Source organism: Prevotella rectalis (genome assembly GCF_900607215.1).
GTDB lineage: Bacteria > Bacteroidota > Bacteroidia > Bacteroidales > Bacteroidaceae > Prevotella > Prevotella brunnea.
On record NZ_LR027820.1, the window covers coordinates 1,230,890 to 1,274,914 of the forward strand.

The window sequence follows — 44,025 nt, forward strand, 5'->3', positions numbered from 1 at the left end:
CTGTATTTCATCTTATGCCTTGTGTGTTTGGCAAGTTCCCCTGTTGTATCATTATGAATGATATTATAAATGGATTGGTGGGACACCTTTATTCCCTCATTCTTGCGCAGATAACCTGATATTTGTCGTGGAGACCACTGGTCATTGGTGATATATTCCTTAATTCTCCAGACTAATTCGTTAGAGAGCCTGGCGTTCTTTACCGTTCTCTTTCTGCGCTGCATAGCCATATCGTGCGCCTTTGTCCAGATATACTTTTCTGATGGCGTGCTGTTGCGTTTGATTTCACGTGATAGTGTTGACTGACTGATGCCGACGATTGTGGCAATCTCTTTTCTCCCTGTTTTCTTTTGGAGTAAGGCGAAAATTTGCGACCTTTGCTCCGAGGTTAATTGATGATATTTCACAATACAAAGTTAATTAATCTTGGGGAGACAGAGGTCTCCCTTTTTTATTTGTATTGCTGGTTGTTTTTTTTCCTCGCCGAGAGATGCAGACAACCTCTCGCTACGCTTCGAGAACGTCTGCATCTCTCGGCGAGGGCTACTCTTTTATTGCACTTCGTTTTGGAACTTGCAAGTCAATCCACACATCAACCAATTTCGAGTTTCGATTTTTTTAGCTTCAGATGGTTTATGCTAATTCCAAATCCAAATCAACGATGAGCTTCGCAACAGCGTTGTTTTCCTTTTGCAGCCGTTCCAATTCCTGACGAGGCGTGAGAACCGGCTTTATCTCTTCTGCTTTGGCGAGCCTGATGGTAACTTCTATATTGCCGTTATGAAGTTGTTTTGCCATGGTGGCTCTGACTCGATTGCGAATGGCAAGCATTTCCTCCAATAAAATCTTGTTTTCAACAACGACTTCTATCTTAGGATGTTCCGTAATGACGGGCTTCAGATTTTTCATTCGCTGTGCCAGCCCGATGTTAAATTTCCCAATGCGCGTGCACATTCCCCGCCACTCCATGAGAAGCTGTTGCGAAGAGAAGTTCTGACTCTCGTCTTTGTTGGTTATGCTCACATCATCTTCCTTACTCTCCTTTGGTTTGTTCTCGTTGAGAAGATGGTTGAACGACAACCCGATGGTGCCCAAATTCATCTTGGGCATGCTACCCCCACCTCCAGCAGCTGACTTTTTCGTCTCATGTGTCTGGCGTGGGGAATCATCAACCATTTCTCCTTGGGTTGCCAAGGGTTGAGAGATGGTTTTGCGGCTCGCCCCGGACACCTGTCTGACCGGTTTAGGCTGAGCGTTGATGACAAGTTTCTTAAACAGGGATTTCAAACGTTTAGGGCTACGCCCCGAGGCAGGAACGTCGTCATCTTCCTGAGTGATTTGCGCCACCTGAATAAGCGTGATTTCCACCAACAATCGTTTGTTAGAACTTTGCCGATATTCAATGTCGCAACGATTCATCAGCCGCAAGGCTTTATAAAGGAACTTCGTGGGACATTTCCCGGCTTGTTGCTTGTAACGCTCGGCTTGTTGCTTGCTCACTTCAAGCAAAGGCAATGTTTGTTCGTCCTTCGCCATGAGCACGTTACGTACATGACTGGCAAGTCCGTTAACAAGGTGTCCTCCATCAAATCCCTTATTAATAATGTTATTGAGCAAGACCATGATTTCACTCACCTTGTTTTCCATGGCTAAATCCACAATGCGAAAATAATTATCTGCATCGAGAACGTTAAGATCCTCTATCACCTTTTGATAGGTAATGTTGCCTTGCGAGAAACTTGCCGTTTGATCAAAGATGGAAAGCGCATCGCGCATTCCGCCATCAGCTTTCTCCGCGATGATGTTCAGGGCTTGTTCTTCGTATTTTATCCCTTCCTTTTCTGCCACCTCCTTCAGGTGTTCAATGATGTCGGGAACGGTCATGCGTTCAAAATCATAAATCTGGCAACGCGAGAGAATAGTGGGGAGTATTTTGTGTTTCTCTGTTGTGGCAAGAATGAATATGACATGAGCCGGCGGTTCCTCCAATGTCTTGAGAAAAGCGTTGAAAGCCGCCGTGGAGAGCATGTGCACCTCATCGATAATAAAAACCTTGTATTTCCCCACTTGCGGAGGAATACGTGTTTGTTCCATCAGCGATTTGATATTCTCCACCGAGTTGTTGCTGGCAGCATCCAGTTCAAAAATATTATAGCTTCGCCCTTCGTTGAAGGATTTGCAACTTTCACATTCGTTACAAGCTTCGCCGTTCGCCGCCGGATGCGCACAATTGATGGCCTTGGCGAAGATGCGCGCACAAGTAGTCTTCCCTACTCCGCGCGGTCCGCAGAACAAATAGGCATGAGCCAGTTTCCTGCTCTTCACCGCATTCTTCAGCGTGGTGGTAAGTGCCTGCTGTCCCACCACCGAATCGAAAGTAACGGGGCGGTATTTTCTCGCAGAAACGATGTATTCGTCCATATATAAATCATTGATAGTTTTTGCAAAGGTAACAAAAAGTTAAGACATGGAGATTAGGGGCAGAGGGAATTAATTGTTAATTTGCCAAAAATCTTATTCAACACGCTACCTTTCTCAAATCTTTTGATTACTTTTGCAAAGGATAGCGGTGAATGGTCGTTCGGACAGTCTCCGAGGAGTTTCCGCTGTCATGGATGCAAATTCACTAACAGCTGATTGCGTGAGTCGATTTACGGGACATATCTTTTATTTTCTCAGCAAGTTCAAGTATCATATTGTCATCATACTGGGCGTGCTGGTCGTGGGTGTGCTGGATGAGAACAGCTTCACCAAACTCATAAAGTACGCTTATCAGATACAAGACTTAAAGGCGGAGATTGCCAAATACGAGACACAATATCGTCAAGACACGGAATTACTGAAAGAAATAAAGCGCAATCCCAATGCGATGGCAAAGATTGCTCGCGAGCGTTACTTTATGAAAGCCGATGACGAGGACATCTTTGTACTTAGCGATGATGAACAAGCGACAGACAACAAACATGATGAACCAGTTGAATAAAATTGAGAGCTTATTGTTTATGGCAGGTGGCGTCCTGATGGTAACGGGTGCGGGATTATATGCTTTTCTTCTTTGGCAACCGGTGGCTTGTTGGTTGATGTTGGTGGGGGCTGTCTTCTTCGTTCTCATGCAGATGCGTCAGAAATATTCAGGGAATAGCATTACCATAAAACGACTGCGCAAGATTATGTCAATAGCCAATATCGGGTTTATTCTCGCAGGTCTATTCATGGTGGAAGACTCCTATTCCTTTATTGAGCCTTTGTTTTCAAAGTCGATTGGTGGTTATACCACTTACGTGAACGTGTTTCATCATAATTGGGTGGTGATTTTGCTCATTTCCGCAGTCATAGAAGTTTACACCACTCATCGAATTAGCTATGAATTGGGCAAGGACAGCGAGCGACAAGATGAAAAAACACTAAAAAAGGATTGATTAGTTTTAAATTGAATGAAAAACTTTCGTAACATCAACTATACATTGTATATTTGTGGTGAACAAGGAAAATGTATATGAACAAGATTCTTTATGCCGCTATTTCGCTCGTAGTTTTTGCCTCATGCGCAAAATCTTATAACATTCAGGGTACTTCCAATGTCTCCGGTTTGGACGGAAGGAAATTATATCTGAAGATGTCGCACGCCGACTCATTGTTAAACCTTGACTCGTGCGATGTAGTACACGGCGAATTCATCTTCCACGGATCTGTGGATTCCGCAAAGGTGGCACAGGTTTTCATGGACGATATCAACCTTCAGTTCCCCATTGTAGTGGAAGAAGGCGACATCGTGTTGAAATTAGACAACACACAACAGAGCGTAAGCGGAACCCCGCTAAATGAAAAGCTGAACGCCTTTTGGACAAAGTTTACCCAACTACGCAACCAATATACCGAAATAGACCATGAAGAGAGTGCTGCCATTCTCAACGGACAAGACGAGGAAACGGTTAATGCACGCTTAATAAAGAAAGCTCTAAAAGTGTATGCAGCGGGAGACGAGCTATTCACCAACTTTGTTACAGAGAATTTTGACAACATCCTTGCTCCTTGGGGATTTTTCACTCGCGTTACCTACGATACCACACCGGATGCTTATCCCGTTTGGATGAACGATTATCTATATATGTACGCCTTAAACCAACTTCCGGCGTGGGTGGAGTATATCATGACGAAAGCACCGGAAAAGTTTAAGGAGAATCCTCATATCAAGGAGTTCTATAATAACTTTCTACAGGCACAAAAAGAAATGAATGGGACAGCCGACTCTCATCCGACACCGCTGCCAGCAGCAGGCAATGACGCACCGACTGCCGGTGTTACACCTCCCACTCCTGCAGAAATGGCGGGCGACACCATACAAGGGAGAGAATAAATTATAATCTCATAACAGGACACAGCGATGAGGAAACTCATTAAAGGCGGAATAATCGTTAATGAAGGGCGTGTGTTTAAGGGCACAATCGCCATAGAAAACGATAGGATTGATGAAATAACCGAAGACGAACAGTCTGCCCGTGGCACATTCGATGAGGTCATCGATGCCACGGGTTGTTTTGTATTACCCGGAATTATTGACACCCACGTTCACTTCCGGGAGCCGGGAATGGAAGCGAAAGCAGACATGGAGAGTGAAAGCCGAGCAGCAGCATATGGTGGTGTTACCTCTTTTTGCGAAATGCCGAATACACTTCCGCAAACAACAACGCCGGAAGCACTCAACGATAAGTTTGCAAGGGCAAAGCGAAGTAGTCACGTAAACTATGGTTTCTTTTTCGGTGCGACGAACGCCAATAGTCCTCTCATCAAGCAATTGAACATTCATGACATACCCGGTGTAAAACTATTTATGGGTGCCTCAACAGGAAATATGCTGGTTGATCAACGCAAGGCCTTGGAAGACATCTTCTCCACTGCCGCGGAGATGCACCTGCCCTTAATGACCCATTGCGAAGACTCGACTATCATCAATGAAAACATGAAAGCTGCCAAGGCGAAGTATGGCGACGACCCTGCCATCACGCACCACTGCGAAATCAGAAGCGAGAAAGCTTGTTGGCAATCCTCAAGTCTCGCGGTGCAATTGGCGTTGAAGTATAACACACAGCTGCACATTGCCCATGTAAGCACTGCTCGCGAGCTTTCATTGCTCGACATACCGGGGGCAAAGGATTTGGTTACGCTGGAAGCGGTGATAGCCCATCTTTACTTTACCAATGACGATTATCTCGTAAAGAAAGCACTCATAAAGTGCAACCCGTCAGTGAAAACAACTCACGACCGCACCGAACTCCGCAAAGCATTGACAGATGGCAGAATAACGACTATCGGAACGGATCACGCACCTCACCTCTTCGCTCAGAAACAAGGAGGATGTGCGAAGGCAATGTCAGGTATGCCCATGATTCAATTCTCTTTACCTACCCTGTTGGAACTGGTTGACCAAGGAGTTCTCTCAATGGAAAGAATGGTGGAGCTGACTTCCCATGCTCCCGCACGCCTCTTCTCCATCGACAAGCGTGGATATTTGCGTCGGGGTTACAAAGCAGACATAACGATTGTCCGCCCCGATACTCGATGGGTGGTGAACGAAGACATCATACAGAGCAAATGCAAATGGAGCCCGATGCAAGGACATGAATATCATTGGAAAGTGGTTCATACGCTTTGCAATGGACAACACATCCTAAACGGAGATAAATTCAACTCCGAATATCGAGGCGAACAATTATCATTTAGACATTAAACAGATGATAGCGAGAATAGTCATACCTTTATTGCTTATCATAGTGCTGTCCGATGTATATATCGATGCTCACTATTTTCGCAAACATTACAAAATATCATGGTGGCTGCGACTGCTTTGGTGGACGCCTTCCATTTTCCTTGTTATTTACACCTGCGCCCTCGCATCCATAGAAAGTTTTGCTCCTCATAACCTGACATGGCTCAACGCCTATCTCTTATTGATAGGTATAGTAGTAGGACCAAAAGCCATCTTTGCCGTTTGTTCCTCGATAGGATGGTTCATAAGGAAATTCATCACCCACACACATCGCAACCCGGGACATTACATCGGATTGGCGATAAGCTGTTTCATGGTAACGATGTATCTCTACGGACTGACTTTCGGCTTTTCCCAAATTCGCGTGAGGCACATCAACCTCACATTCAATGACCTGCCTGCCACATTCGACGGATATAAAATCGTTCATGTATCCGATCTTCATTTAGGAACTTTCAAAGGATGGCGTGCAAGGATTTTGAAAGCCGAAATGGATAGTATCAGCAAGCAACGGGCTGACCGTATTTTCTTTACTGGAGACCTTCAAAACATGCGCCCACACGAGGTGGAAGAAATGGCACACGTTATCAGGAATGCCATGAAAGGCACCATAGCCGTCTTGGGAAACCACGACTACACGGAATACGTTAAAGGCACTCCGGAAGAGCTTTCGCGACAAGAACAACGGTTGAGAAAGGTGATCCGCGACTCATTGGAATGGACATTGCTCACCAACGCCAACATGACGCTTCACAAAGACAATGATTCCATATATATATGTGGAGAGGAAAACGACGGACTGCCACCTTTTCCAAACAAGGCGGACTTAAAAAAGACTATGCGAGGCATCCCCGACAACGCTTTTGTCATCATGCTGCAGCACGATCCATCGGCATGGCAACGTTCCATCCTTCCTCACACACACGCACAACTGACGCTCAGCGGGCACACCCATGCCGGACAAATGCAAGCAATGGGCATACGACTTTCACAACTATGGCTGCGAGAAGACTACGGACTCTTTTCCGAGAACAATCGCTATCTATACGTTACTGCGGGACTGGGCGGTTTAATACCGTTTCGTCTGAACATGCCCAACGAAGTTACCGTCATCACGTTACACACCACAAAAAGATTAAGATGAAAGCTCCCACCGAAAAGATACCAACAGACATCCCGACAATGAAAACAAAAGTCTCGCATGGCAGCCGAATGACAAGAGCGGTGTATTGCCTCTACACACTCATCATCTTTCTTCCGCTATTCATCCTCGCATCAATTCTGACAACAGTGGCAACAGTGGTTGGATGCGCCCTGGGGAACGGACATTTCTGGGGCTATTATCCCGGAAGATATTGGTCTCGATTTACCATTCGTCTCCTTCTGCTACCCGTGAAAGTGGAAGGACGAGAACATCTTCATCCACACCAAAGTTATGTTTTCGTGAGCAACCATCAGGGCGCATTCGACATCTTCCTAATATATGGTTTTTTGGGACGCAACTTCAAGTGGATGATGAAAAAAGGCATCCGCAAGATTCCCTTTGTAGGGGTGGCTTGCGCCTATGCGCACCACATCTTTGTGGATAAGAGTGGAGCCAGCAAAATCAAGAAGACTTACGATGAGGCACGTGCCACATTGAGAGAGGGCATGTCGCTGGTGGTCTTCCCGGAAGGAGCACGCACGTTCACCGGACACATGGGAAAGTTCCGGCGCGGTGCTTTCATGCTGGCAGATGAAATACAGCTTCCGGTTTGTCCACTCTCCATCAACGGCTCCTTTAACGTCATGCCACGAACCAAGGACTGGCATTTTCCCGTATGGCATCCCATCAGTCTGACAATTCATCAACCCATCCTGCCGAAAGGAAAGGGAACGGAATACGAAAAAATGGCAATGGAAGAAGCCTATCGAGTGATAGAAGCGGGATTAACACCGGAATATCAAGGTTATGTGGAAAATCCCGACCAATGAGCAAGGGGCGGACATGGAGTTTGCAGGATTATTCCCAACGCACCGAGCCGAGAAAGTTTACAAACCGACTTGTCAAATGATGCCACAAGAGAAATTGCTCACCGGCAATTTACCGTGGCAAAAAAGAGAACATAGATTTGTCACATTCGGATAAATATACTACATTTGCAAAAAACAACAAACAATGGACAGCGACAGCATTGTAATCATTCCCACTTACAACGAGAAAGAGAACATAGAGAAAATCATCCGGGCGGTCTTCGGCTTGGAAAAGTGTTTTCATGTATTGGTAATTGATGACGGAAGTCCGGACGGAACGGCACGAATTGTTCACCAAATGATTGAGACAGAGTTCTCCGACCGTTTGTTCATCATCGAGCGTACGGGGAAACTTGGATTGGGAACAGCATATATTCGTGGGTTTAAGTGGGCATTGGAGCACGGCTACAAATACGTATTCGAGATGGATGCTGACTTCAGCCACGACCCCAAAGACCTGCCTCGCCTCTACGATGCCACCCACAACGAGGGCTACGACGTGGCAGTGGGGTCGCGCTACGTCAGCGGAGTGAACGTGGTAAATTGGCCCATTGGTCGCGTATTGATGAGCTATTTCGCCAGCAAATACGTGCGTTTCATCACGGGCTTCCATGTTCACGATACCACTGCGGGATTTGTATGCTATCGCCGCAAAGTATTGGAAACCATACCTTTGGATGATATTCGCTTCAAAGGCTACGCTTTTCAGATAGAAATGAAATACACCGCTCACAAGATTGGCTTCCAAATAAAAGAAGTGCCTGTCATCTTCGTCAATCGCAGGGAAGGCATCAGCAAGATGAGTGGTGGAATCTTCTCCGAAGCCTTGTTTGGAGTCATGCGACTGCGTTGGGACGGATGGTTCAGAAAATATCCGGAAATAAAAGATTAAGAATGTCGCCAACAGCTCTATCGCAGCCTCCGCTCCAATGATGCCGGCTTGGTCTTTATTTCTTTACTTCCACCTGATTTTTTCATGTCTTTATTTTACGATGAATAACTCCTTCATATGCCTCCATGGAGCTGTGCGTTACGTCTCTATAGAGTTGTGTGTTACGTCTCTATAGAGCTGTGTGTTACGTCTCTATAGAGTTGTGCGTTACGTCTCTATAGAGACACACTTAACGCCTCTATAGAGACGTTTTGTGCTTACTAAAAACGCTTTTTCGATTGATGCTTTTTCGGCGTAATGGACATTTGGTAGGCTGAAAAGCTCCAGATGTCCTTTATTTATTACCTTTGTGCCATTTGAAAACCTATGAATACACGAGTTCGGGATAAGAAAATCTTTAGAAAAGTTCCAATTGCCTTGATTTCTCTACGTGTACCGGCAGTGCCTCCGGCTTATTGTCAAAGAAACAATAGGCTGTAAGAGCAGAACATAAGTTCATGATGAAATTATGTATTGATCGGTGCCGTGAATGTACAAGGTTAGCCTTGTTCTTTAGCAACTCGTTGATACATTCGATGATGTATCTCTTTCTAAGCATGATTTTGTCCCACATAGGCATAAGTTTGTTCTTCATGTTCGCTTTTAGACCATGTACGAGATGTATGCCTTGGTCGAACAAGGTTTCAAAGAGTTCCTTTTTAATATATCCTCTGTCAGCGAACACTTTTCCATACAAGACTTTTGTAAAAACGCTCCACACCCGCTTATCTCTGTCATCAACATTTGCCCCTGTAAGACAGAAGGTTATAACCTCGCCAGAGTCATTACAGAGCAGGTGCAGTTTGAAGCCGTGACACCAACCCATAGTACCTTTTCCGTTCTTCGCGAAACCGGCAAACACCTTGTTGAAATAACGCCGTACATTATGACATACAGGTATCATGGTACTGTCGACAAACGTTATCCCTGTACATTTGCCAAAGGCATAAAGCTTCATAAACATCATCATCTGGAAGAAAACACGTGGCATTAGTTCCACGAAACGATTGTAGGATACAGCATCGGGAAACTCCTGCTTGAGTTGTCCACGANNNNCGTTATCCCTGTACATTTGCCAAAGGCATAAAGCTTCATAAACATCATCATCTGGAAGAAAACACGTGGCATTAGTTCCACGAAACGATTGTAGGATACAGCATCGGGAAACTCCTGCTTGAGTTGTCCACGAATGCAGTTGAGGTAATACTCCTTGAAGTTACGGTATGTACCGAAATGATAGCACACAAGAATAGTCATAATTTCGCTTTCAGAAAGACGACCTTTACGATTTCTATAACGTTTTCCTTTACCGTTATGGGTAGGCAAAAAAAGGTTGTTTTCGAGTTCGGTATTCAAATTTTTGTTAAATTCGTCTATAATACAGAATATTTCAGTAAATTTGTCTTTGGTAATCATCGCTTTGTTTTTATTTGAAACTTGATGATTATCACCACTAAAGGTACAAATAATAAGCGAGATTGCCAACTTTTAAGAGCTTTTCTTATCCCGAACTCGCGTAATATATAACTTATAGAGCGGTTTCTTTTCGTTATTCTTCTCTTTTCAATATGGCTGTCATGGTGGGTTGGGTGGTCTCCAATTCTATTGTGTAGGAGGCTTCATAGAGTAGGGGGAGTGTGTCCTTACCTGCCTTCATGACTTGCTTATAGGTAATTTTCTTGTAGTCTTCGGTCACGGTCGTGTCGTTCTGATAGTCGTATTGCTGTTCCGTTGTGTCGTTTTCGAGTGCATTCTGGGGTTCTACTTCCATTTTTTCGTACTCTTCGACCGTCATTGCGGAGTCCGCAGAACTTGCCGCATCTATGCAACTGTCGAGGTAGGCTGTGTCAGCCACCATCGTGTCAACCTCTGTGGAGTCGGATACGGTTGTGTAGATGTATTCGTATTTTTGTTGTTGTCTTTCGAGGCTGAAGCTCAGGTCTTTTTTCAACTTGGCTGTCTGCGTCGTGTATCTGTTGTTTCGGTTGGTTCCGTCGAGCGGTTTCCCGATGGTTGCCGTCCCTTTTTTGAATGGTATGTGATAGAAGTTGTTCCACATCGTGAACCCCGGACAACAGACGTTGAGGAAAATTTTGGTGAGTGTGCTGCCTATTTGTGGCATCTGAAGCATCTTCATTGTTTCCTCCATTTCCTTTTCCGTCTCTTTGTCGGCCTTTCCCGATGTCAACAGTATCTCATGAATCTTTTCGCATATCTTTTGCCAATGTCGCTGTCCGTCCATGATGGTCCATGTGTCCATGTTGGGAGACAGGAGTACGGTGATTTTGTTTTGTTTGAAGTAATCGAACACCGCTCCCACCAGTGTATCAAACTCCTTGTCGGCGTCCGACTGGTTGTATTCGGGTGTCTCGGCAATCTCCAAAGTGGCTACTATGACGTACGGGGTTACATCGTTTATCTCTATTGTGAATCGGTTTTTCAGCTGGTTCTTGTATAGTGCCATTGCCAGTCCGCCTATGTATTGTGTTTGCATGGAGGCTTCCGGCATTATTTCTAACGGTGCGAACAGGGCAAAATCGGGAATTTTCATGTTGGCTGTTTCAGGATGGATGTTGTCGATGGTGAGGCAATAGCTTGCCTTGAGCCCCTTTCTGAATTTCTGATGGTAGTTGTCCACAGTGGGGTTGGTGTGTCTATGTGCCAAGATTGGTAGGCAGACTGCTGCGAGCAGCAATAGTATTATTTTTCTCATGATGGTCGTTTGTTGGGTTGTTGGCAGCTTATTGTTCTCTTCTGAGTATGATTCCCACTTTAGGCTTCTTGCCGTCTCTTTCAATTTCGTAAGTTTGTTCGTAGAGAGTCGGCATCGAGTCTTTCCCGATAATCAGGTGATAGTGCCTGTGCTCCAAGGTAAATCGGGCGGTTTTCTGCGCCTTCTCGTCGGGTTGCGGATCTGTCGTGTTCCCGTTTTCGTTTCCATCAGTCCACACGCTGTCTATTTCGACGGAGTCTGCCTCATCGTATGACCAAGCGATGGCTCGGCGACTATACTGGTCGGATGTCATTTCGAACGAGTTGTCGGCAGCCATTTCGGCCTTTTCCACCGTGTATGTCTGTTCCTTATCGCTGTCGTTGATTGGTTGCCCCGTGGTTTTCTGCCCCAAACAGAAAGGTGTGTTGTAGGCTTTCTCGAACCAGTGGAGGGCGGGACATGCCATGCGGATGAAAAATTCCAACAGTCTTTGTCGGGGAGTCGGGTACTGGAGCTGGTAATCCTCTGCTTTTTTCGCATCGTAGTCCGTACCTTTCCGTATTCCCATGCGCTCCGACAGATTGTCCCAATGTTCTTTTCCGCCCACCAGCATCCAACTGTTCATGTCGTTGGGGAAGAACATTGTGAATTTGTTTTCCTCCAAATACTCTGTCATGGCTTTCGAGACCTTGTCAACCTCTTTGACATCAGTCTCTTTCTTCTCTTTCGGTTGGTGAATGAGCAGCGAGAAAACCGTGCCGTAGGGTGTCGTGTCAATCACTTCAAGCGTGAACTTGTGACACACTTCGTCGGAGAAGGCATATCCAGAGATACCAAAATAGCTGTACACGATGAGCTGTATTTGGTCAGATTGGTCGAGAAGCGAGTAGTACTTGGGGACATCTGTCTCCTCAACGCCATCGCTGTCAATGGTAATCTGGAAACTGTAGGTGGCTTTCTGACCTTTCTCAAATCGTGGCCGGTAGGTCTGCGCCCCAGTCGTCGTCAACCCTTGCGCCATGGTCGTCAGGCAGAGGAGTGTCGTCAGTGCGGTAATTAGTATTCTCATGCTAATTGATTGTATGATAATTCATCAGCAAATGTAATTATTAAAAACGACAAACGGAAATGTTTTTCAGTAAATTTTCAATTTTTTTCTTTTCGTTCTTTTATTTGGTGGTATTGGATATATTCAGTAACTTTGCCGATGAAGATAAGACAGTTTATGGATTCACAACCCAATAAGAAACCCACCTATACCGTACCGGTGGCCATCTGCGCCGCCGTGCTCGTGTTCGGTTCGCTGCTGCTGGCCTTTCTGATGGCTACGCGCGACATGGCGCCACCCCGCAAGTACGAGGTCGATATGTCGGGCTCGGTCATCGGCATCGATACCACGTCGAAGATTCCCGTGCTGACGAAGGAAGAGGCCAAGGAAGTCGAGGTCAAGGACCACAAGAAAGTCGATTACGTCGAGCCAGCCCCGAAAGCCGACGAGGAGAACATACCGGCACCGGAGCCCATCATCGTGCCGTCAACACCCCCGACGGTGATAGAAGAGTCAGCCCCTGCGGAGACAAAAACGCCGAAAACCGGAGAGAAAGCGCCGAAAATAGAAATCAAGTCGCCCAAGGTAGAGCCGATAGAGTAGGCCGTCTTCAGCCCCCTGTCAGCTGCCACAAAAGCCGTGGCAATCCAAAAGCTGACCTTTTGCATTGCGAAAGGGCAGAGATGACCGTGTGAAAGCTCACCTTTCGCAGTCCCGTTTCTCAGATGCCGTCCGTCGTCGCCGTTTCACCCCCTCCTTCGCCTTGCTCTGCCGCAGGTGTCAGATGAATCCCCCGCTTTCACGAGCCATGCACATCAGCTCGTATTGCCTTGATATTTTCTCGTAGGAACAGAACCCGACCCTGTTGCGAAAACCGTCGAAAGCTGTCCGCTCAATCACCTTTTTATATTGTGCGTACCTGTTTTCAGATGCCACAATCAGGAAACGGCTGTGGAAATCCTGCAAGTCGCAGAATTTGGTTATGGAGTTCTGAATGTCCGTCGAGTGCTCCACCTCGAAAAAACTGTGGGGCATCTTGCGCTTGTTGAACCATATCACGTCAACCGTCCTTGCACGGTTGGTCAGCTCGCTGTAGGAGAAATCGGGAATCTGAATGGTCGAACACACTTCAATCAGTGGTCTCTCAAGGAATTTCCGGTTTTGGTCTTGTGCCGGCACGTAGGTGGTATAGTTCTCCATGTTGCCTATCTCGGCGATGAGCCCTTGGTAATAGCCATGCGTGAAAAGCTCCTCTTTCTCCTTGTCGCCTGTCTCAATCCCCAGTTTCCGCAACACCTCGTCGCGGCATTCCTCCAAAGCCCATAATCCTGGCTGTATCCTGAAAATCTCATTCGACATCTGCACAATCCTTCGGATCGACTCGTTGGGTGTCTTGGTAGCCCATTGCGATGTGTTCACATGTCGGTATAGGTTGCCGAGCGTCGAATAGCCCCCGTGTTGGCGGAGGGTTTCTATCACTTGTTGAGTCTGTGTCTGTTTTCTTTCCATAATTCCTCGATTTAGGTTGCCTTACTCAGTCTCTGTGTCCGACGTCTCACCGTCTGGCCGTCACGTGGTAACAGTGCTGGCTCCGCTCGAAGATTATCCAGCATTCGCCCTCCTCACGCAACTCGCAGATGACTTCGCCCAGTAGGTTGGCCATCAGACGGTTGCTCGGTTGCATGCCGTCCATGCTGATGCGGTTGAAGCGAGTGAAACTGACATCGAAGGTTGTGCCGTACATGTGCGACGAGTTGGTGGCGGCGACCCTGTTGATTTTTTTCAGTCCGCCGATATCCTCACGGGTGCGGAGCATCGACGTGACGATGATTCTGTGTTCTCGGTAGCCGGCTTTCCGGAGTTTCTTCTGAAATCGCTTGGCGATGGTCTTTAGAACCCATTTCCCGCCACTGGTGAGGTAGGGATTCGAGTGGGGCATGGGGTCGAGTAGATAGTATCGGTTGGTCTTGATTTTCCTCAGTCGCCAGGCTCGCAGCCATATTCCGCTGCGCCGTCTGATGGGTTTCGACAGTCCGTAGCGAGTGGCGGCTTCGAGTTGCTGGCCGCCCAAGTCGGCTATCTGGAATCGTCTGTCTATTTCAGGGTTGTCTTGCCTGAACGTGTGGCCGCCCTCGCCAAACCGGCTGCTCGTGCATCCTTCCATGACCAGCAGCAGAAGGGCAGCGATGATTGCCGTCAGGTGTCTGGCGGTGATATGTTGGCAGTTTGGCATGTGTCCGTTCATTTTCTCCTATATTATAAATAGGTGAGCTTGCAAATTCAGTATTGTTGGATTTCGATGTTGTTTTTGTTGGCAAAGGGTCGCTGTGGGCGCCTAAAGGCTGTCGCCGTCGTTGTCAACTCGTTTGATGGGGCGCAGGCGATGGGGCTTCACCACTAAGGGTACGTTCTCGATGAACACGTTGCTCGTGTCGAGACCCAGTGCGCGCGACATGCTCAGTTTCAAGTGGGCAATCAGCGAGTAGAGGCTCATGATGAGGCGTTCCTTCTTCGAGAAGTGGTTGAGGGCTGCATAGATTCGGTTGATGATGACGAAGATGAAGTTGCCCGAAATGCCGTGTTTCTCAAGCGACGGGTAGCAGCTGTCGAGCGTGAACTCCTTGCTGGCCACCAGCTCCTCGATGATCTGGCGGAAATAGTGGTTCACCAGCGGCTGAACGCGGAACCCTAATTTCAGGTTGATGCGGTAGAGCGTGTCTGGAATCAGCGTCGTGAACTCGTATTCCAGTGTTTGCGGTTCGTCCTGATAGTCGATGTGTAGCAGAATGTAGTGGTCGGCCCGCATGGGGTGCTTATGGATGATGGAGTAGAGAATCTTTTGCTCGATGTCGTAAGTGCCCGAAAGCTTGCTCAGATAGACGATATTGGTGGCAAACTTGGCTATCGTGGTGTCGTGCTTGATGTCCGAAATCACGCCATACCACTCTCTGATGTCGCGCACATCGACCTGTTGACTGCGGATGAGTTTGGCATTGTGCCATACATACATCACGACGAACATGACACCGGCCATGAGCATCGTCACCCATCCGCCATGAACGAACTTGAACATGTTGGCAATGAAGAAGATACCCTCAAGTCCGATAAAGAAAACCACAAACGGTATCGTGATGAGCGGCGACACACGGCGCTGCCCCAGATAGGCGAAGAGCAGGAAGGTGGTCATGAGCATCGTGATGGTGATGGCCAGACCGTAGGCGGCTTCCATATTCTCGGAACTCTCGAAGAAAAGAATGACGAGGATGCAGAGCACGTAGAGCGTCGTGTTGACAAACGGTATGTAGAGCTGTCCCTTCACGTCGGTGGTGTATTTGATTTTCTGACGCGGCCAGAACTTCAGGTTCATCGCCTCACTGAAAATAGTGAACGAGCCACTGATGAGGGCTTGACTGGCGATGATAGCGGCGATGGTGGCCATGGTGATGCCGAAAAACAGGAAACTGCGGGGCATGATGGCATAGAAAGGGTTGACGCCCGGAGCAAGACTGTCAGCATGGTTGATGATCCAAGCTCCCTGACCCAAGTAATTGAGGATGAGCATCGACTTGACGAAAACCCAGCTCACGCGGATGTTCTGCGCACCACAGTGGCCGAGGTCGGAGTAGAGTGCCTCGGCGCCGGTCGTACAGAGGAACACCGCCCCAAGGATGAGGAACCATTCGGGATCATGTATCAGAAGCTCCAGCGCATAATAGGGATTGAAAGCCTTGAGAATTGGCAGAAAGTCGGCGATGTGACCGATTCCCAGTACCCCCATCATCGTGAACCAGACGAACATCAGCGGACCGAAAAATCGCCCGATGGCATTCGTTCCAAATTGCTGAATGAAGAACAGCACCGTAATGATACACAGGCAGATGGGAATGATGGGTGTCTCTGGCTCGTAGGCTCTCAGTCCCTCGATGGCCGAGAGCACCGTGATGGAGGGAGTGATTACACCGTCAGCCACCAGCGTGCTCGCACCGATGATGGCCAGTAGGTAAAACCACCTGCGGCTGTGCCGCCTGATGAGCGCATAGAGGGCCAGAATGCCGCCCTCACCCTTGTTGTCGGCACGGAGCGCAATGAGAACGTACTTGATAGTGGTCTGTAACGTCAGCGTCCAGATGATGCACGACACAGCACCGGTGATGTATTCGGCATTGATGGTGCTGCCGGCCTTCACAATGGCCTTCATTACATAAAGTGGCGATGTGCCGATGTCGCCAAACACAATGCCCAGCGTCACGATGACGCCGATAAAGCTCAGCCGGTTGTGTGCGGCCTGTTTCGTTTCAGAGTTCAATGCCATAGATTGTCCCTTTCGTTTAATCTGAAAATATCGCTGCAAAGGTAAGAAAAAATCGGAATCTGCAAATTTTTATCAATCTTATTTTTCACTTTTCTCAAATCGCTTCAGTTGCAGGCTCATCGCATCCGACGCCCACTCCGTTGCAACCGCTCCGCCATTATCGACACTTGCCTCATCCGTCAAAGCCCCATCGAAAAATACTCGGCAAAATATCAATTATCAAATATAGATGATGTCCCAACCCAAACAAGAACAGATGGCACATTGATATATAGGGGAATTCAGCTAATTCCCTAATTACCTGCAATTGGAGTTTTCCTCCGGTCGTTTTTCGCTTCGTCGGTGATAAGTATTATTCGCTTGCCGCGTAACGCTTATATTCCACCCATGGGATTTTTTGTTTGTAAACTATCTTGTTGAAGAATAGAGTGTTACCATTTTAGAATAAATGTATGGGTAACGATTTAGAAATGAGCAGAGTGCTTTAAGGTACATTGTTTTGAATAGCCAAAGAACGCTCACTTTTACCATTTGCAAAGATACACATTTGCGAGGAAAAGTAAGCGTTTTTTCGTGATTTTCTTCTCGAAAAGTTTTGTTGGGATAGAAATACACCGATAAAAGAAAAAAGAGCTTCTCGGTTTTCATTTACAACCGCTGCGAGCGATTACGATTGATAAGCTGTTTCCATTTCTGTTCGCACCAATCGGTAATGGGAAGCCCGTTGATGGTAAGGAGTGGTCGCTTCTTTTCATCTTTGATAATACGGATTTCGGTATCCTTTTCCGTGAACTCTCTCCTGTACAGGCCCGAATAGGTTTTTGCCGTACCTCGCTGGGGAGCTTCCGTGCGATACATTTCTGCAATTCTATCGTCAGAGAAATCCATCTTTCGGAGCATCAGACGGATATTCAAGAGTTGGTAGAAACCATTGAAGAAGCGTTTTATCCAATTCCGCTCTCCCTCATAAACCTGTACGGTTTCTTCCAATTCGGCAATGGCTCTGTCCCTTCCCTTGACCGTGTCCTGCAAGAGAACGACTTCCTTTCGGATTTCGTTTTTCTCCTTTTCCGAAAGATACTGTTGCCGTTCGGCTTCCTGTTCCAAGTCTGCGATGCGTTTTTCTGCCTTGTCGAGTTCAGAGTTGCCAAATATAGAATAAAACGTACCTTTCATTCGGAGTTTGCCTGCCTGCTTCTCCAACTCTTTTATCTTGGCAGTGAGTTCTGCCTTTTGAGCTTCCTTCTCTTTTGTCGATTTGAGAATTTCCTTGTAATACTCCATCGTGGTACGGTGCTTGGCTTCCGAGCCGTGTATGCCCCGTTCTAACCCGAACCGTTGTACTCGCTTGGCATAGTCCGTCTGATACTGTTCCAGTTTCTTGGGCGTAAGCACATCATCGGCACAAAGCCGTACCTTGTTCTTCTTCGTCTTATACTTCCGCTTCCCATTCTCAGCTTCCTCTTTGGCTTTTCTTCTTTCCCCCGTGACAATCGGGACGACTGTGGCGTGAATATGTGGCGTTTCCTCATCTGCGTGCAGCGTAGCAGCGACCACGTTGTCCGCCCCGAAAGTGGAGCGAAGCCAATCCATCGATTCATCACACCACTCGTACAGGCGTCCTTCCTGCTCTATGCGAGACATATCCTCCGGTGAACTCGACAGAATAAAGCGCAGGGCTTTGGCTTGGTTCTTTGCTACCTTTCGGTAGATACCGGCTGTGGCGATGCGATGTTCTATCGCTTCGCTACGGTTGGTTACATTTGCAGGGAATTGCACCAATTCCCTGTTCAAGTGTGTGCGAGAAGAATCGACGTTACTCGGGGTATATGTCCGCGCTATATGAGCGGTATTTCCCGAGTCGTTGCTTCTCGCCTTGTCTACATGTAATACGGCGTAGCCCATTGTTTGAAAATTGATTTAGGGATATCCAAAGGGGCAGAGTCCCTTGGCTCAGGAGGGTATTTTTAGCGATAACGAAGTGCAGCGTGAAGAAAATACCCTAATAAGCTATGGCATTTCTCGAAATGTCCGCTCCGCCCTGCTCGTCCTTCTTGCTTGTTACGTTGCATTTTGTGAATGCCTGCACGCTTTGTTTCTAAGTTTGGCTCTGCAAACTTGCTGTTCTGAGGAACTGCCGTAGCTATCGAAACAAAGCCGTTTATTCGCATACATTTTATTTCCTGCATCTTTGAATGCCTGATGATAGAATAATGTTATTTGCTTTCTTTTGCCTTATCGTCTAAGTCCTCGTTTGCGAGGTGGTATCACCTGCTTTAGTTCTGTTCTTTGGGCGACGTGATAGTCGTTGAGGTCTTTATATCGGGAATAGTGTCGGCTCATATCTTCCACGTTGATACCTGCTGATTGTAAAGATTGGAGGGTTTGTCGTCCTGCTGGGTCGTTGTCAAAGAAAGCCCGAACGGAGTCAATGTCGTTCTCGTGAAGATAGGCAATGGCTCGTGAAAGATTACTGACTGAGTTCAGTACAAGGCAAGGGGCGGTTTCTTTCCCTTTCATTGTGAGAAGAGAAAGGAAGTCGATAAAGCCCTCGAAGAGACAATGAGAGGCGTTGTTCGCTTGTCCTGCAATCACGGAAATATCCTTCGGAGCGATTGTGCCTTTGAATGTCTTGTCGTCCCGAAGCTCATACCCTCCTGCACGATTGGGAAAGCCGATGGCGGAGTATTCTCTTCCTCCTACTTCATAGCGAACGTGATGGAGATAGGGGCGAGGGTTGTTGCTTTCCCTTCGGCAAGATGCGCTATTGCTTCGTAGGCACTGCATCCACGCATCTTCATCACAAGGTCGATGATGCTTCCGCCCTGACTTGTGCCGTAGTCGTGCCACAGGTTTTGCCGAAAATCCACTTTCAGGCTGGCATTCGGGTCTTCTCGGTAGGGAGCGTGATAGAGGGTATAGCCGTTGTAACGCTTGGCAGGTTTGATATCGCAGGCGTGCAGATAGTCTGCTATCGGTATCGCTTTGATATATTGTAGGTCATAATATCTTGATTTCATAAATTGATTTGCTAATTCTTGAATGAATAAATTTAGTTATAAACAGTGAAAGAGAAAAGGCTGTCAGTTCACGGAGGACGAGCCTTGTAGCACTTGCCAGCAGGTAAAAAGCAGAAAGCCATTCTCTGCTTTTTTCTTTCACTGTATATATCCTTTCACAGTGAAAGAAAAAAGTTTCTATGGTATTTCTGCTTAGCTTGTTTCCTTTCATTGTTCGTACTTCTTCTGTTTGCTTGATTTTGAACTTTCATCCGAAAACGGATGCTGAAACCAAGTTAGAGAGCCGAACACACATTACCAAGGATTGCGAGGTTGTTGCTTCGGGGTACAGAAAAAAGCTCCAAAAAAGGGTGGAATAAACAGGAGAAATCGGAACGAAAATGCTCAAAAGAAGAGAACAGAGAGGAGAACGGTTTTGCAAGCGACTTCGCCGAATTGCTAATGTCTACATCATTCTTCACTAGAAACAAAAGAGAAGTATCTTCCCATTGGTAAGAGAGCCATTTTATACCGTATCGAAGCCACAAGTACCCATTTGGTTAAAAGTGGTTGAAGTGAAAGAATTACGCTTGTACTTTTGCCTGCGAGTTCCTGCTGTCTCCCTTGATTTCATCAGTCAAGAAAATAAGGATTTCGACTGCGTATATTTGCATCAAAAAGAGAAAAAACAACAATTTAAAACGATATTGATATGAGATTTACAGCCATCGACACCTCCGCTTGGGAGGAGCTGAAAAAGAGCATCGAAGAGCTGGCTCTTTGTATGAGAGTAGAGTTCGGCACGAAACCCGAAGTCCCCGATCTGTTGCACAACGGGGATGTGTGCCGAATACTGAACATCAGCAAGCGAACGCTCCAGCACTATCGGGACACGTCCGTGTTACCCTTTATCCAAATCGGGCATAAGTGCTATTACAAACGTGAGGATGTGGAAGCACTCCTTGCCAAGTCCAACCGAAAATAACCACAGCTATGGAGTACGAGACCATCAACAAAGAAACGCCCGAGATGAAACAACTCATCTCAGGCATCAGAGAAGTGAGCAAACGCCTTCGGGAGATTGCCCAAACGCATCGTCCTCTATTCGGTGGCGAAATCTACCTCACGGGGCGAGAGGTCTGTGAACGGCTTTTCCTCAGCCCTCGCACATTGCAGGATTATCGGGATAAGGGGATTATACCATATACCCAAATCGCAGGAAAAATACTCTACCGTCTCTCCGACATTAACCGACTGCTGCAAGAAAACTATTACGATAATAAACTGTCCGAGAAGTAAGGTTTCATACTGGTCATTAAAACATGGTATATTTGATATTAAAAATACCAACTTTTAGGTATTGCAATCTTAGTTTGTTATCAGTATTTTTGTAAATAAAAATTATTGTTTCTACCTAAACAACAAGAATTTCGCAGGAGCAGTAAAATCCATGACAAATTACGATGCTATTGATAATTAATAAAAACAATCTTTAATTCACAAAAAGCTATGAGATTAATTAAACAACTAATCAATGCTAAGGTCACTGCATACCTATTTGCATGCAGTTTGGTGTTAGGTATTGCATCATGTAGTTCTGACGTTCGCTATGATGAAGTAGAACCTAAGCCCGTTACTCAAATTGAAAACCTGTCTTCTCAGGATCAGATTGCTGTAGAAAACCTTCTAAGTTCTATTAGTGATTTGAATGCCCAGTATCCATCAGTTAGCACGCGTGGAGCATTTACATCGAATGCTGCAGTGGGCCTTGCTGATGCAGCAGGATACGCTGCTGGAGGAAGGATTGGAGCTTGGGCTGGCAGTGCGATTGGCTCTGCGGCAGGTCCGTGGGGAGCAATAGCTGGTCATCTTATTGGTCGCAAAGTGGGACCTTACATTTGTACATCTTTGGCTTCTGGTGCAGCTGGATGGCTGTGCTCTAAAATCTCTACTAGAGCTGCAACAGATGTTGATGAAAAGTTTGAATTTGTGAGTATAATTTCTGATAAAGACTCTATTGGTTATTATCACAATCAAATGATGGTTAAAATTGGGAATGATCGTTCAAGGTATATTGACCAATTAGGATCAGTTAATTATGAACTAATGTATGATGATATCGTCAGTTATTGTCATGAAATAGGACAATATGACCCATCATTGGATAATCCTTTGATAAAATCAGGAGTCATCAATCAGATAAGACAACTTTGTGAAATCTCAAAGAAGTACGAGATGAATCCGACGGACAAGAATTTCGTAAAAGAGCAATGTGAATTCCTAAAATTCAATTGCAACTTGTCAGATTCAGAGGTTAAGTTATATAAGGATTTCAATGTTACCTTATACGAGAAATGCTCAACTTTGTCTGATAATCAAATTGTAAATTATTCAAGAGACTTGAATCGTATAATTGAACACTCAGGCGTATCAAACTCTATTAAGGAAAGCTTAAAAAAGTCTGCGGATTTAACTATTAATAGTTCTCTTTGCTGGAAGAGAAATTTCTAAAATAAGAATAAAAAGAAAAGAAGTGATGTTTTAAATCAATATCATTTCTTTTCTTGTACAGTGAGATTTTTTCTGTATACGTTCATCAATATAATAATACAATTGTGGATATTATAGATGCAGCTGAAATAGCTTGTGGATTCATTTTTGGAGTCCTTATAATTAAGTATATGACAAAATTTATCAAGAGAAAAAAGAAGTAGCCAATACGTTTAAATAACGTGGGTGATCCCCTTTGCAATGTCGTGATTTTAAGGAAAATTGCAATTTGCTATGAAAGAATAGGGCAATCATGATTGGAAGTGGATAGAGCAGACCATAACCTTTGAATCGCCCGTTTATGATGACATCCTCCTCCCCCTGTAAGTATTCATCAGGATGCAAATAGGATGATTTTATTGTCGTTTGCAGTCTGTGGTTGAGGTTATTTTATTCCTCGTTTTACCGAAGAACTTCGTAAGCTCTCTCCGTTATAAAGATGTTTCCTTTTCTATTGAGAACGACTAAAATATTGCAACCGATCTCATTCAAAGCCTTTGGTTTATTTTTTAGACCTCATGCCGTTCTTCCATTTTATTAGTTGTTATAATCTCTGGAATTTTCCCCCTCTCTTTCTTCATTTTCTTTTTTCTTTGCCGATTGCTTTGCAAACAGTCTGTCCATATCTTCCGAAATTTTCTTGTCTGTTACCTGCGCATAAATCTGAGTGCTGGCAATAGACGAATGTCCCAACATCTTGGCGATGCTCTCCATTGGAATACCTGCCTCCAAAGTCAGCGTACCGAAACTATGCCTTGCTACATGCCAAGTTAGCGGAGTGCGAATGCCACACGCTAAGCCCACGGTTTTGAGGTGTGTGGATAGTTTACCTTTGCTCATTGTATCAGGGAATATCTTGTAGTCTCCTTTGTGTTTCTCCTTGGTGTAGCGTGAAAGAATCTGCTCCGCTATCGGATGCAATGGTATCAGGCTCTCTACTTCTGTTTTCTGTCTTGCTTTGCGGATATACCGCTTCCCTTCGCTATTCGTTTCGATTTGCGAAGCTCTCAAACTCTTCAAGTCCGCAAATGCCAATCCAGTAAAGACGGAGAAAAGAAACATCCTTCGACTTAGTTCCGCTCCCTCATCTTGTAATGGAAATGTCAAGAGCTTAGCCACTTCTCCCTTGCTTAGGAAACGAGGTTTGTTCTCCACCACTTCATACTTCATCTGCTCGAAAGGATTAAAGCGTATTGTCCCTTGACTGACGGCTCGACACATCAACCGACTTAACCAGCACAAATGCCTGTTTATCGTTGCAGGAGCATAGCACTCCTTCTTCAAATAGAAGCGGTAATCATCAAAAAACTCTATGGAAATAGCCGTTAGAGGAATATCCTCCTCACCACGACTTCTCACAAAGGAATTGAGCTGCTTATCAGAATTTCTATTGTTGCAACACGTTCCCTCACTCTTGCTTTCTCTTTGGGCTTTGAGTTCCTCTGTACTAAGGGCAAGAAGTGTCATTGGATTTCGTCCGATGCCTTGTAAGTAGTTCTTCAGCAACTCGGCACTCACCGCACCATATTTGTAGAGCAAAGTATTGTAACCTTGTTCGATTTCTTCCCGAAAGGTTTGCAGGCGTTGATTGATTTTCTTGTCCGCAGTCTCCCCTCGCTTCACGCTCCAACTATGAGGAACAATGCTTTCGCCTGTGGTTATCACCGCGTTTGCTCCATCAATGGTGATGCGACAAAGGATTGCCGTTGTACCGTCCGCTTTGGTCTTATTTTTATTGATGTAGAATAGAATTTTGAATGTGCTACGCATAAGTCTTACAAGATTAAGGTTAGGTTTTCGGTGAAAGAAAGAAATCGCTCGAACTCATCAAAGAGTTTCTTGGGAGTAACGTGGGCGTACCGTTCGGTCGTTTGGATGTTGCTGTGTCCCAACATTCGGCTAACCGTTTCGATGGGAACACCTCGTTCCAAAGTAATCAAAGTAGCAAATGTATGCCTTCCGACGTGTGCCGAAAGGGGAATAGAGATTCCAGCTCGAAGTTGCAGGGCTTTGAGCTGAATGAGGTAAGCTGAATAAGCAATGGGAGCAAAGAGTGTGGCACGTTCGTCAGATTGATAACGCTCTATCAAGTGCACCGCTTCAGGCAAGAGTTTTACTCGACAAAGGTTCTCGGTCTTTTGTCTGCGGAACTTCAGCCACAACGCCCCCTCATCGTCCATAAAAAGGTGTTCTCGATTAAGGGCAACCATATCACAATAGGCTACGCCCGTAAAGCAGGAAAAGAGAAAGAGATTACGAGCTGTTTCCAACTCTATTTCATACGGTTCAAAAGTCAAGGCTTGCAACTTATCCAATGAAGCTCTGTCCAACGCACGAGGTTGTTTGTTCTCTCCTCGTTCTATTTCTATGTGAGCGAATAGTTGTCGCTCTGTCAAGCCCTCACGATATGCCAATCGGCAGACTTTCTTCACCGCCAAAGCCATCTTACGATAATGACCTTGCGAATGTCCCAACTTTCCGACAGAGTAATGTTGCAAGCATTCTAAGAAATCTTCTTCAATCTGACCGAATGGAATATCTGTCGTGTGGTACTTCTCACAAATAAAGGCTTGCAGGTGCTTTCGAGTAGTGTAGTAACCGTTCAAAGTAGTTGCCTTTATTTCAACACCCACCTTTTGCTCCATTTCCTTGACCATTCGGTCGTATCGTTCCAAAAATGTGGTTTGAGTTTGCATACTTCCTTGAAACAGCTCCTTGATGTCCGATGCTGTAAACGTAACACCACGGTCGCAAAGGTTTTGATAAGAAGATTGTACCGAGAGTAGCAAGCGTTCCAACTTGCCATTCGTTGCCACCGCCTCACGGCTCTTACCATTTAGCCTGCTCTCACGAGCGTTCCATAACTTGGGGTCGCACGAGAGTTTACAACTGAATTGGGCGATGGTTCGCTCGTAGGTTATCCGCCCCATTATCGACACTTGCCTCGTCCGTCAAAGCCCCATCGAAAAATATTCGGCAAAATATCAATTATCAATATAGATGATGTCCCAACCCAAACAAGGGCAGATGGAACATTGACATATACAGGGAAATTCAGTTAATTTCCCAATTGCCTGCGATTGGAGTTTTCCTCCGGTCGTTTTTCGCTTCGTCGGTGATAAGTGTTATTCGCTTGCCGCGTAACGCTTATATTCCACTCATGGAACGTCCACATTCCACCAATGGAACATCCACATTCCACCCATGGAAGGTACGCGTTCCTCAAGAGGAACATTTCCATTCCTCCCGAGGTCTCCCTCACGTTGCTGTTTTGTGCCCATATCAACAGCTTTATCTTCCTCCGGAGAGACAGAGAAGAATATCGCCCTTCTCCATTTTAAGTTTTCCATTGGGTACGATGATTGACTTGCCACGCTTCACCATCATTACGAGTGTATTTTTAGGAATATTCATCTCTGAAAGCAAGTTGCCATTTTCAAGCATCTCATCCGTAAGGATGACTTCCTTTAGCTGAGAACCTAATTCTTCCGGTATTTCCACACCAAACTCATTGCCGGTTTTCTCCTCTGGCAAATCCAAATTGAGCTTGCGTGCAATAAAGGAAATGGTTGTTCCCTGTACGAGAAGCGAGATGAGGGTGATGAAGAACACTATATTGAAGATGATGTCGGCACCTTCTATGTTGTTGATAAGAGGATAAGTGGCAAAAATAATCGGTACGGCACCACGAAGTCCAACCCAAGACAGAAAGGTTTTGGCACGCCAAGGAATCTTTGGATAAGGTAAAAGACAAATTATCACGCTTATAGGGCGGGAAACGAACATAATAAACAAGCCAATGGCGAGTGCCATTAAGCTCACCCCAGCCATTTCCGATGGATTGACGAGCAGTCCAAGTGTCAGAAAGAGTACAATCTGAAGTAGCCATGTGAGTCCGTCAAGAAAAGTTGCCATCTCGCGACGGTAGGATAAACGACTGTTTCCCACTACGAGTCCCGCAATGTAAACAGCAAGATAGCCGTTGCCGTGCACGACATCCGTAAGCGTGAACGTAATAAAAACCATACATAGGAGAAGCACAGGGTAGAGAGCTGTATTGGGCAAGTTAATATGATTGATTAACCAAACAGTTATGCGTCCTGCACAATAGCCGATGGCTCCCCCTAACAAAAATTGTTCAAGTAGGTTGACGGCAAGTCCTTGGATAGAAAAATGCGTTCCGGAAAGTACTACATCCATCAAAACTAAGGTGAGCATATAGGCCATGGGGTCATTACTTCCACTCTCCAGTTCCAAAATGGGTCGTAGCCTATGCTTGAGTCCCATTCGTTGGGAGCGTAAGAGGTTAAAATAAAGCTAAAAAAAACAGGACTAAATGGTGTATAAATCTTTTAAAATAGTAAAACAGAAAGTTTTACAAACAATATTCGGTGTGGTGATATGACCTTTTGCAATGCAAAAGCTTACCTTTTGGAAAGCGACAGAGAATTGAAGATTTTTGACGAAACAACCGTAGCGATATTTTCCGAAATCATTTTCGCTTTCAAAAAGGTTGAGTTGCCTCATCTGCTTACCGGTTGCTTTAGGACGTTTCTCTATCTACCGACCGACCATGACCATGCGCCTTGTTGCGCTTAGTTCCGGCATTAAAAAGGTTGGTTCCAACGCGCGAAAGCCAACCTTTTTGTTTGCATATAGTCTTGAAGATTAAAGTGTAATCTCCGCAGAACCGAAACAACGTTCGTGTGCTTCGTCATAGATGACACAGAACTGTCCCGGTGCCACTCCGTGAATCTTGTCGTCTGAATGAATCAACGCGGTTGGAAATGAGGCGGATGTTGTTTCGCTCATCAGTTCCAAACTTCCTTTGTGGAACTCCGGTGTATGGCGAATCTTGAAAGTAACAGGAATAAAACTCTCGGATGCATCTTGAGGCTGAGGGGCTTCCGTCAGCCAATGCAAGTCGTGCACCTTAAAATCTTTTTTATATGCTGTTTCCGGATCATAGCCATGACTTACAAAGAGCAAGTTGTTGGCGACATCTTTCTTGACTACGAACCACGGACCTCCACCAAATCCCAAGCCTTTGCGTTGTCCGATGGTGTGAAACCACAATCCTTTGTGTTCTCCAATCTTCTTGCCGGTTTCCAACTCCACGACATCGCCTTTTTGTTCTCCCAAATATCGACGTACATACTCGTTGTAGTCGATATTTCCCAAGAAGCAGATTCCTTGCGAATCTTTGCGATGTGCCGTGATAAGGTTTTCCCGTTCGGCAATTTCACGTACTTCGTTCTTAACGTAATGACCGATGGGAAAGATGGCTTTGCGCAGTTGCCAATCGTATATCTGTGCGAGAAAATCAGTCTGGTCTTTCACGGGATCGGGAGCAGTACAGAGCCATTTCTTTCCGCAAATCCATTTGGTTTGCGCGTAATGTCCCGTTGCAATAAGGTCGTAATCATATCCTCGCTTCTCGTCGAAGGCTCCAAACTTTATCAATCGATTGCACATCACATCAGGGTTGGGTGTAAACCCGGCTTTCACCTTTTCCATCGTGTATTTCGTTACTTTATCCCAATATTCCCGATGGCAGTCAATTACTTCAAGTTTGCACCCATAACGACGAGCAACGGCAGTCGCCATCTCGAAGTCTTCTTCGGAATTGCAATCCCATTCCTCCTTTTCCTCCGGACCGATTTTTATGTAGAAACAATCAGGAGCTAACCCCATACGAGCCAACTCATAAACGACAACCGAGCTATCTACACCCCCGGACAACAATACGGCAATCTTTTTCCCTTTTATCTCATCATAGTTCATGTTGCAAAGTTACGACTTTCCACGAACTTACGCCTCTTTGACCGAAAGTTTTTTGCGCTTCCCTACTTTCATCCGGTCAAAACCTATGCCATATACGCCATTGACGGAACTCTGAGAGATAAATGCTTCAGGGTCGATTTCATCAATGACTTGGAAGATTTCTCGTGTTTCCGTGCGACGTGCAAGAATGAACAGCATGCCCATTTCCTTGCCTGTATAAAAGCCCCGGGCATCAATCAGCGTACATCCGCGTTGCACGTCATTATTGATGGCATTGCCTATTTCCTGCCATTTCTCTGACACAACGAAGAATTGGACGGAACCACGCATACCATTGATTACGTAATCCACTACGGAGGTCATGACAAACAGCGTGATATAACCATAAATGATATTCTCCCAGTTCTTTAGAACCACATAACCGGAAGTGATGATAATCAAGTCGCAGGCCAAGATGACCTTCCCCAATGATACATCATGGTGCTTATTTATCATTGCCGCAATCACGTCAGAACCTCCCGTACTGGCATTGTATTGCAATGCGATGCCTGTCCCTATTCCCAACAGTGCACCCCCTATCACACAGGCGAGGAAAGGCTGGTTGGAAAATAGTGTGGTGTCTTTCAATAATGCTTGAAAGATGGATGTCTGAATCGTGAAAACCACAACGGCAAAGATGGTTCTGACGCAGAATTTCCATCCCAAAATCTTCAACGCAATCAGCAACAAGGCAATGTTAAGCGTGAAATAAGTGTATTGTACGGGGATATTTACTCCCCAAAACACAACAGATGAAAAACCCGCGATACCACCAATTGGTATTTTGTGGGGCAAGATAAACGCACACCAACCAAAACTCGCTATGGATATGGCGATGGCTATAAACAAAAAGTTCTTAATCTCGCGGATTATTGTCTTCGGTTGATTTTTTACCATAACTGTTATTTTTAATTATCCTAATGCTGTTCTTTCATCATCCCAAGGAATGAAATCACGATTCCTTGTGAGGGTATGAGCTACCCAAGTGCAAAGATACGACAGAAAGATGAAAAAGTAAAAGAATTAAAGGAATAAGTTGAAGAAAAAACGCTTCTTGCCATCTTTTTTTATGATACAGGAATAAAGAAAAAATGCTGACAAGATTTAGCAATAGGATTACAACTTGTTGATAACAAACTTAATACGTTTAACTTTCAAGACAAAAAAAGATAGAATAAGGGTGTGAAAAAATGATAACAGGGCTACCTGTTAAATTGAAACAAAGAGCTGTTGGAACATGGGTATAAGCATAAAAAAGCTTCTTCTTATCATCCTTATACAGGCCTTAAAAACAAAAATGCTTACAATTTAAAAGCAAAGGGAAGTACTCTCACAAGCACTTCCCTTCTTCGTCATATTTAATGTTAGAGAACCTTTACTCGCCAAGTTACACCAACGTTCACCTGCGACTCCTTATCGTGAACAACCGCTTGTGGATTGGTGTTTTTTCCAAAAGCATAACTATAATATCCGTGTACCCGGATGTTCTTGTCTTTCAATGGGAAATATTCAAATCCTGCCCCCACGCGTGTCAGCTCAGTACCGTCCTGAACTGCAACGTCAGCATCGGTACCGGAATGATTGACCTCATAGCTTGCCTTCGCAAATACATTCACTTTCTCCGTTGGCTGATAAGACACCTGTCCCACAACGGAACAATCTTTACCAAAGAACGCTTGATGAGAGGAAGCTCGATTCATGTAGTCCAGCTCTATCTGAACATTGCTGCCAAGCCGAAACCGGTTGCCCAAAGCAATATAGTTAATAAATTTGTTGGGAGCATATTCCAACAAGTTTATCGACCAGTTTGATTCATAAAATCCATGAACGCCCATCCATTGCAGATTGTAAGCATACATATCGGCACTGTGTCCGGTCATGTTCTTGTAGTTTTTCTGATACGGACTTTGGCAAACCTGCCCAACAAAGGTATCGTTGCCACTGTTGGTAACGAACTCTCCCGCCAGTCCCCATTGATAACAGGGGAAGTTATAACAAAATTCTGAAAGGAAATAGCAATCGATAGGAGCCGGATAAAGTTCCCATCCGGACACAAGAACGATGTATTTACCCGTTATCAGCGAGAGGTTCTTGGTGGGTTTGTATTTCAGGAACAGCCAATCGGTAGCATCGAAGAATGAATAATCTTTATTGATGCCATTCAGTCGCTGACGATAAGCGTATGAAAACTTTGGAGTGATATCGCCTTTTAATACGAAATCAACGATATTACCCTTAAAACCACTGTTGTCCTTGTCTTTGGTGCCGTCAATGGTGGTGTGCTGATAATCGCCGCGTGCCTCAACATCAAGACTCAAAGGCTTGGTTTCTTGAGCCGATGCGGTGATGCCACCCATAATCAATAGTGCAAAAATAGTTCTTAAATTCATGTTGTTTTTCTATGAGACATAATAATTCCACAGAGCAAGACTTGCCCTGTGGAATTCAAGTTTTTCTATATTAATGTCGTTTTGATCTTCTGTTCCAAAGCCCATATACCTCATTCACCGTGTCGGTGGTAACAAACGACTCGATGCGTTCATCGCCCAAGTATGCCATCAGCTTCTGAAGGTCGTCGCCGGTGAGGATAATTTCCAGCTGCATTGACTTCTCATGGCTGAAACCGCCAATGATTTCATGCATGGTAACGCCGCGTTTGATTTCATTGATTACATAACTCATAATCTTCTCATAATCTTTGGAGATAATAAACACGCGCCGTTTGCCGCTCATGCCGGTCATAAAATGATTAATGATGATACCGTTGAGCCATGTTCCAATCAGACCGATAACCACAAGATCCACATCGTTGATTGCGAAAGCCGTGCAGCAGATGAGCGCACCACCCACGCTGACGGATGTTCCTAAACTCACGCCAGTGTATTTGTTGATAATCTTCCCTAAGATGTCCAATCCGCCGGTAGAAGCGTTAATGCTGAACAATATACTTTGCGAGGCACTTAATATCACAACAAAGCAGAGCAAGTCGAACCATGGATTGGCAATGGTCTGCCCTGCCACATGCACCGCGAATATCGACTCGCTCATTGGGAATATGGAGCCAATGAAATCAATCATCGGACCAAGAATAAGCGCAGTGTAAACTGTCTTAGCACCAAACTCATTGCCAATCAAGACGAAAGAGAGGATGAGCAATATGGCATTAATCACGAAGATTATCGAGCCCACAGAGATAAAAGGCAGCAACTTGGCAAGCACAAGAGAAAGACCGGTGATGGAGCCTATAATCAGCTTGCTGGGGATTAAGAAGAAATAAACGCCAAGGGCTGCAACGAACATACCTACGGTCATGATGACCAATTCAACCCAAAATTTCTTCGTAGCCAATATAGAACCGAGTTGCGAGAGACCCATACTCACTTTTTCGGCAGAGAGAAGGCTACCAATTTTTACATTGTTATTCATTTTTTGTACGGTTAAAAGTTATTATTCTTTAAGGTGGATGAGATTTGAAACCCCACCGCTTTTTGTTTGTAATACGGATTAAATAGAATGTCTTTCTATTAATAAGGCGATGCAAAAATACAGTTAAAAAATGATATACCCAATTTTTTAACCCTAAAAAATGAGTCTTCTTCGCGTTTTTCTTTCAATTTGTTACCTCTTTTCGCTTTTGTTTACAGAAATAAGGGTAAAAAACAAGTAAAAAGAGAGGAGAACTATGGAATTTTATTCTTAAATTTGCACATGAAACATGGCACCATATTAATATACCGCATAACCCATTCATACAAAATCATGGAACAAATAGCAAACGACTTTCTGACAATTCGCGTATCGGAATTGGGCGCGGAGCTGACAAGCATCAAAAATGAGAATGGTAAGGAATATCTGTGGCAGGCTCATCCCAAATTTTGGAATCGCCATTCACCCATCCTCTTCCCATTGGTGGGAAAGCTATGGCAAGATACTTTCTGCATTGATGGAGAGGAATATCATTCCAAAAGGCACGGCTTCGCGAGAGACACCGAGTTTAAGCTAATCAAGAAAGATGCCAACAGACTGTTATTTAGCATGCACGATACGGAAGCCACTTATAAAATCTATCCCTTCCACTTTATTTTGGGCGTTAGTTACAAGCTGGAAAGAAACAGAATTCATGTGGTGTGGCACGTGCAAAACGTTGATAATAAGGAGATACACTTCCAAATAGGTGGGCATCCGGCATTCAATCTCCCCGATGTGAAAGAGGGAGAGCCTGTCAAAGGATACCTAAAACTCAATGCTGAAAAACTCCTGCGCACAAAACTCTCGCCGGAAGGAAACCGACTGAAAGGTTACACGGAGTTTGAAACAGATGAGGGAATATTGGAATTTGATGAAAACACTTTCAAAGACGATGCGCTGATTTTTGAACACAGCCAGTTGAGCGATATTCAACTACTCAATCGGAAAGGTGCGCCGGAGGTGTCATTGCAGTTCAATACTCCCGCAGTAGGCATTTGGACACCACATGGCAAGTGCGCACCCTTTATTTGCATAGAACCATGGTATGGTATCGCGGACGCTGTGGGCTATAAAGGAGAATTCAGAGAGCGTCATCTTATGAACCATCTGCAGCCCGGCGCGAGTTTCATGAGCGAATACATCATCACCATCCACTAAACATCACTTTCAATTTTTCGGATTAAAGCACCAAGATGGACAAAAAGCTGCTTATTTTGCATTTAAACTTGCAAAATAAGCAGCTTTTCAGTATCGTTTAATTGCAATTCGTTACAAAATATGAATGAAGAACAAAATGTTTCCACATAGCAAGACTTCTGCAAAGCAACGTTCCAAAATCAATCCTCTGTCTGCAAATACTTTTTCAGATGGAATTTTTGTGAAACTGACCGGACGATAAGATGTAGTTTTAGTTTTGACACATCCTTTCTTTATTTATGGAATTTCAGCCAATCCCCTATTTTACCGGGTCGTTGAAAATGTAAAAATCCTTCCCGGCGATATAAGAAATGTTTAATAATGTCCTGAATTTTCTTCATTCATCTATCAAAAGCTTAGCTTTTGCTTTCCAAAAGGTAAGCTTTTGCAATGCAAAAGGTCATGAATCGGGGTGCAAAAGCAGACCTTTTAAATTATAATCAATATCACGCTGATTATCAATTGATTACAAAGTTCGTTTTAACATCTGTTTTTGTCATATAATTTCATGGTGCCGGTCGGGTCGAATGTTCGCCATCAAGCGTTGTCATCACCTGAATACGAATTGAAGACATAAAGGAATGTGTGCCATTCGGCATTAGAACCAAACACGTAAAGTCTCATGGTTTGATGCAATCTTGCGTGAGGGCTAACAAAATTATTTAGTCCAAATTGGTCATTGGAAAAAGCTTCTTGGCATTTTCTAATGACCAATTTGGGGTTAAAGTTAAAGGCTGAACTCCTCGCTTGGAATCCAGCCTTTCAATTAACTTTCCATCTTTGCAATTAAGTCATTATTTCGTAGGCGGAAAGTACACTCTCATTATTGTTTTATAGTGGTTAAAAATCATTTAACGTATATTTTCTTCATTGTTCCATCAGAATATTTTATGATGTTCAATCCCTTTTGAAGTTTCTTCAATTTATATCCGTTAACAGAGTAAACTTCCATCTTGCAAGGCTCGTCCGACTTTGCGCTTTCGATGCCGGCAGAGGTTGGTTGCACAACTAATGGCTCACTCTTAAATACATTTTCTCCATCATCATAGACCATAACCAGTGAGAGTTTGGTGATGTCCGGATCATAGAAGTGCAGGATGCGTAGATTGCCATCCGACTTGATGTCATCATTCTTTTTGTCTTGGTAGTTGAAAGGAATGTTTGTCATATCATCGTCAATGTAGAAGTACTCGCTCTTTATAAACTTAAAGGGCTCTTTACTGTCGTTGACATAAACATTGTAATACATTTTGTCCGGGCTGAGGTAGTTGCCATTTACATCCGCATTGTTTACATAGAAAGCCAATATAGTAGTTGTTGTTGAGTAATCATAACTCGGCGTAGCATTGCAATAGAACAGTTTTGGTGTCTCCGGCTTTGCGGCTTTTTGAACAAATGGAGTCAATGTCATGTTTCCAAATACCTCATAATCATCCGATGGATTATTAGTTTCGCTGCTTAGACCCAAAAACATCTTAAGCAGATTGCCGGTGGTAAGCTTTTGCGTTTCAGTATCTACTGAAAAATCAATTCTATCGGCCATCGTTGTTGCATCTTTGAAAGCAGCAGCAAAAATATGATATTTCATCAGGTCGCCTGAATACTTGCCAAAATCACCCTTGGTAGATGTTCCCATATACTGATTTGTCAGCAAGGTCGCCTTATTACCATTTAACGTAATCTTTACCCATGCGTCTGCCAATGCTGGATTTTTTGAAATGCCCTTTAGGTATAGGTCGTTTCCTTCTGCAATTGCATCAATAACACGTGGTGAACTTTCTTCGGCGCACGTGAACGTATATTGTTTCTTCACACCTGTTGTGGGAGGGGTCAGCAACTTGCATGCAAGCGTGTTGATGGTAATATTCCAATCGCCATAGAATCTATCCCAAACGCCGGAATTATCCACCATGCCCAATATTTCTTGTTTGGTGCCCATACCTTCCATTTGAAGCTTCGAGCCATCCCATGAAAACTCGATGTAGTTCTTATCCGGTGCAACCACCTCATATTGATTATCTCCTTTATTGACCAAACGATTGAGCGTAAATACTCTATCGGTTCCTCTTTCCGAATCATCATCGCCACCACTCTTGTCTTTATAGAATTTTTGTGGGAAGACAGCTTTGTATTTTCCTTCTCCCGTCTTGTCAAGTTTCATCCAAGATTTGCTTTCGAGTCCTGAGAGTGGGTTGTAAACATAAAGACATCCATCCGTACCCTCTATGATTTGCGAGACCAAACCTTCGTAAACACCGGGTTCTGAATTTACCCATCCCCGCACCCAAGATTCGCTATGGCGATACATATTGTCGATTTTCTTCCCTTCCGGCTCGGTTACAATCTGAGCTGTGGCAGCAATACTTATTGCCAATGTACAAATTGAGAATAATGCTTTTTTCATAATTTGATTTTTAGATTGTGAATAATTTGTTTTGTTAGAAATCATATCCAAGTCCAATGGTGCAGTAGCTTTTCCCACCATCTGCAGTTTTCAGCATATAAGCACCATTGATGCGAAAGTTATGGTATTTGACTCCCGCACCCATTGTGAAATGACTGAGGTTGTGATCGCCATACTCATAACCTGCTCTTGCTGACAACAAGTTGTTGTAGGTGTATTCAACGCCGCCACCCAACATGAAAACTTTGGCGTCTGTGGGTCGGAAGAAATAGCGTGTGCCCAACGCTGCACCTACTTTGTGCATGTCGGTTACATCAACTTCCATTTTTCCTCCTAATGAAACATGAGTTGGCATTGAGCTTTTGTGCCCATTACCGTAGTCAAGGTCAGGACCTATAGCTTCCACCTTGGCGTCAATCATAACGTTGGCAGGTCTTTTCGCCATTGTGAGGTTATCTTTAGTGTAGGATAGTCCCACCGAAAAAGCACCACCGTAGGCATTCTTAGAAAGATGGCTGAAGATAAAAGCTCCGGTAGCATAAGCAGCCAACCCATTGCCTATCATGTAAGAGTAGCCCAAATCAATAGTCCAATCATAAGGTTTATATTCCTTGGTTGGTTCGCCCATCATGTCGTATCCGTTGAATTTTAGTCCGCCGGCATACCTGAAACCTCCAAATACTGAGTGCCGCTTAAAAAGTTTGTAACCTATTGTGGCTGTGTACAAACCGAATAATCCTTGTGCACCATCTTCTTTTTCATACAACGAGGCTGAGGCGTCGGCTGTAAACCTTTTGTCGGTGTTGAAGAACGCCGATGGAGTATTGTAAAGGTACATTCCATCGCTTGCAACCGAAACATTGCCCATGCTCGCTGTTTTGGAATCAGGATTTGCCGTTAGAATCGGTAGGGATTGTCCTTGAGCTTTCGCTTGCGTAGCACCGAAAAGTGCTGCGCAAGCTATGATTATCATGTGTTTTGATTTCATGTCTGTTGAATTTATCGTTTAATGAACATTTTGCTGAAATCACCCTTGTTTGTATGCACTGTCAGCTTGTAGGTGCCGGAGCGCAAGCTGGCGAGATTCAGTGTGGCAACATGCTTGCTGTCGGGTTTTACATTGGCTTTCATCACTCGTTCACCTACGGTTGATGAGATGATGAATTCTGCTTGGCTAACCTCTGGGTTGAGTAGAGCGTTGATATCTCTTTTCACCGGAATGGGATAGACGGCATAGACCGGAGCGGACTTTCTCTCAACGACACGAAGCTGGAACGAGCCTTCCGATGAGTTTTGCCTACCGTCGGAAGCGAGTACGCTGATGCGGGTCGTGCCTTTTGCCAAAGCCTTGATTTGAATGTTGTTGTTGGTTATTCCGGCTGATGCAATCTTATTGTTCGATGCACTAACCGTGTAGGTCAGTTCCTTGTTGGCACTGCCCGAATAATGCCCCTTCAATGGGATGTTCACAACGCCCTCATCGAGTCCGATAATAAAATTGTCGAATGGCTTTTCGAGTTTCGGTGGCATATATTTGAAAATGCAGAATCTGAGATTCTTTTCCAATTTAGCACCAAGATCGTCGGAGATAATGAACTTGCAAGTATAGTTGCCGGCTGCGAGAACGGGGACGATGGTGATATTCACCGTTGATTTGTTGATGGTGTATGAAACGCCTTTTGTATCGCCGGCAGTCTTCAAATCCCAGTTGTGTCCGTCAGGATCAGCAACGTTGAAGCTGAAAGTCTTTCTTTCGTTGTTGCTCAATTCGATAACGTCTTCGGGAAATCCCGTTGCCTCAGGAGTATGATTGAGTTTTGTCTTGCACTTCTTAATGATAGGCTCCGAGATGTTGCCCCAACGGTCGATGGCAACAATGGCAATGTGGTATTCCTTGTTGTCCTGTAGATTGTCAAAGTTGAACTTCAGTGTCTCTCCCAGCTTATGTCCAATACCGTTGATTTCTCGATAGGTCTTGTTCTTGAGATTCTCTTTCGTGAGTTCGTTAGGACTGATGTAGAGTCTGTAGAAAGAGGCTGTCTTATCCTCATCTTTAGCAACGCTCCATTCTGCACGGATTTCTACGAAGTCAGGGATAAGGTTTAGTTTCTCAACCTTATCGGGGGCTATCTTGGTGTCAGATTCAAATGCAGCCTCAGCATCAATGTAGCCCTTTCCCAACTTTCCTTTGTACATCGGATTCATTTCATCGATGTTGAATGGGCGGTATGCAGAGACAAGACGCGATTTAAGATCATCATTGGTAAATCCCTGTTTTCCAAAATAAGATGCGACAAGCGCAGCAATACCTGAAACGTGTGGGCAAGCCATTGAGGTTCCTTGAAGAAATGCATAACCCTTTGGATTCTTCGCCATAGAGACGGTACTTAAAACACCTCCTTCTGTTCCGTAGGTCTCCTGGTCGCCTCCCGGAGCCATGATGGTTACCCATTTCCCATAATTACTGTAGCTGGCTCTCTTGAAGTCCCATGCCATCGCTGAAACAGAAACCGTCGGAGCGTAGCAAGCAGGGTAAGCCGAAAACTCCTTATTCTCGTTACCGGCGGCGAAAATGACCACTCCTCCCTTCATTGGTGAATCGGATCTCTGCTTTCCAGTTTCGTCACAACCGGCATATTTAATGAAATAATCGATGGCTTCCTGCAAAAGCTTAGGCATTTCTGTGACTTCGGAAGCTGAGGGATAGCCCCATGAGTTCTGACAGATGACAGCACCATTGTCGGCGGCGTACTTAATAGCTGCTGCCGCATCGCCCTGCTCATTCTTTTTTCTGAAAATCTGGCAACTCATGACCCTTACTCCACTACCTGGAGTTCCATCGCCACCAGCAATACCAGCGACTCCTTTACCGTTGTTGTTGCGTGCAGCAATAGTTCCCGCAACGTGCGTACCATGTGATTCGTCATCAGGCTCTATCGTGCCACCAACGACATTATCGCCCTCAACAAAGTTGTAGCCGTAAACATCATCAATGAAACCATTACCATCGTCATCGAAGTTAGGCTTTCCGTTTTTTTCCAGTTCATTCACATAGAGGTTTCCCACCAAGTCTTCGTGGGTTACGTCTATACCACCATCGACTACGGCAACGATTACATTTTTTGTTCCTGTTGTATATTTTTCCCATACAGGCTTGACGTTACAGTCAGCCCCCGGAACAGCGGTAGCACTCACTGAACCATCGTTGTAATAATGCCATTGCTGGGGCAGCAGCGGGTCGTTGAATTTCCCCTTAGCACTGGTTGTCTTGGCTGTGGTTTCAATATTTCTCACTGACTTGACTGTTACTTCGGGATGAGCGATGGGTAGGATGCGCTCAACATACTCAACTCCCTTAACTTTGTTGAATTGTTGAAGAACAGCCCCAACGTCTTTACTCTCATCAAAATATACGGTGTACCAGCGATCAAGACCTACGGCAACGGTACGTGCCTCGTATTTGCCTGCCGGTTTGAAAACTCTTTCCATCCTGTAAGCTCCCGAGAATTTCATTGCGGAAGCCATTGCCGAGGGTACACTCTGCATTTCCACTTTCCCGTCTGATGAACTTGCCAGCTCATAGTTCTCTCCCGGACTTAATTTGATATTGATGCAGCCTTTTACTGCAAAGATATCCTTGTTAATCGTAACATTGCGTGTGCCGGAATTGGGTGCTTCCAAATTGAAGTTGTCCTGACACGATGTGGCAAACATCATCCCCACGACAGCGCATGTACATAGATATATAATTGATTTTTTCATTTCTTTTATTGTAGTTTTCTTCGATTTTCTTTCTTGAGCATTCTTTCCACTTTGGATACCATGGTAGTTTTGCTCCCTGAAAAAACATCCGGCTTGTAAAGAACGCTTATTTGCATGACGGGCTGTCCTGCATTTATATCAGCGAATTTATCACCGGAAATAGCCAATGTCAGACAGTCGGAACGGCGTGCATAAACATGATGCTTACCGTTGTATCCAATAAATTCAAAATTGTTGGAAGTAAGTAGTTTGTCAAATTCACGAGTAACGAACCATTCCTTACCTTGTCTCCAAATTCCAAGATTTGGATTACTGTAACTCAAACTATACTGTTCCACGCTTCCCACCATTTCTTTCGGTGCCGGGAAGTCTCCGCCACGTGTAAACAAAAAGTATGTTCGCGTTATCAGCAATGGATCGGTGGTCTTGTAAGCTACAGCCTCTATCTCTCTGTTCTTGGAAACTTGCCGAGCTATTTCTTTACTGTTCTGCGATTTTTCATATTTATCTATCGCACTGAGTTTTTTGTCAGCTTTATTGAGCAAGTGAAGTGGACCTAACTCGAGGCTCTTAAACGTCTCATAGTCACGATCCTGAATGTGCATTTGCCAGAAGAAAAGAACAACGCTATTGTTGCTTTCCATAATATCCACATCCATTGTCATTAGTTCCTGTTCGTTAATATAATGGTTAGGGTCTTTCGTATCTCTGACATAGCCATTCGCCTTGACAAAGTCTTGAAACTCCTGAGAACGCACAGCATCTACACCTTCTTTTACCAATGAGCGTGTAAAAATACGTGTTGGCATGAAAGTCTCCGTGTCATGCACATAGAAGACTTCTTTAAATAGAGGGGAGGGAGTTCTAAACACGTATGTTTCTTCGTATAAATTAAATGAAGGATCTGGAGGACCATATTCGGCAAAGAGGCTGCCGCGTTGATGCTCAAAATTCATCATTTTATAAAGGCTGAAAGGTATACCCGGATTACATGCCAATACAAAAGCGCATACTCCCGGCTGCTTTACGACTACGTCAGTATTTTTCCCTCCTATAGAAATTTTCAGTTTGACTGTTCGCTCTTTTGTGTCATAATTAGGCTTTGAGATAAATTTCAAGGAATGTTTCTTTTTGACAATCTGCAACCAGTCCGTACTTTCTGCCTGTATCAGCTCATAGGGTATATCACCAGTATTCACGTTTACCGATGTAGTGCCTCCCACCTGTGGCAATACGACTTCACCTCCGGAAATACCCAAAGACTGATTGTCAGCACTTTGGCTGACAGTTATTTTTTTCACTGCCAAGCCGCCGTCGATAAGGATATAGCTGTTTCGTTCCATTCCGGTAACATTCGCATCAACTTTCACGATAAGTTCGTTGCCATTAGGAGTCAAATGTATCCACTGCCTCGGAGAAGTAGCAATCCACTCCTTGCAGTTTGTATTCACCATAATTGTTTTCTCCTCTCCCTGTGTGTTGAATGTCAGAGCTTGTTCGGAGACATCAAGTTGTGGTTGTTCAAAATCAACACTGTCTGCACAATTCGCCACCATTGCCATTACCAAACAAAAAGCGGAGAGGCGCAACAAATGATATAATTGTTTAATTTGCATATCGAATAATACTAAATTAGAGTTTAATGTGATAGACTAAAATTTTAGCATTTTCTTAGCTTTATTGAAATTGCTTATCATCTTGTCTTGCGCCTTGACAACTTTACTGCCAGCACCAAAAACGGTATTATCGTAATTGTAGAGCAATGCAAGCACCGGAACATTGTTATCGACTACACAAGTAACTGCAATGAGCAAATGGTCTCGTTGACGTCCAAAGAAATGCGTATTATTGGTTGTGCGTAGGAATGAAAATCCTTCTTCGCCAAGCTTTTTCTTAAGTTCATTTGTAACAAGCCATTTTTTTCCATATTTCCATACACCGAGGTCGGTGTTCTTGAACAGGAGGGCTCCAATCTGCACACTACCGAGCTTCTCATCAGCCTTTCCATCTTCGCCGGTAGTGAAGAAAATATGAATGCGGCTATAGGCTGGTTGTTGGCTTGCATTAAGAATATATTGGATTTGTGAAACTTCAGTCTTCTTGAATTCATTATAGCTACGTTCTTCTTCTTTGCTTCCGGCTTTCTTTTCAAAAGCCTCTACTTCTGGCACTTTTACATTAGCAACCTGCAAGAGTTCGAACGGATAGTAAGGTAATTTGTCGAAAGTCTTAAGTTCTTTAACTTGTTTTATCACAGGTGTATAAGTAAGATTTACGCCCTCTCCACCCGGTTTCTCAGAAACAAAGACCTTCAGTGATAAAAGTTCTTTTTCATTGAAGTATTCTCTATCCGATTCCGAATTGCTGCGTGTATAGCCATTATTGGTGAGGAATTTTTCAAAAGCCTTGTCCTTGACAGCATCTACGGCAACCATGCCATCACCAATATTGATAATCTGCGATGACGTTACACCGTCCGGGCTGCAATATTGCATTAACGTAAATATGGGGGAAGGAGTGATGAAAGTATAGGTTTCTTCAATACCGAAACCCGGCATAGCTTGCTGATATTCGCGAAGATAGCTTCCACGTCCCAATTCATAGTCCATAATCTTATGAACATCCTGTGGCATTCCCGGATTGATGGGAAGGAGATAACGCTGAATACCTGCCTGTGAAACAACGATTTCACGCATTTGGTCGCCACTCTTGGCATAAAGTTTCACCATGCGTGTCTGATCGGTGTTGTTGCATTCTGCCACCAATTTTATTTCTTCGGAAAACTTATGTATTTTCAACCAATCAACTCCCTCACTGGTAGTGATGTCATAGATAGCAGAATTGGTTGAGATATCAACCACCTTCTCGCCTCCGGTTTGAGGAAGATAGACAACCTCGGGCATGACTTCGAGCGATACATCCGCCGCACTCTGAGTAACGTCAATCTTTCCCGTAGCACCATTCGCATTCACGATAACGTGCCCCATGCGTTGGTTACCCATTTTGTTTTCAGCTACTTTCAGTTTTAGCACATCTCCATCCTGAATCAATGTCAGCCAGTCGCCTTCCTGTGGCGAGGCAGCAGTCCAATGTTCTTGATTCGTATTGACACTGATGTTTCGTTCACCGGCACCTCTGTCAAACGCTACACTGGTTTCTGAAAGAACCAACGTCGGCAACTCAAATTCGTCTTCTTTTGCACACGAAAGTACAGAAAGGAGAATTCCTCCAAGTAAAAGAGGAAAGATTGTCTTTTTTAATCTCATTTTGTTTTAGGTTTTATAGAATAATAATACATTTAATTAATTCCAAAATCTTCAATAAATATTAGGAAAACTGTGCATATAACGTAATTCATAACTATTACACTTAATTAGTTACTTTTTACACTAAGCGCTACAAATATCCTAATAAATGAGGATAAAAACAAGCGTTTATACCAAAAAACATTAACAATTTAACGTATTTTATCTTATCTCTCCCTTATTCTTCTATTCATTAACAGTATTATACTCATATTGACATTCTATTTTTACACTTTATTTTATTTCTTGATTTTCCGTCAGTAATATCCGGTAAAATGTTAATTGGCGATACAAAAATGATAGTTTTTCACAGCTTATTGAGTTCTTGAATGCAAATATCTTGATAATAATTGGTTGTTGGTAACCATTCCCATATTATACGCGAGTTCGGGATAAGAAAATCTTTAGAAAAGTTCCAATTGCCTTGATTTCTCCACGTGTACTGGCAGTGCCTCCGGCTTATTGTCAAAGAAACAATAGGCTGTAAGAGCAGAACATAAGTTCATGATGAAATTATGTATTGATCGGTGCCGTGAATGTACAAGATTAGCCTTGTTCTTTAGCAACTCGTTGATACATTCGATGATGTATCTCTTTCTAAGCATGATTTTGTCCCACATAGGCATAAGTTTGTTCTTCATGTTCGCTTTTAGACCATGTACGAGATGTATGCCTTGGTCGAACAAGGTTTCAAAGAGTTCCTTTTTGATATATCCTCTGTCAGCGAACACTTTTCCATACAATACTTTTGTAAATACGCTCCACACACGTTCATCCCTGTCATCAACATTTGCCCCTGTAAGACAGAAGGTTATAACTTCGCCAGAGTCATTACAGAGCAGATGCAGTTTGAAGCCGTGACACCAACCCATAGTACCTTTCCCATTCTTCGCGAAACCTGCAAATACCTTATTGAAATAACGCCTTACATTATGACATACAGGTATCATGGTACTGTCGACAAATGTTATTCCCGTACATTTGCCAAAGGCATAAAGCTTCATAAACATCATCATCCTGAAGAAAACACGTGGCATTAGTTCCACGAAACGATTGTAGGATACAGCATCGGGAAACTCCTGCTGGAGTTGTCCACGAATGCAGTTGAGGTAATACTCCTTGAAGTTACGGTATGTACCGAAATGATAGCATACAAGAATTGTCATAATCTCGCTTTCAGAAAGACGACCTTTACGGTTTCTATAACCTTTTCCTTTACCGTTATTAGTAGGTAGAAAAAGGTTATTTTCGAGTTCAGAATTCAAATTTCTGTTAAATTCATCTATAATACAGAATATTTCAGTAACTTTGTCTTTGGTAATCATCGCTTAGTCTTTATTTGTAACTTGTTGATTTTCACCTATAAAGGTACAAATAATAAGCGAGATTACCAACTTTTTAAGTGCTTTTCTTATCCCGAACTCGCGTATATTATGGTTATTGGCAATGTGTCCTATCTCTATCTGAAACCAAAAATTTTCAATCGAGCTCGGAAGTCTTACCCATCTCTTTTCATCCCAAATCTGTCAAAAAACCACATCTCTTCATGCCTCCAATTCGTATTCAGATGAAGACAGACGAACGCTTGACAGCAAACATTCTCCCCTGCTAATTCCAAATAGAAGTGCAAAATCTCTGTGGGTGCAATAACTATGAAAAACACCGCGGAGGTTTGCCTTGCGGCTGGGGGCGCGAAGCCCCCAAAGAGCATTGACGGATAACTTAAGCAATAC

33 protein-coding genes and 4 pseudogenes are annotated in these 44,025 nt (G+C 44.3%); 12 read left to right on the top strand and 25 right to left on the bottom strand.

Going from position 1 to position 44,025, the window contains the following annotated elements; genetic code table 11:
• Together E0E16_RS06330 and E0E16_RS06335 are read right to left on the bottom strand one after the other, a co-directional pair.
• A partial coding sequence (locus E0E16_RS06330) for a helix-turn-helix domain-containing protein (RefSeq protein WP_165444201.1) occupies window positions 1-407 on the bottom strand: 407 nt, incomplete at its 3' end.
• 226 nt (window positions 408-633) lie between these two features.
• Window positions 634-2,421 carry a DNA polymerase III subunit gamma/tau gene (locus tag E0E16_RS06335; protein ID WP_130829590.1) on the bottom strand — a complete coding sequence of 596 codons (1,788 nt, stop codon included), beginning with the start codon at window positions 2,419-2,421 and terminating at the stop codon, window positions 634-636.
• A gap of 220 nt (window positions 2,422-2,641) precedes the next feature.
• On the opposite strand from E0E16_RS06335, the gene E0E16_RS06340 reads away from it, so the two are divergent.
• The 7 genes from E0E16_RS06340 (at window position 2,642) to E0E16_RS06370 (ending at window position 8,672) form a co-directional block, all read left to right on the top strand.
• Window positions 2,642-2,983 carry an FtsB family cell division protein gene (locus tag E0E16_RS06340; protein WP_130829761.1) on the top strand — a complete coding sequence of 114 codons (342 nt, stop codon included), beginning with the start codon at window positions 2,642-2,644 and terminating at the stop codon, window positions 2,981-2,983.
• Window positions 2,967-3,419: a hypothetical protein gene (locus tag E0E16_RS06345; RefSeq protein ID WP_181951331.1), complete on the top strand. Its 453-nt coding sequence runs from the start codon at window positions 2,967-2,969 to the stop codon at window positions 3,417-3,419. The genes E0E16_RS06340 and E0E16_RS06345 overlap by 17 nt, the downstream gene beginning before the upstream one ends.
• A gap of 77 nt (window positions 3,420-3,496) precedes the next feature.
• A complete protein-coding gene (locus tag E0E16_RS06350; protein ID WP_130829763.1) occupies window positions 3,497-4,357 on the top strand; it encodes a DUF4369 domain-containing protein in 861 nt (286 codons plus the stop codon).
• Window positions 4,358-4,384: 27 nt separating this feature from the next.
• Window positions 4,385-5,728: a dihydroorotase gene (locus E0E16_RS06355; RefSeq protein ID WP_130829591.1), complete on the top strand. Its 1,344-nt coding sequence runs from the start codon at window positions 4,385-4,387 to the stop codon at window positions 5,726-5,728.
• 4 nt (window positions 5,729-5,732) lie between these two features.
• The gene (locus tag E0E16_RS06360) at window positions 5,733-6,911 is read left to right on the top strand and encodes a metallophosphoesterase (RefSeq protein ID WP_130829592.1); all 1,179 of its coding nucleotides are present in this window, start codon (window positions 5,733-5,735) and stop codon (window positions 6,909-6,911) included.
• A 38-nt stretch (window positions 6,912-6,949) separates the two neighbouring features.
• Window positions 6,950-7,741 carry a lysophospholipid acyltransferase family protein gene (locus E0E16_RS06365; protein WP_130829593.1) on the top strand — a complete coding sequence of 264 codons (792 nt, stop codon included), beginning with the start codon at window positions 6,950-6,952 and terminating at the stop codon, window positions 7,739-7,741.
• 184 nt (window positions 7,742-7,925) lie between these two features.
• Entirely contained in the window at window positions 7,926-8,672 is a 747-nt protein-coding gene (locus E0E16_RS06370; RefSeq protein WP_130829594.1) for a polyprenol monophosphomannose synthase, read from the top strand.
• Between the two features lie 397 nt (window positions 8,673-9,069).
• Here the strand turns inward: E0E16_RS06370 and E0E16_RS06375 are convergent.
• From E0E16_RS06375 to E0E16_RS06385, 3 genes and pseudogenes are all read right to left on the bottom strand, one after another.
• Window positions 9,070-10,127, bottom strand: a pseudogene (locus E0E16_RS06375) (IS982 family transposase).
• Between the two features lie 133 nt (window positions 10,128-10,260).
• A complete protein-coding gene (locus tag E0E16_RS06380) occupies window positions 10,261-11,424 on the bottom strand; it encodes a hypothetical protein (RefSeq protein WP_130829595.1) in 1,164 nt (387 codons plus the stop codon).
• Between the two features lie 28 nt (window positions 11,425-11,452).
• Window positions 11,453-12,493 (bottom strand): hypothetical protein, encoded by a 1,041-nt coding sequence (locus tag E0E16_RS06385; RefSeq protein ID WP_130829596.1) that lies wholly within the window; start codon window positions 12,491-12,493, stop codon window positions 11,453-11,455.
• 156 nt (window positions 12,494-12,649) lie between these two features.
• Here E0E16_RS06385 and E0E16_RS06390 point away from each other — a divergent pair, with 156 nt between their 5' ends.
• The gene (locus E0E16_RS06390) at window positions 12,650-13,075 is read left to right on the top strand and encodes a hypothetical protein (RefSeq protein ID WP_130829597.1); all 426 of its coding nucleotides are present in this window, start codon (window positions 12,650-12,652) and stop codon (window positions 13,073-13,075) included.
• Window positions 13,076-13,252: 177 nt separating this feature from the next.
• Here the strand turns inward: E0E16_RS06390 and E0E16_RS06395 are convergent, their stop codons facing one another.
• From E0E16_RS06395 to E0E16_RS06420, 6 genes and pseudogenes are all read right to left on the bottom strand, one after another.
• The gene (locus tag E0E16_RS06395; RefSeq protein ID WP_130829598.1) at window positions 13,253-13,981 is read right to left on the bottom strand and encodes a type II restriction enzyme NmeDI-related protein; all 729 of its coding nucleotides are present in this window, start codon (window positions 13,979-13,981) and stop codon (window positions 13,253-13,255) included.
• Window positions 13,982-14,027: 46 nt separating this feature from the next.
• Complete coding sequence (locus E0E16_RS06400) at window positions 14,028-14,717, bottom strand: DUF5715 family protein (RefSeq protein WP_130829599.1); 690 nt, start codon at window positions 14,715-14,717, stop codon at window positions 14,028-14,030.
• Window positions 14,718-14,807: 90 nt separating this feature from the next.
• Window positions 14,808-16,784 (bottom strand): KUP/HAK/KT family potassium transporter, encoded by a 1,977-nt coding sequence (locus E0E16_RS06405; protein ID WP_130829600.1) that lies wholly within the window; start codon window positions 16,782-16,784, stop codon window positions 14,808-14,810.
• Window positions 16,785-17,432: 648 nt separating this feature from the next.
• Window positions 17,433-18,689 carry a MobV family relaxase gene (mobV, locus tag E0E16_RS06410; protein WP_130829601.1) on the bottom strand — a complete coding sequence of 419 codons (1,257 nt, stop codon included), beginning with the start codon at window positions 18,687-18,689 and terminating at the stop codon, window positions 17,433-17,435.
• Between the two features lie 62 nt (window positions 18,690-18,751).
• Window positions 18,752-18,973 (bottom strand): hypothetical protein, encoded by a 222-nt coding sequence (locus tag E0E16_RS06415; protein WP_240048174.1) that lies wholly within the window; start codon window positions 18,971-18,973, stop codon window positions 18,752-18,754.
• Window positions 18,974-19,019: 46 nt separating this feature from the next.
• Window positions 19,020-19,804: pseudogene (locus tag E0E16_RS06420) on the bottom strand (toprim domain-containing protein).
• A gap of 691 nt (window positions 19,805-20,495) precedes the next feature.
• Here E0E16_RS06420 and E0E16_RS06425 point away from each other — a divergent pair.
• From E0E16_RS06425 to E0E16_RS06435, 3 genes are all read left to right on the top strand, one after another.
• On the top strand, window positions 20,496-20,768 hold the full coding sequence (locus E0E16_RS06425; RefSeq protein WP_130829602.1) for a helix-turn-helix domain-containing protein: 273 nt from the start codon (window positions 20,496-20,498) through the stop codon (window positions 20,766-20,768).
• Window positions 20,769-20,776: 8 nt separating this feature from the next.
• Window positions 20,777-21,082 carry a helix-turn-helix domain-containing protein gene (locus E0E16_RS06430; protein ID WP_130829603.1) on the top strand — a complete coding sequence of 102 codons (306 nt, stop codon included), beginning with the start codon at window positions 20,777-20,779 and terminating at the stop codon, window positions 21,080-21,082.
• 210 nt (window positions 21,083-21,292) lie between these two features.
• On the top strand, window positions 21,293-22,294 hold the full coding sequence (locus E0E16_RS06435) for a hypothetical protein (RefSeq protein ID WP_130829604.1): 1,002 nt from the start codon (window positions 21,293-21,295) through the stop codon (window positions 22,292-22,294).
• A gap of 576 nt (window positions 22,295-22,870) precedes the next feature.
• On the opposite strand, the gene E0E16_RS06440 is transcribed toward E0E16_RS06435, so the two are convergent.
• The 8 genes and pseudogenes from E0E16_RS06440 to E0E16_RS06475 all read right to left on the bottom strand — a co-directional run bounded on the left by E0E16_RS06440 (window position 22,871) and on the right by E0E16_RS06475 (window position 31,531).
• Window positions 22,871-24,103 carry a site-specific integrase gene (locus E0E16_RS06440; RefSeq protein WP_130829605.1) on the bottom strand — a complete coding sequence of 411 codons (1,233 nt, stop codon included), beginning with the start codon at window positions 24,101-24,103 and terminating at the stop codon, window positions 22,871-22,873.
• A 5-nt stretch (window positions 24,104-24,108) separates the two neighbouring features.
• Window positions 24,109-25,275 (bottom strand): annotated as a pseudogene (locus E0E16_RS06445) (site-specific integrase); the annotation flags it as partial.
• A gap of 216 nt (window positions 25,276-25,491) precedes the next feature.
• Window positions 25,492-25,614 (bottom strand): hypothetical protein, encoded by a 123-nt coding sequence (locus tag E0E16_RS14310; protein ID WP_255418123.1) that lies wholly within the window; start codon window positions 25,612-25,614, stop codon window positions 25,492-25,494.
• 10 nt (window positions 25,615-25,624) lie between these two features.
• Window positions 25,625-26,644: pseudogene (locus tag E0E16_RS06455) on the bottom strand (potassium/proton antiporter); the annotation flags it as partial.
• Window positions 26,645-27,001: 357 nt separating this feature from the next.
• Window positions 27,002-28,117 (bottom strand): tRNA 2-thiouridine(34) synthase MnmA, encoded by a 1,116-nt coding sequence (gene mnmA / locus E0E16_RS06460; RefSeq protein WP_130829609.1) that lies wholly within the window; start codon window positions 28,115-28,117, stop codon window positions 27,002-27,004.
• Window positions 28,118-28,144: 27 nt separating this feature from the next.
• Complete coding sequence (locus E0E16_RS06465; protein ID WP_130829610.1) at window positions 28,145-29,053, bottom strand: YitT family protein; 909 nt, start codon at window positions 29,051-29,053, stop codon at window positions 28,145-28,147.
• A 467-nt stretch (window positions 29,054-29,520) separates the two neighbouring features.
• Window positions 29,521-30,546, bottom strand: coding sequence for a porin (locus E0E16_RS06470; protein WP_130829611.1), 1,026 nt, complete (start codon window positions 30,544-30,546; stop codon window positions 29,521-29,523).
• A gap of 70 nt (window positions 30,547-30,616) precedes the next feature.
• Window positions 30,617-31,531, bottom strand: a complete 915-nt coding sequence (locus E0E16_RS06475) for a YitT family protein (RefSeq protein WP_376744084.1) — start codon at window positions 31,529-31,531, stop codon at window positions 30,617-30,619.
• A gap of 384 nt (window positions 31,532-31,915) precedes the next feature.
• Between E0E16_RS06475 and E0E16_RS06480 the strand changes: the two genes are divergently transcribed.
• Window positions 31,916-32,782, top strand: coding sequence for an aldose 1-epimerase family protein (locus E0E16_RS06480; protein WP_130829613.1), 867 nt, complete (start codon window positions 31,916-31,918; stop codon window positions 32,780-32,782).
• Window positions 32,783-33,668: 886 nt separating this feature from the next.
• Here E0E16_RS06480 and E0E16_RS06485 read toward each other — a convergent pair.
• From E0E16_RS06485 to E0E16_RS06510, 6 genes are all read right to left on the bottom strand, one after another.
• Complete coding sequence (locus tag E0E16_RS06485; protein ID WP_130829614.1) at window positions 33,669-35,225, bottom strand: hypothetical protein; 1,557 nt, start codon at window positions 35,223-35,225, stop codon at window positions 33,669-33,671.
• Window positions 35,226-35,259: 34 nt separating this feature from the next.
• Window positions 35,260-36,213 (bottom strand): PorV/PorQ family protein, encoded by a 954-nt coding sequence (locus tag E0E16_RS06490; RefSeq protein WP_130829615.1) that lies wholly within the window; start codon window positions 36,211-36,213, stop codon window positions 35,260-35,262.
• An 11-nt stretch (window positions 36,214-36,224) separates the two neighbouring features.
• Window positions 36,225-38,987, bottom strand: coding sequence for a S8 family serine peptidase (locus E0E16_RS06495; protein ID WP_130829616.1), 2,763 nt, complete (start codon window positions 38,985-38,987; stop codon window positions 36,225-36,227).
• Window positions 38,988-38,992: 5 nt separating this feature from the next.
• Entirely contained in the window at window positions 38,993-40,603 is a 1,611-nt protein-coding gene (locus E0E16_RS06500) for a BACON domain-containing protein (RefSeq protein WP_165444200.1), read from the bottom strand.
• Window positions 40,604-40,639: 36 nt separating this feature from the next.
• Entirely contained in the window at window positions 40,640-42,253 is a 1,614-nt protein-coding gene (locus tag E0E16_RS06505) for a BACON domain-containing protein (RefSeq protein WP_130829617.1), read from the bottom strand.
• Between the two features lie 443 nt (window positions 42,254-42,696).
• On the bottom strand, window positions 42,697-43,617 hold the full coding sequence (locus E0E16_RS06510) for an IS982 family transposase (protein ID WP_130829134.1): 921 nt from the start codon (window positions 43,615-43,617) through the stop codon (window positions 42,697-42,699).
• Window positions 43,618-44,025: the final 408 nt, after the last annotated feature.

What these genes read in the sequence shown, in the direction of transcription:
- E0E16_RS06425 (WP_130829602.1), top strand. Translation starts at nt 20,496, where the DNA reads ATGAGATTTACAGCCATCGACACCTCCGCTTGGGAGGAGCTGAAAAAG.
- mnmA (WP_130829609.1), bottom strand. Translation starts at nt 28,117, where the DNA reads ATGAACTATGATGAGATAAAAGGGAAAAAGATTGCCGTATTGTTGTCC.
- E0E16_RS06395 (WP_130829598.1), bottom strand. Translation starts at nt 13,981, where the DNA reads ATGGAAAGAAAACAGACACAGACTCAACAAGTGATAGAAACCCTCCGC.
- E0E16_RS06335 (WP_130829590.1), bottom strand. Translation starts at nt 2,421, where the DNA reads ATGGACGAATACATCGTTTCTGCGAGAAAATACCGCCCCGTTACTTTC.
- E0E16_RS06475 (WP_376744084.1), bottom strand. Translation starts at nt 31,531, where the DNA reads ATGGGTCTCTCGCAACTCGGTTCTATATTGGCTACGAAGAAATTTTGG.
- E0E16_RS06465 (WP_130829610.1), bottom strand. Translation starts at nt 29,053, where the DNA reads ATGGTAAAAAATCAACCGAAGACAATAATCCGCGAGATTAAGAACTTT.
- E0E16_RS06435 (WP_130829604.1), top strand. Translation starts at nt 21,293, where the DNA reads ATGAGATTAATTAAACAACTAATCAATGCTAAGGTCACTGCATACCTA.
- E0E16_RS06345 (WP_181951331.1), top strand. Translation starts at nt 2,967, where the DNA reads ATGAACCAGTTGAATAAAATTGAGAGCTTATTGTTTATGGCAGGTGGC.
- E0E16_RS06380 (WP_130829595.1), bottom strand. Translation starts at nt 11,424, where the DNA reads ATGAGAAAAATAATACTATTGCTGCTCGCAGCAGTCTGCCTACCAATC.
- E0E16_RS06485 (WP_130829614.1), bottom strand. Translation starts at nt 35,225, where the DNA reads ATGAAAAAAGCATTATTCTCAATTTGTACATTGGCAATAAGTATTGCT.
- E0E16_RS06415 (WP_240048174.1), bottom strand. Translation starts at nt 18,973, where the DNA reads ATGCAGGAAATAAAATGTATGCGAATAAACGGCTTTGTTTCGATAGCT.
- E0E16_RS06495 (WP_130829616.1), bottom strand. Translation starts at nt 38,987, where the DNA reads ATGAAAAAATCAATTATATATCTATGTACATGCGCTGTCGTGGGGATG.
- E0E16_RS06355 (WP_130829591.1), top strand. Translation starts at nt 4,385, where the DNA reads ATGAGGAAACTCATTAAAGGCGGAATAATCGTTAATGAAGGGCGTGTG.
- E0E16_RS06480 (WP_130829613.1), top strand. Translation starts at nt 31,916, where the DNA reads ATGGAACAAATAGCAAACGACTTTCTGACAATTCGCGTATCGGAATTG.
- E0E16_RS06440 (WP_130829605.1), bottom strand. Translation starts at nt 24,103, where the DNA reads ATGCGTAGCACATTCAAAATTCTATTCTACATCAATAAAAATAAGACC.
- E0E16_RS06470 (WP_130829611.1), bottom strand. Translation starts at nt 30,546, where the DNA reads ATGAATTTAAGAACTATTTTTGCACTATTGATTATGGGTGGCATCACC.
- E0E16_RS06365 (WP_130829593.1), top strand. Translation starts at nt 6,950, where the DNA reads ATGAAAACAAAAGTCTCGCATGGCAGCCGAATGACAAGAGCGGTGTAT.
- E0E16_RS14310 (WP_255418123.1), bottom strand. Translation starts at nt 25,614, where the DNA reads ATGGGCACAAAACAGCAACGTGAGGGAGACCTCGGGAGGAATGGAAAT.
- E0E16_RS06370 (WP_130829594.1), top strand. Translation starts at nt 7,926, where the DNA reads ATGGACAGCGACAGCATTGTAATCATTCCCACTTACAACGAGAAAGAG.
- E0E16_RS06360 (WP_130829592.1), top strand. Translation starts at nt 5,733, where the DNA reads ATGATAGCGAGAATAGTCATACCTTTATTGCTTATCATAGTGCTGTCC.
- E0E16_RS06500 (WP_165444200.1), bottom strand. Translation starts at nt 40,603, where the DNA reads ATGCAAATTAAACAATTATATCATTTGTTGCGCCTCTCCGCTTTTTGT.
- E0E16_RS06390 (WP_130829597.1), top strand. Translation starts at nt 12,650, where the DNA reads ATGGATTCACAACCCAATAAGAAACCCACCTATACCGTACCGGTGGCC.
- E0E16_RS06400 (WP_130829599.1), bottom strand. Translation starts at nt 14,717, where the DNA reads ATGAACGGACACATGCCAAACTGCCAACATATCACCGCCAGACACCTG.
- mobV (WP_130829601.1), bottom strand. Translation starts at nt 18,689, where the DNA reads ATGGGCTACGCCGTATTACATGTAGACAAGGCGAGAAGCAACGACTCG.
- E0E16_RS06510 (WP_130829134.1), bottom strand. Translation starts at nt 43,617, where the DNA reads ATGATTACCAAAGACAAAGTTACTGAAATATTCTGTATTATAGATGAA.
- E0E16_RS06430 (WP_130829603.1), top strand. Translation starts at nt 20,777, where the DNA reads ATGGAGTACGAGACCATCAACAAAGAAACGCCCGAGATGAAACAACTC.
- E0E16_RS06505 (WP_130829617.1), bottom strand. Translation starts at nt 42,253, where the DNA reads ATGAGATTAAAAAAGACAATCTTTCCTCTTTTACTTGGAGGAATTCTC.
- E0E16_RS06385 (WP_130829596.1), bottom strand. Translation starts at nt 12,493, where the DNA reads ATGAGAATACTAATTACCGCACTGACGACACTCCTCTGCCTGACGACC.
- E0E16_RS06350 (WP_130829763.1), top strand. Translation starts at nt 3,497, where the DNA reads ATGAACAAGATTCTTTATGCCGCTATTTCGCTCGTAGTTTTTGCCTCA.
- E0E16_RS06405 (WP_130829600.1), bottom strand. Translation starts at nt 16,784, where the DNA reads ATGGCATTGAACTCTGAAACGAAACAGGCCGCACACAACCGGCTGAGC.
- E0E16_RS06490 (WP_130829615.1), bottom strand. Translation starts at nt 36,213, where the DNA reads ATGAAATCAAAACACATGATAATCATAGCTTGCGCAGCACTTTTCGGT.